Source organism: Alcanivorax sp. DG881 (assembly GCF_000155615.1).
GTDB lineage: Bacteria > Pseudomonadota > Gammaproteobacteria > Pseudomonadales > Alcanivoracaceae > Alcanivorax.
Genome location: NZ_DS989915.1, coordinates 2,374,039 through 2,430,959, shown reverse-complemented (window position 1 = coordinate 2,430,959; position 56,921 = coordinate 2,374,039). Strand labels below are relative to the sequence as shown.

Annotated in this window: 55 protein-coding genes (1 of these 55 running past the window's edge); 31 read left to right on the top strand and 24 right to left on the bottom strand. The window is 57.8% G+C overall.

From position 1 onward, the window contains the following. The 3 genes in view from ADG881_RS10995 to ADG881_RS10985 are tightly spaced (at most 52 nt apart) and all read right to left on the bottom strand, a layout consistent with a single transcriptional unit that may run on beyond the window. Positions 1-596 carry the 5' portion of an NAD(P)/FAD-dependent oxidoreductase gene (locus ADG881_RS10995; RefSeq protein WP_198005005.1) on the bottom strand. Its footprint begins 958 nt before the window's first position, so only the first 596 of its 1,554 coding nucleotides appear in the window; the start codon lies at positions 594-596; the stop codon falls past the left edge of the window. A gap of 52 nt (positions 597-648) precedes the next feature. Then, positions 649-1,299, bottom strand: a complete 651-nt coding sequence (locus ADG881_RS10990) for a chorismate pyruvate-lyase family protein (protein WP_007151601.1) — start codon at positions 1,297-1,299, stop codon at positions 649-651. Between the two features lie 36 nt (positions 1,300-1,335). Beyond that, positions 1,336-2,583: an FAD-dependent monooxygenase gene (locus ADG881_RS10985; RefSeq protein WP_007150976.1), complete on the bottom strand. Its 1,248-nt coding sequence runs from the start codon at positions 2,581-2,583 to the stop codon at positions 1,336-1,338. Positions 2,584-3,068: 485 nt separating this feature from the next. Here ADG881_RS10985 and ADG881_RS10980 point away from each other — a divergent pair, with 485 nt between their 5' ends. Next, positions 3,069-3,827: an SDR family oxidoreductase gene (locus ADG881_RS10980; protein ID WP_007151260.1), complete on the top strand. Its 759-nt coding sequence runs from the start codon at positions 3,069-3,071 to the stop codon at positions 3,825-3,827. Positions 3,828-4,139: 312 nt separating this feature from the next. Here ADG881_RS10980 and ADG881_RS10975 read toward each other — a convergent pair whose 3' ends face one another. The 3 genes from ADG881_RS10975 to gshB all read right to left on the bottom strand — a co-directional run bounded on the left by ADG881_RS10975 (position 4,140) and on the right by gshB (position 7,155). Continuing rightward, positions 4,140-4,721: a TetR/AcrR family transcriptional regulator gene (locus ADG881_RS10975; RefSeq protein WP_007149228.1), complete on the bottom strand. Its 582-nt coding sequence runs from the start codon at positions 4,719-4,721 to the stop codon at positions 4,140-4,142. A gap of 484 nt (positions 4,722-5,205) precedes the next feature. Then, positions 5,206-6,084 carry an energy transducer TonB gene (locus ADG881_RS10970; protein WP_007149240.1) on the bottom strand — a complete coding sequence of 293 codons (879 nt, stop codon included), beginning with the start codon at positions 6,082-6,084 and terminating at the stop codon, positions 5,206-5,208. A 117-nt stretch (positions 6,085-6,201) separates the two neighbouring features. Then, a complete protein-coding gene (gene gshB / locus ADG881_RS10965; RefSeq protein ID WP_007148391.1) occupies positions 6,202-7,155 on the bottom strand; it encodes a glutathione synthase in 954 nt (317 codons plus the stop codon). Positions 7,156-7,474: 319 nt separating this feature from the next. On the opposite strand from gshB, the gene pilG reads away from it, so the two are divergent. The 17 genes from pilG (at position 7,475) to ADG881_RS17580 (ending at position 29,875) form a co-directional block, all read left to right on the top strand. Further along, positions 7,475-7,858 (top strand): twitching motility response regulator PilG, encoded by a 384-nt coding sequence (pilG, locus tag ADG881_RS10960; RefSeq protein WP_007148837.1) that lies wholly within the window; start codon positions 7,475-7,477, stop codon positions 7,856-7,858. A 32-nt stretch (positions 7,859-7,890) separates the two neighbouring features. Next, the gene (pilH, locus tag ADG881_RS10955; RefSeq protein WP_007151610.1) at positions 7,891-8,259 is read left to right on the top strand and encodes a twitching motility response regulator PilH; all 369 of its coding nucleotides are present in this window, start codon (positions 7,891-7,893) and stop codon (positions 8,257-8,259) included. An 11-nt stretch (positions 8,260-8,270) separates the two neighbouring features. Then, positions 8,271-8,819, top strand: a complete 549-nt coding sequence (locus ADG881_RS10950) for a chemotaxis protein CheW (protein WP_007150053.1) — start codon at positions 8,271-8,273, stop codon at positions 8,817-8,819. A 58-nt stretch (positions 8,820-8,877) separates the two neighbouring features. After that, entirely contained in the window at positions 8,878-10,902 is a 2,025-nt protein-coding gene (locus ADG881_RS10945; RefSeq protein WP_007151052.1) for a methyl-accepting chemotaxis protein, read from the top strand. Between the two features lie 31 nt (positions 10,903-10,933). Then, entirely contained in the window at positions 10,934-11,812 is an 879-nt protein-coding gene (locus ADG881_RS10940) for a protein-glutamate O-methyltransferase CheR (protein ID WP_007151257.1), read from the top strand. A 178-nt stretch (positions 11,813-11,990) separates the two neighbouring features. Then, on the top strand, positions 11,991-19,220 hold the full coding sequence (locus ADG881_RS10935; protein WP_007150949.1) for an Hpt domain-containing protein: 7,230 nt from the start codon (positions 11,991-11,993) through the stop codon (positions 19,218-19,220). After that, positions 19,217-20,236, top strand: coding sequence for a chemotaxis protein CheB (locus ADG881_RS10930; RefSeq protein ID WP_007149138.1), 1,020 nt, complete (start codon positions 19,217-19,219; stop codon positions 20,234-20,236). Before ADG881_RS10935 ends, ADG881_RS10930 begins: the two co-directional genes overlap by 4 nt. A 103-nt stretch (positions 20,237-20,339) precedes the next feature. Next, on the top strand, positions 20,340-20,795 hold the full coding sequence (locus ADG881_RS10925) for a chemotaxis protein CheW (protein WP_007150659.1): 456 nt from the start codon (positions 20,340-20,342) through the stop codon (positions 20,793-20,795). Beyond that, positions 20,792-21,799 carry an MBL fold metallo-hydrolase gene (locus ADG881_RS10920; protein WP_007151462.1) on the top strand — a complete coding sequence of 336 codons (1,008 nt, stop codon included), beginning with the start codon at positions 20,792-20,794 and terminating at the stop codon, positions 21,797-21,799. The genes ADG881_RS10925 and ADG881_RS10920 overlap by 4 nt, the downstream gene beginning before the upstream one ends. Continuing rightward, positions 21,792-22,784: a lysophospholipid acyltransferase family protein gene (locus ADG881_RS10915; protein WP_039926632.1), complete on the top strand. Its 993-nt coding sequence runs from the start codon at positions 21,792-21,794 to the stop codon at positions 22,782-22,784. Before ADG881_RS10920 ends, ADG881_RS10915 begins: the two co-directional genes overlap by 8 nt. Before the next feature lie 180 nt (positions 22,785-22,964). After that, the gene (locus ADG881_RS10910; protein WP_007151067.1) at positions 22,965-24,485 is read left to right on the top strand and encodes a BCCT family transporter; all 1,521 of its coding nucleotides are present in this window, start codon (positions 22,965-22,967) and stop codon (positions 24,483-24,485) included. Positions 24,486-24,572: 87 nt separating this feature from the next. Then, a complete protein-coding gene (locus ADG881_RS10905) occupies positions 24,573-25,061 on the top strand; it encodes a peptidylprolyl isomerase (protein ID WP_039926631.1) in 489 nt (162 codons plus the stop codon). Between the two features lie 296 nt (positions 25,062-25,357). Next, entirely contained in the window at positions 25,358-25,831 is a 474-nt protein-coding gene (locus ADG881_RS10900; protein WP_007148704.1) for an NfeD family protein, read from the top strand. 58 nt (positions 25,832-25,889) lie between these two features. Next, the gene (locus tag ADG881_RS10895) at positions 25,890-26,849 is read left to right on the top strand and encodes an SPFH domain-containing protein (RefSeq protein WP_007148844.1); all 960 of its coding nucleotides are present in this window, start codon (positions 25,890-25,892) and stop codon (positions 26,847-26,849) included. Positions 26,850-27,063: 214 nt separating this feature from the next. Then, entirely contained in the window at positions 27,064-28,590 is a 1,527-nt protein-coding gene (locus tag ADG881_RS10890; RefSeq protein ID WP_007148809.1) for a DUF1254 domain-containing protein, read from the top strand. A 205-nt stretch (positions 28,591-28,795) separates the two neighbouring features. Continuing rightward, on the top strand, positions 28,796-29,338 hold the full coding sequence (gene gloA, locus ADG881_RS10885) for a lactoylglutathione lyase (RefSeq protein WP_007149371.1): 543 nt from the start codon (positions 28,796-28,798) through the stop codon (positions 29,336-29,338). A gap of 114 nt (positions 29,339-29,452) precedes the next feature. Continuing rightward, positions 29,453-29,875 carry a helix-turn-helix domain-containing protein gene (locus tag ADG881_RS17580; protein WP_007149435.1) on the top strand — a complete coding sequence of 141 codons (423 nt, stop codon included), beginning with the start codon at positions 29,453-29,455 and terminating at the stop codon, positions 29,873-29,875. A 51-nt stretch (positions 29,876-29,926) separates the two neighbouring features. On the opposite strand, the gene ADG881_RS10875 is transcribed toward ADG881_RS17580, so the two are convergent. The 5 genes from ADG881_RS10875 to ADG881_RS10855 all read right to left on the bottom strand — a co-directional run bounded on the left by ADG881_RS10875 (position 29,927) and on the right by ADG881_RS10855 (position 33,272). Next, positions 29,927-30,517 (bottom strand): DJ-1/PfpI family protein, encoded by a 591-nt coding sequence (locus tag ADG881_RS10875; RefSeq protein WP_007150903.1) that lies wholly within the window; start codon positions 30,515-30,517, stop codon positions 29,927-29,929. Positions 30,518-30,532: 15 nt separating this feature from the next. Further along, positions 30,533-30,868 carry a TfoX/Sxy family protein gene (locus ADG881_RS10870; RefSeq protein WP_007150428.1) on the bottom strand — a complete coding sequence of 112 codons (336 nt, stop codon included), beginning with the start codon at positions 30,866-30,868 and terminating at the stop codon, positions 30,533-30,535. Between the two features lie 22 nt (positions 30,869-30,890). Further along, positions 30,891-31,742 carry a DMT family transporter gene (locus ADG881_RS10865; RefSeq protein WP_050760148.1) on the bottom strand — a complete coding sequence of 284 codons (852 nt, stop codon included), beginning with the start codon at positions 31,740-31,742 and terminating at the stop codon, positions 30,891-30,893. A 154-nt stretch (positions 31,743-31,896) separates the two neighbouring features. Continuing rightward, positions 31,897-32,553, bottom strand: coding sequence for a cold shock and DUF1294 domain-containing protein (locus ADG881_RS10860; RefSeq protein ID WP_050760147.1), 657 nt, complete (start codon positions 32,551-32,553; stop codon positions 31,897-31,899). Then, the gene (locus tag ADG881_RS10855) at positions 32,553-33,272 is read right to left on the bottom strand and encodes a 16S rRNA (uracil(1498)-N(3))-methyltransferase (protein WP_007151212.1); all 720 of its coding nucleotides are present in this window, start codon (positions 33,270-33,272) and stop codon (positions 32,553-32,555) included. The genes ADG881_RS10860 and ADG881_RS10855 overlap by 1 nt, the downstream gene beginning before the upstream one ends. Before the next feature lie 105 nt (positions 33,273-33,377). Here ADG881_RS10855 and ADG881_RS10850 point away from each other — a divergent pair, with 105 nt between their 5' ends. Next, a complete protein-coding gene (locus ADG881_RS10850) occupies positions 33,378-34,364 on the top strand; it encodes a YheT family hydrolase (protein WP_007149855.1) in 987 nt (328 codons plus the stop codon). A 207-nt stretch (positions 34,365-34,571) separates the two neighbouring features. Here ADG881_RS10850 and ADG881_RS10845 read toward each other — a convergent pair whose 3' ends face one another. From ADG881_RS10845 to ADG881_RS10820, 5 genes are all read right to left on the bottom strand, one after another. Continuing rightward, positions 34,572-35,060 carry an SMI1/KNR4 family protein gene (locus ADG881_RS10845; protein ID WP_083787478.1) on the bottom strand — a complete coding sequence of 163 codons (489 nt, stop codon included), beginning with the start codon at positions 35,058-35,060 and terminating at the stop codon, positions 34,572-34,574. An 87-nt stretch (positions 35,061-35,147) separates the two neighbouring features. After that, positions 35,148-35,741, bottom strand: a complete 594-nt coding sequence (locus ADG881_RS10840) for a hypothetical protein (protein WP_039926627.1) — start codon at positions 35,739-35,741, stop codon at positions 35,148-35,150. A gap of 533 nt (positions 35,742-36,274) precedes the next feature. Then, on the bottom strand, positions 36,275-36,805 hold the full coding sequence (locus ADG881_RS10835; RefSeq protein WP_039926626.1) for a hypothetical protein: 531 nt from the start codon (positions 36,803-36,805) through the stop codon (positions 36,275-36,277). A gap of 90 nt (positions 36,806-36,895) precedes the next feature. Next, positions 36,896-37,093: a hypothetical protein gene (locus ADG881_RS10830; RefSeq protein WP_039926625.1), complete on the bottom strand. Its 198-nt coding sequence runs from the start codon at positions 37,091-37,093 to the stop codon at positions 36,896-36,898. A gap of 747 nt (positions 37,094-37,840) precedes the next feature. Continuing rightward, positions 37,841-38,542 carry a TetR/AcrR family transcriptional regulator gene (locus ADG881_RS10820; RefSeq protein WP_007148601.1) on the bottom strand — a complete coding sequence of 234 codons (702 nt, stop codon included), beginning with the start codon at positions 38,540-38,542 and terminating at the stop codon, positions 37,841-37,843. Between the two features lie 128 nt (positions 38,543-38,670). On the opposite strand from ADG881_RS10820, the gene ADG881_RS10815 reads away from it, so the two are divergent. The 4 genes from ADG881_RS10815 (at position 38,671) to ADG881_RS10800 (ending at position 43,471) form a co-directional block, all read left to right on the top strand. Then, positions 38,671-40,113 (top strand): coniferyl aldehyde dehydrogenase, encoded by a 1,443-nt coding sequence (locus tag ADG881_RS10815; RefSeq protein ID WP_007148412.1) that lies wholly within the window; start codon positions 38,671-38,673, stop codon positions 40,111-40,113. A 125-nt stretch (positions 40,114-40,238) separates the two neighbouring features. Then, positions 40,239-40,772: a twin-arginine translocation signal domain-containing protein gene (locus tag ADG881_RS10810; RefSeq protein ID WP_007149357.1), complete on the top strand. Its 534-nt coding sequence runs from the start codon at positions 40,239-40,241 to the stop codon at positions 40,770-40,772. Between the two features lie 76 nt (positions 40,773-40,848). Beyond that, positions 40,849-42,459, top strand: coding sequence for a GMC family oxidoreductase (locus ADG881_RS10805; RefSeq protein ID WP_007151553.1), 1,611 nt, complete (start codon positions 40,849-40,851; stop codon positions 42,457-42,459). A gap of 148 nt (positions 42,460-42,607) precedes the next feature. After that, a complete protein-coding gene (locus ADG881_RS10800) occupies positions 42,608-43,471 on the top strand; it encodes a PA4780 family RIO1-like protein kinase (protein ID WP_007148564.1) in 864 nt (287 codons plus the stop codon). A 56-nt stretch (positions 43,472-43,527) separates the two neighbouring features. Here the strand turns inward: ADG881_RS10800 and ADG881_RS10795 are convergent, their stop codons facing one another. The 3 genes from ADG881_RS10795 to ADG881_RS10785 form a co-directional block, all read right to left on the bottom strand. Further along, positions 43,528-43,905, bottom strand: a complete 378-nt coding sequence (locus ADG881_RS10795; protein ID WP_039926621.1) for a hypothetical protein — start codon at positions 43,903-43,905, stop codon at positions 43,528-43,530. Between the two features lie 134 nt (positions 43,906-44,039). Then, positions 44,040-44,627: a DUF4334 domain-containing protein gene (locus ADG881_RS10790; RefSeq protein ID WP_156790392.1), complete on the bottom strand. Its 588-nt coding sequence runs from the start codon at positions 44,625-44,627 to the stop codon at positions 44,040-44,042. 169 nt (positions 44,628-44,796) lie between these two features. Beyond that, positions 44,797-45,180 (bottom strand): MerR family transcriptional regulator, encoded by a 384-nt coding sequence (locus tag ADG881_RS10785; protein ID WP_007148495.1) that lies wholly within the window; start codon positions 45,178-45,180, stop codon positions 44,797-44,799. A 103-nt stretch (positions 45,181-45,283) separates the two neighbouring features. On the opposite strand from ADG881_RS10785, the gene ADG881_RS10780 reads away from it, so the two are divergent. Then, positions 45,284-46,342, top strand: a complete 1,059-nt coding sequence (locus tag ADG881_RS10780; RefSeq protein ID WP_007149338.1) for an SDR family oxidoreductase — start codon at positions 45,284-45,286, stop codon at positions 46,340-46,342. A gap of 97 nt (positions 46,343-46,439) precedes the next feature. Here the strand turns inward: ADG881_RS10780 and ADG881_RS10775 are convergent, their stop codons facing one another. From ADG881_RS10775 to ADG881_RS10760, 4 genes are read right to left on the bottom strand one after another with little or no spacing between them, the layout of a single operon-like run. Beyond that, on the bottom strand, positions 46,440-46,799 hold the full coding sequence (locus ADG881_RS10775) for a hypothetical protein (RefSeq protein WP_039926619.1): 360 nt from the start codon (positions 46,797-46,799) through the stop codon (positions 46,440-46,442). Between the two features lie 55 nt (positions 46,800-46,854). After that, positions 46,855-47,259 (bottom strand): roadblock/LC7 domain-containing protein, encoded by a 405-nt coding sequence (locus ADG881_RS10770; RefSeq protein WP_007150555.1) that lies wholly within the window; start codon positions 47,257-47,259, stop codon positions 46,855-46,857. Next, positions 47,256-47,807, bottom strand: a complete 552-nt coding sequence (locus ADG881_RS10765; protein ID WP_007151251.1) for an ATP/GTP-binding protein — start codon at positions 47,805-47,807, stop codon at positions 47,256-47,258. The genes ADG881_RS10770 and ADG881_RS10765 overlap by 4 nt, the downstream gene beginning before the upstream one ends. 2 nt (positions 47,808-47,809) lie before the next feature. Continuing rightward, the gene (locus ADG881_RS10760) at positions 47,810-48,781 is read right to left on the bottom strand and encodes a hypothetical protein (RefSeq protein WP_156790391.1); all 972 of its coding nucleotides are present in this window, start codon (positions 48,779-48,781) and stop codon (positions 47,810-47,812) included. Positions 48,782-49,239: 458 nt separating this feature from the next. Here ADG881_RS10760 and coaD point away from each other — a divergent pair, with 458 nt between their 5' ends. The 7 genes from coaD (at position 49,240) to ADG881_RS10725 (ending at position 54,854) form a co-directional block, all read left to right on the top strand. Next, entirely contained in the window at positions 49,240-49,731 is a 492-nt protein-coding gene (coaD, locus tag ADG881_RS10755; RefSeq protein WP_007150106.1) for a pantetheine-phosphate adenylyltransferase, read from the top strand. A gap of 207 nt (positions 49,732-49,938) precedes the next feature. Continuing rightward, positions 49,939-51,624, top strand: a complete 1,686-nt coding sequence (gene ggt / locus ADG881_RS10750) for a gamma-glutamyltransferase (RefSeq protein WP_007148360.1) — start codon at positions 49,939-49,941, stop codon at positions 51,622-51,624. A 41-nt stretch (positions 51,625-51,665) separates the two neighbouring features. Then, on the top strand, positions 51,666-52,079 hold the full coding sequence (locus ADG881_RS10745) for a PaaI family thioesterase (protein WP_007151213.1): 414 nt from the start codon (positions 51,666-51,668) through the stop codon (positions 52,077-52,079). 46 nt (positions 52,080-52,125) lie between these two features. Further along, on the top strand, positions 52,126-52,674 hold the full coding sequence (locus ADG881_RS10740) for a GNAT family N-acetyltransferase (protein ID WP_039926614.1): 549 nt from the start codon (positions 52,126-52,128) through the stop codon (positions 52,672-52,674). Then, the gene (locus ADG881_RS10735; protein WP_007148551.1) at positions 52,671-53,207 is read left to right on the top strand and encodes an AAA family ATPase; all 537 of its coding nucleotides are present in this window, start codon (positions 52,671-52,673) and stop codon (positions 53,205-53,207) included. The genes ADG881_RS10740 and ADG881_RS10735 overlap by 4 nt, the downstream gene beginning before the upstream one ends. 30 nt (positions 53,208-53,237) lie before the next feature. Beyond that, the gene (locus ADG881_RS10730; RefSeq protein WP_007149744.1) at positions 53,238-54,269 is read left to right on the top strand and encodes a nitronate monooxygenase family protein; all 1,032 of its coding nucleotides are present in this window, start codon (positions 53,238-53,240) and stop codon (positions 54,267-54,269) included. A gap of 165 nt (positions 54,270-54,434) precedes the next feature. After that, positions 54,435-54,854: an SRPBCC family protein gene (locus ADG881_RS10725; RefSeq protein WP_007151373.1), complete on the top strand. Its 420-nt coding sequence runs from the start codon at positions 54,435-54,437 to the stop codon at positions 54,852-54,854. A 98-nt stretch (positions 54,855-54,952) separates the two neighbouring features. Here ADG881_RS10725 and ADG881_RS10720 read toward each other — a convergent pair whose 3' ends face one another. Continuing rightward, the gene (locus tag ADG881_RS10720; RefSeq protein ID WP_007149161.1) at positions 54,953-56,716 is read right to left on the bottom strand and encodes a monovalent cation:proton antiporter-2 (CPA2) family protein; all 1,764 of its coding nucleotides are present in this window, start codon (positions 56,714-56,716) and stop codon (positions 54,953-54,955) included. Positions 56,717-56,921 lie beyond the last annotated feature (205 nt).

Below are 56,921 nucleotides of genomic sequence, written 5' to 3'. Positions count from 1 at the left end.
CTTATCCAGCACTGATCAGCAACCTGAGAAACCTCAAGAGCAATATCTGAAGCTGACTCCCCGCCCCCGACCACCAGGACCCTTTTCCCGGCATACTGACTTGCGTTTTTATATTTCTTTGAATGCGAATAATCGATATCAGTTAATTTTTCAGTCCAACCAGGATAACTTTCAGCGCTATTGTTTCCGGTAGCCAGAACAATCCTCCTGGCCAGAAACGCCTGGGAATTCGTTTCCAGAACCCATTCCCCCTCATCCTTGCGGCTTACCTTGGTCACTTTGGTGTCAAAGAGTATTTTTTGAGTTACATCAAATCGATCCGCATATCGTTTCCAGTAAGACACGGCCTCTTCTTTTGACCAGAAATGGTTTTCTTCTCCTGGCTTGTTAAGAAAATCAGAGAACATACTGAAAGTTGCCGAAGACGTTAATTCAAGATTGTCATACCCTTTTGCAAAGACCCCACCAATGCCACCGGACTGTTCCAGGCAGAGCACGTTGTCGAATCCGTTCTCCAACAACTCTTTCGTGGCAACGATGCCACCAGGGCCAGCACCAACAACAATACACTCATAGATATTGTCTGAAGATTCCATATTCATTCTTCCCATAATGAACACAAACCGCCTAGCCGGCAGCAGTCGATAACTAACTAACAAAAAGAGACGAAGAGAACTTCTCGGTTATGATCATTGATTTTTCACCGCAGGAATAAACACTATATGTTCGGGACAGCAATTCACTGTCGACTGGAACCGAAAGGTACCCAGATATCTCAACATTGGAATTTTCACTTTCTGCGGAAAAGTCTGTTTTATATGTTTCAAGCTTATGCTTTGACCAAAGCTTTCCAATTGGTGTTTTCGAATCAATTAATTCATTACGAAAACATTCAGGAAGCCTATCAATGAGTATTGTTGACTCAGCATATATATAGTTTTTATCTGTATGCTTCCCTTTAAGAATTATCTTTCTTATCAATACAGGGCCTTCATTCTGGTATACGCCGTGAGCATGTGATGCGGGAACCTCATCATGGTTATTGATAATCGCCTGATACAATTTCTCGATTACAATCGGCTCGCGAGAAAGATGTTCTAGAAGCTCAGTCACCGTGCCATCAGTCATCAACAGTATTTTCTGAAGGTGGCTTAATTTGTTTTTGTTAATGTTTTTATTGATCAACAGCTTATCAGGGTAATAGTCCGCATTAGCAGTTTCCTGGCCACCACACTCAAGACTTGAACGATAGTGGCTATAACCACTTCCTTCCTTACTTCCTTCCTTATCGGCATCCATTGTCCGCTCCTGACATCCCTTCTCTTTTCTTTATTTTTACTTGGCACCCATCAAGGTCGCTGCTTTTCTCTCGACCTTGTCCAGACTTTCACGATCAAACCCCGCGACTTTCTTGTAATCTTTAAGAATGAACTGCAGCTCCTCATGAGCGATGACATCATCAATGTGATCAAAACCAAGTGGAGCTCTTTGCTCAACAAGATCAATACATCGCTCGGGCCCTGCCCGTCGGTTTTTCATGACGATTTCAGATGTCGCTGGCCTTCTCTCTTGATCGTACCGATCAAGCGCCAAGCCGATACCGGGCTCACTCATGAGTGACTGCGACAACGATTCAGCATCCAGAATCGCTTGCGACGCACCATTGGAGCCAGAGGGGTACATTGGATGAGCGGCATCACCAAGCAAGGTGACGTTATTCAGATTCCAGGAAGGAAGGGGGTCACGATCTACCTGAGGGTATTTGTATATCACTTCGGCATTAGCGATCAGCTCAGATGCCATCAGAAAATCAAACTTTCGGAAATCTTCTGGTATCTCGCTATCTTCAGCCTGGTGTATCCAGTCCTGGCGCGGCATTTCCTGTGCTGAAGCGGTCTTGTATTTAGCAACCCAGTTCACCAGATAACGGCCATCCCCGCCCTTCTCGATGGGGTACATAACCATTCTGTGCTCGGATTTTCCGGCAATTATCATGGATTCGAAGATCGTGTTGGCCGGCATATAGGACACCGCCCGCCACATTGTAATCCCGTCCCATTTGGGATCACCTTCATTGGGATACATCTCTTTTCTTATTGCAGAATGAATCCCATCACAGCCAATCAGTAAATCAAATTCTTCCTGGCCATTCTCAAAGTAGGCCTGGGCAGGCGCCCCTGGGGTGGACGAAAACCCCGTACAACGGTGACCTGCCTTGATTCTATCTATACCTAATCGCTCGACTACGGCCGCGTGCAGTATCTGTATTAATTGTGATCTATGAATAGAGATCTGAGGCCAACGGTAGCCTGCGTTTATCCCTCTCTCATCTGAAAGGATCAACTGCCCCCATTGGGTGTAATAACTCAGGGTGCCCGTTTCCACGCTGGCCGCCACAAGCGGGGCCAGTAAACCAAGCCCGCTCATAACCTGCATGGCATGAGGAAGAATATTAATGCCTACACCGAGATCGCTTATCTCTTCTGCCGCTTCGTAGATCTGTATGTCTCTGTAGCCCTTATCTATCAGAGATAACGCCAGCGTCAGCCCTCCTACACCGGCCCCCACAATACCAATTCTCATTATCCTAGTTCCTTTAGGAGTCCAACCAAAAACAAACAAGAACGATCATTCCAGTATTGGGCAACAAACTACATAAGCAAAATTTCTTTTGCAACAGAGAATTTAAATATATGAGCACCCGTAGGTTTTCTTGCACCATCCCTGTGCTACCTGAAGTTTTGTGCCCTTTCCTGGGCACTCTATCTAGCCGGACAACCTTTCTTTCTCAACAAAAGGCACACTCGTACCAAAGAAAAATCTGAATAATATTCAGAATATAGGCACCGCCGAAAGCATTCTGAGTGCCAGCGCAACTATTACCTGAATGCCCACGATTTGCACCTTCTGTGATCATTAATGGGATCCTATTCGCACTTTCCCTGTATTTGTTTACACACTAAACAGGCCCTGTTTGACCTGCCAAATAACGTCATGATACTTTCAGGAACGATCATTCCTAAATAAAGGAAATGATCTGCATTAAATACACAAACCAAGGAAAAAGGATGAATGACCTGAAAGGAAAGAAGGCTGTCATTACGGGCGGCAACAGCGGCATTGGCTTTGCCACTGCCAAAAAGTTTTCTGAACTCGGCGCGCAAGTAATGATCACCGGCCGGTCAGCTGACAAGGTGTCTTCCGCTGCTGAGTCCCTCTCTGTTATCGGTGCTGTTGCTGACGTTCAGGACCTGTCCCAGATCGATAATCTGGTCGATCAAGTCAAGAGGGAGTTTGGCACGATCGACATTCTGTTTGTTAATGCCGGCATCTTCGCACCGGCACCAATAGGTCAGATTTCGGAAGAAATGTTTGACCAACAAATGGGGATTAACTTTAAAGGCGCCATCTTCACCATTGAGAAGCTCCTTCCCGTTCTCAATGAAGGGGCGTCAATCATTAATTTGTCATCGATCAATGCCTATACCGGGATGCCCATGACCGCTGTTTATGCTGCTTCAAAAGCAGCACTCAATGCTTACACTCGAACAGCAGCCACAGAGCTTGCACCCAGAAAAATCCGTGTCAATGCTGTCAATCCTGGTCCGACTGAAACCCCGATTTTCGGAAAGACAGGCATGTCACAGGAAGAGCTTGGCGGCTTTGCCCAGGCACTCCAGGCGAATATTCCCCTCAAGCGCTTTGCGCAGCCCGACGAGATAGCCAGCCTGGTTTCCTATCTGGCTTCTGACGACGCGGCCTTTGTCACCGGCGCTGAATTCAACATTGACGGCGGCGCCAATATCAATCCGATTCTTGCCGGCTAGCAGATTCGTCAGACTGTTAGCTCTCATTGAGAAAACGCTATGCATGACCACTCCCACATGCATAGCTCTTGCATTTACATTAAGGATCAAAAAGAACAGGGATGTGGCGTATTCTGGCGAGAGAGGAAAGAGCAAAACGGGGATCGGCGCTATTTAGACCGCATCATTGATGCAATGGCGCATGCGTCATGCAGAGCTTCTTTGAACAGACGGTTCTGGAAATTTCGTGCGGAAAACCCAACAAAATGGCTTCGCTTTCTTACTATCCCCACCGGGAGGCCAAGGCGAATTTGTCGACTCAGGCAACGGACATCAATCCAGCAAGCCAACAATTTGATCAATCTGGGCCATCAACTTTTTCGGGCTTTTCTCCAGCTTGGCAATCACATTGAGCCCTGAAAAAACGGTATATATCAAACCCGACAGTGTTTTTATGTCTTTATTCGGCGGTATTTCACCTGTCGCCTGACCTTTCTGCAGAAATTCGAAAAACACTTTCTCAAAAGACGCTCTATTTTTTGAAAGCGCCTTCAGCATTTCGTCATCCCCCGGTACAAGCTCTGTGGTTGAATTGACCACAAAACAGCCTTTCTTGTCTGCATCACTAATTGTGCAGTGGATAGATGACTCAAGCAGGTTTCTTATTCCTGACTTGACGCTTTTCTCATTACTCAACAGGGCCTTAACTCCCTCCCTGTTAGTGCGGCAGTAATTACTCAGAGCCTGGTCAAAAAGCCCCTGTTTGCTACCAAACGACTCATAAAGACTAGAGCGGCTCAGCCCGACGTTCTGAACAATATCTTGCATGCTGGTGGCGTGAAACCCCTGCTTCCAGAACAGGTTCATTGCACGCTCCAGAACATCGTCTTTATTGAAGCTCTTTTTTCTTGCCATAGGTATCGCTTAAAGCACGGTTAAGGTATCTATCTTGCCAAGGAAAGCCTGGATAATTCATCTTCCCACGCGCACGATGGCCAGCAAGGCTGCCAGGAGAGCATCACATTGCATATCTGACGCCTCTCCGCTGCATGTTAAAACATGCCCGTTGCACAGACCTTTAATACAGCATACCTGCTTCGCTCTCGGCAAACTGTATAACATCATCAACCATATAGTCTGCTTCTATCATTGGAAAAACGCCGGCAATCCCTCTGACTCGAAGCTGCCCACTGATGATTTATATTCGCCTTTGTGATGTTTCGTTCAGGGCAGCTGCCGAACACTTTCTTACCGCACTAACGCCATAATAACTGGCACGCCAACCCCCTCCGTCTTCAATCGTGAAGCAGGAAAATTGACGCCGCCAGCGCGATACTCATTGGTGGCACGCAGACCGGATGGAGAAGGGAAGGGCTTGGGCAGGCATGATGCCTGCACGCTACCGGGACGATACTTGCTTGTTCCTGTCGAACTTCCAGGTGCGGATAATTTCCAGCACGTCCATGTTCCGGCGCATTTCCGCTGTAAACGCATCGAACGGAGCCGCCAGACGCACACTCTGGATAGCGGCCTGATCAAGGAACTTATGGCCGGAAGACTTTAGCAGCCGCACTTCTTGCAGTGAGCCGTCTTTCTGGATCGCTACCATCAGGCGCACAGAACCATAGGTATTGCTGTTCAGGGCCCGGGCGGGGAAGTTGCGGGTACCCATGTCTTCCACCTTGCGGCGAAAGCCATCGATGTAGACCGCTTCGAAGTGCGCCTTGGCGGACACAGAGGTGAGGCGCCGTACCCGCGGGCGCTTGGCATAGGCTTGCTTTTGTTCGTCCAGACGCGCCTGCAGGCTGGCGATCTGCTGGCTCAGGTCCTGCAGGTTTTCCTGCTTGGCCACTTTCAGGGGTTTGGGTTCGGTCTTTTCTTTCTGGTCAGCGTTAACCTTGTGCTCACTGTCACGGGCGGTGGTGATTACCAGTTGCTGGCTGACCCGCTCCCGGCGCTCGCGGGTGGTTTTCTCCTTGAGCTGCACGTTTTCCAGTTTACTGTCGGCAAAATCTGCCTGTTCCGTGGTGGTGAGCTCCTGCTTGTCAGCCTGATCACCGGAGCCTTCCTGATTACTCTGGGCAATGAAGTCCGCTTCTTCCGGCTCGCTGTCGCTGCGATGCTGGGCCAGGGTGACTTCCAGGGTATGCGGGGCCGCACGCTGCAACTCCGGCGCAAAGCTCACCCCGAAAATCAGGATGCCATGGAACGCCACCGCCAGAAAAACGGTGAAGGTGAGACGGTCGGAGGCGGTAACAGATGCCGGATTTGATGCCATGTTATTGTTTTCGCTACTACTTTTAAGCGGCCTCAGTCAGCCATTGAATTCAGCCATGGCGGACAGCGCCCGCCACAACAGAAGGTCGGCCAGTGTGCCCCGCAGCGGCGGCCGGGTCTATGACGACGGCCGCAACTCCAGCAGGGTATCAAACAGCTGCCCGGCGATATTGATGTCAAAAATCGCATCCAGCTCGCGGATGCAGGTAGGGCTGGTCACGTTGATTTCGGTGAGATAATCGCCGATCACATCCAGCCCGACAAAATACAGCCCCTTGCGTTTCAGGGTCGGCCCCACCTGCTCGCAGATCCAGCGGTCCCGATCACTCAGCTCCCGGCCCTGGCCGGTACCACCCGCCGCCAGATTGCCGCGCAGCTCGCCCTCCTTGGGAATGCGCGCCAGCGCATAGGGCACCGGTTCACCGTTGATCATCAAAATGCGCTTGTCGCCTTCGGTGATCTCCGGCACAAAGCGCTGGGCCATGATCGGCGTCTTGCCGTGCTGGGTGAGCACCTCGATCACCACCGAGATGTTCGGGCTATCCTTGCGCACCCGGAAAATGTTGCTGCCGCCCATGCCGTCCAGCGGCTTCATCACGGTGTCACCAAACTCCTGTACAAAGTTGCGCAGCAGTGTGGACTGGCTGGATACCAGAGTCGGCGCGCAGCACTGCGGGAAGTCGGTGGCGAACAGCTTTTCATTGCTGTCGCGCACGCTGCCCGGGCGGTTCACCACCAGCACCCCTTCACGCTCCACTTTCTCGAGCAGATAGGTCGCGTAGATGTATTCCGCATTAAAGGGCGGGTCCTGGCGCATCAGGATAATGTCCAGATCGGCCAGGTCGTGATTCACGGCGTCGGCCAGACGGTACCAATCGTCGTTATTGTCGGTGACAGACAGTGCCCGGGTAGTGGCAAAGGTGCGACCATCGCGGACATAAAGGTCTCCGGGCTCCATGTAGAGCAGGGACCAGCCGCGCCGCTGCGCTTCCAGCAGCATGGCAAAGGTGCTGTCTTTCCAGGGTTTGATTTTGGCGATGGGGTCCATCACCACACCAACACGCAGGCTCATGAAGTCTCCGTTCTACAGGGCGCGGGCAGCCTGACGGCTGCGCGCGGGGATTGGTACGGGCATTGCGTATACCAACAATGACCGGGGCAATGTTAGCAGCGCACAGGCAGGTTCGCTATGCGCGGAGAAGCTTATTCAACGTCCCGTCTGAGGGACATTTTCTCAAGTTTCATAGGGTCTTATAGATTGATTGTAGAATCTGTGTTAAAAACTTCGCTTGGGCTGACACCGCCACAGGCCCCGCCCAGCGAATTACTAGAAAGGCCAAAAATTACAATAAGTTGCGGCCAATTACGGTTCACGGTTAAAGGCAGTTTCCATGACTGACAATTTCCAAGACCTCAAGGTGATGGTAATCGACGATTCCAAGACGATTCGTCGTACCGCCGAAACCTTGTTGAAGAAAGCGGGTTGTGAAGTAATCACGGCCACCGATGGCTTCGATGCCTTGGCCAAAATCGCCGACAGCAAGCCCAATATCATTTTCGTCGATATCATGATGCCGCGTCTCGATGGCTATCAGACCTGCGCGCTGATCAAGAATAACAGCGCTTTCAAGGCAACCCCGGTGATCATGCTGTCGTCCAAGGATGGCCTGTTTGACAAGGCCAAGGGGCGCATTGTCGGTTCCGATGAGTACCTGACCAAGCCGTTCTCCAAGGACGAGCTACTGGGTGCGATTCGTCAGCATATCAACGGTTAAGCGGCATCGCCGCTGAACCTGAAGAGGGTAAGATGGCACGTATTCTGATTGTGGATGACTCGCCCACCGAGACATACAAGTTGCGCGAGATTCTGGAAAAACATGGCCACGAGGTAATCGAGGCCGCCAATGGAGCCGATGGCGTTGCCACGGCCCGTTCCGAGCTTCCCGAGCTGGTTCTGATGGATGTGGTAATGCCTGGCCTGAATGGCTTCCAGGCCACCCGCCAGCTCACCAAAGGGGCGGACACCGCCCATATTCCGATCGTTATCGTTACCACCAAGGATCAGGAAACCGACCGCGTCTGGGGCAAACGCCAGGGCGCCCGGGATTACCTGACCAAGCCGGTGGACGAAGACGTGCTCCTGCAAACCGTCGACCGCATGCTGGCCGACGCCTGAAGGAGCCACCCATGAGCAGCAACGCCTCCGCCGCCTACATTAAACTCGCTGAATACAATCAGCGCTGCCGGGAGCAGGCCAAAGATCTGCCCATGCAGCAGGATGCGGTCAGCTACTGGAGTGGCGTGGGGTTTGTGCTCGACGGCAAGAAATACGTGGCACCGCTGGATGAGGTTTCCGAAATCCTCTCGGTGCCGGCTTACACCCGCATTCCCGGCGCACGCAGCTGGATGAAAGGGGTAGCCAACGTCCGGGGCCGCCTGATGACCGTCATGGATCTCAGCGGCTTTCTGGAAAAGAGTTCACCGGTTCAGGAAAAGCGCCGCCGGCTGCTGGTGCTGGACCAGGACGACCTCTACACCGGCATGGCCGTGGACGAGGTACTGGGGATGCAACATTTTCCCATTGATGAATTTGTGGAATCACTGCCGGTCAGCGACACCAGCGTCACGAACTTTGTGCGCGGAGCCTACCGACGGGAAGGGGAGTATTGGTCCGTGTTCAGCCTCACCCGGCTGGCAGAGGACCCGCGTTTTATGCAGGTAGCCCGTACCGGCTAACCGCATAGAACAACTCGGGGAATATAAGAAGAGTGAACGCCAGGCCAGGAGCCAGACTATGAAGTTCAATTCGGGAGCATTGTTCGAAAAACTGCGGGGGGGCTCAGGCGGCGGCACGCTGAATATTGCCCTTTATGTGGGCCTTGCCATTTTTATCGTACTGGCACTGGCCAACTTCCTGCTGTCCGCCACCACGGCAAACCGGGCGCAGGAAAACATTACCCGCGCCTCCGAAATGCGGGTAATTTCCCAGCAGATCGCCAAAAACGCCCTGGAAGCGGCCGCCGGTAACGCCGACGCCTTCGAACTGCTGGATAAATCCCAGAAAAGCTTCCAGTCCGCCTGGGACAACGTCAAGGACGAGCCGGTCAGCGACCCGCAAGCCATGGCGCGCCTGCAAACCCTGTGGGATGAAGTGAACGCCAACGCCGGCGTGATCCTGAAAGGGGAAGACACGGTACTGGATCTGCACGAAGTGGCAGACACTCTGGCCCAGACCATTCCTTCCCTGCAGGCTGAATACGAAGGCGTCGTGGAAATTCTGGTGGCCACCGATGCGGAACCGGAACAGATCGCCTTTGCGCAGCGCCAATCCTGGCTGGCTGAGCGCATCGTACGGTCCATCGCCAAGGTACTGGAAGGCGGCGACGGCGCGGTGATCGCGGCAGACTCCTTCGGCCGTGATGCCAGCCTGTTCGGTCGTGTCATGAACGGCATGATCGAAGGCGACGCCGCCATGGGTATTGACCAGGTGAATGACCCCGATGCCCTGGACTACCTGGCCGAAATTGCTGACCTGTTCGACGAATTCGTAAACCAGTCCGTGGATGAGATTCTGGAAACCGCCCCCGAGCTGTTCCAGGTACGTAACGCGGCCGACACCATCTTCCGTCGCTCCCAGGACCTGCTGCAGGAATCCACCAACCTGAACAACCAGTTCGAAGACAGCACCAGCGGGCTGTTCCCGTCGGTATGGCTGGGTGGCGTTTGCGCCGGTCTGGCCGTGTTGTTCTTCTTTATCATCATGGCCCAGCGGAACCGCCAGGCGGCGAAGCTGAAAGACGAACTGGAAAGTGAGAACCAGCGTAACCAGGCGGCGATTCTGCGTCTGCTTGATGAACTGGGCGACCTGGCTGACGGTGACCTGACGGTACAGGCAACGGTAACCGAGGACTTCACCGGTGCCATCGCTGACTCCATCAACTACTCCATTGACCAGCTGCGCAGCCTGGTACAGACGATCAACAACTCAGCGGTACAGGTGGCCTCGGCGGCCCAGGAGACCCAGTCCACGGCGATGCATCTGGCCGAAGCGTCCGAGCACCAGGCCCAGGAAATTGCCGGCGCCTCCGCCGCTGTAAACGAAATGGCGGTGTCCATTGACCAGGTATCCGCCAACGCCGCCGAATCGGCAGCGGTAGCGGAACGGGCGGTAGCCATCGCCAACAAGGGCGCCGAAGTGGTACAGGCCACCATCCACGGCATGGACACCATCCGCGAACAGATCCAGGAAACCTCCAAACGGATCAAGCGTCTGGGTGAATCCTCCCAGGAAATTGGTGACATCGTATCCCTGATTAACGACATCGCCGACCAGACCAACATCCTCGCATTGAACGCCGCCATTCAGGCGTCCATGGCCGGCGAAGCCGGCCGGGGCTTCGCGGTGGTTGCGGATGAGGTACAACGCCTCGCGGAACGTTCTGCTGCGGCAACCAAGCAGATTGAAACCCTGGTTAAAACGATTCAGACCGATACCAACGAAGCGGTTATCTCCATGGAAGCCACCACTGCCGAGGTAGTGAAAGGGGCACGCCTGGCACAGGATGCGGGTGTGGCACTGGAAGAAATCGAGAACGTATCCAAGACCCTGGCGGACCTGATCCAGAACATTTCCAACGCGGCACGCCAGCAGGCGGCCTCCGCGGGCCACATTTCCAACACCATGAACGTGATCCAGGAAATTACCTCGCAGACCTCTGCCGGTACCACCGCAACAGCACGGTCCATTGGTAACCTGGCCGAGATGGCCCAGGAAATGCGTAACTCCGTTGCCGGCTTCCGCCTGCCGGAGCACTCCTGATCCGGCCTGAGCCGGTCTCGGGAGACATGCCATGGGTGCTGCAGTGACAGATCGCTGGTCGATCAAAAGCACGCCCGCCATGGATGCGGAGCAGTTCCAGCTATGGCAGGCGCTGCTGGAAGACCGCACCGGCATGTCGCTGTCCAACGAGCGCAAGACCTTCCTCGAAACCAGCTTGAACATTCGCATGCGCGAGCTGGGCATCGAGGACTACGACACCTATTACGAACACCTGATGGTGGGTTCCACCCAGTCACGGGCCATGGAATGGTCCGTGCTGGTGGACCGTCTGACCGTCCAGGAAACCAGTTTCTTCCGGCATCCCGGTTCCTACGCGCTGGTGGAAGAATTTACTCAGCGCTTCATGGCCGAACAGCCGGCGAGCGCCAGCCTGGACGTGTGGAGCGTGGGGTGCTCCACCGGTGAGGAAGCCTATTCCCTCGCCATGATGATCAACGAGCAGTTTTCCGCCAGCGAGCAGAAACGGTTCTACGGCATCACCGCCACCGACATCAGCCTGCCCACCCTGGCCAAGGCCCGCAAAGGCGAATATGCCGCACGCCGGGTATTGCAGGTCGATCCGCTGTTGCGGGACAAGTATTTCGAGCCCACCGGAAACGGGCAAACCGTGACCATCACCGGGGCACTACGCGAACGCATCTGCTTCGCGCGGCTTAACGTGCTGGATCTCAGCACCGCACCAATGAACAACATGGATCTGATTTTTTGTCAGAACATGCTGATTTACTTCCGCCGCTGGCGGAAACGCCAGATCGTGAACCGGCTGGCGGAACGGCTCGCACCAGGAGGCATCCTGATACTCGGGCCCGGGGAAGTGACTGATTGGCAACATCCGGATCTGGAACGGATTCACTTTGCCGATACGCTGGCATTCCGGCGCTGTCGATAGAAACGCAGAAAGACATAACGCAACACGCGGCACGCAACATGCGGCACGCGAAAAAAGAAAAGGCTTGGGGTAGCACCCATCAGCAACCACCGGCTCGGGGCCTGCTGCATGTTACGTGTTGCGCATTATAAAAACCTGCCCACCAAAGAAGGCGGGTTTATGTATGACAGGAGACGTCATGAGTGACCGTCACGACTATCTGGCTCTGGACTGGGTTCGCGGGGAAATCCAGGAAACCCTGAACCAGGCGCAACAGGCACTGGAATCGTTCGTGGACAACCCGGACGACGCCACTCGCATGCGTTTCTGCCAGACCCACCTGCATCAGGTGTACGGCACCTTGCAGATGGTGGAGTTCTACGGTGCGGCACTGCTCGCCGAAGAAATGGAAAAACTGGCGCAGGCACTGCTCGACGGCAATGTAGGCAATGTGACTGACAGCCAGGAAACCCTGATGCGGGCGATCCTGCAGCTGCCGCCGTACCTGGACCGGGTCGCCAGCAACCGCCGTGATCTGCCGGTGGTGCTGCTGCCACTGCTCAATGACCTGCGCGCCGCCCGCGGCGAATCCCTGTTGTCGGAAACCTCCCTGTTCAAACCGGATCTCAGCGAAGCAACCGGCCAGGGCCAGATTCCCGACGACCTGCTCAACGATCCACGCTTTATCCTGCTGGCGAAAAAAATCCGCCAGATGTTCCAGATTGCCCTGCTTGGCGTACTGCGCAACGACAACATGGGCGAAAACCTGGGCTACATGGCCAAGGTCTTCACCAAACTGGAACAGGTCACCGGCGACGCACCACGTGCACCGCTGTGGTCGATCAGCAATGCGCTGGTGGAAGGCCTCTCAGAAGACGCCATTATTCTCGGCACCTCCGTCAAACTGATGCTTGGTCACGTGGACCGCAACCTGCGCGAGCTAGCGGTAGAAGGGGCTGCCAGCCTGAACCGGCCAGCCCCCACCGAACTGATCAAGAACCTGCTCTACTACGTGGCCAAGGCCGACGTGGACAGCCCGCGCATCCGCGATGTAAAAGCCCGTTTCCGGCTGGATGAAGCGCTGCCGTCCGATGATCTGGTCAATGAAGAACGCCAACGGATGACCGGCCCGGACGCCCAGGCCATGAACTCCGTGGTGCAGGCGCTTTCCGAAGAGCTCACCACAGTAAAAGACGCGCTGGAAAGCTTCGTGCACAGCGGCGACACCGATACCAGCAAGCTGCAGCCACTCACGCTCACCCTGAAGCAGGTGGCCGACACCGTGGCCGTACTCGGCCTGGGCCAGCCTCGCACGCTGGTGGAAGAGCAACTGCACGCCATGGAGGATATCGTCGCCGGCAAGGCGCCCGCCGAGCGCGAAAGCCTGATGGACATCGCCGGGGCCCTGCTCTACGTGGAAGCCACCCTGGCCGGCATCAGTGGCGACCGCCGCAGTGCCAGCTACAACGGCCAGGGCGACGACATGCCCAGCCATGTGGGTCAGGCCATGGACGCCGTGCTGCGCGAATGCCGGGCCGGGCTGGAAGAAGCCAAAGACGGCATCGTGGAATTCATTGCGTCACAGTGGAATACCGATCCGCTACAAGTGGTCCCCGAACGCCTGAACGCCGTGCGCGGTGGCCTGGACGTGATCCAGCTGGGCAAACCGGCCCTGATTTTGCGCCAATGTGTGCAGTTCATCGAAGAAAAGCTGCTGCAAGCGGACCAGCCCAAGCCGGACTGGCGCAGCATGGACACCCTCGCTGACGCCATCACCTCGGTGGAATACTACCTGGAGCGCCTCAGCGACGACCCGGCCACCACCGACGATATCCTGCAGCTGGCCCGCGCCAGTGTGGAAGCGCTCGGCTATCCGCTGGAAGAAGAGCAGGACTTTGCCGACAACGATATCGATGTAGAACGCATTGAGCTGGAACAAACGGGACTGGACAGCCCGGCAGAGAGCCACGACTCTGCCGACAGTGCCGTGGCGGAGCACGACGTGGATGCCTGGTCCGGGTTCTCTGCCAACGAGCAGCTCGACGACGAAACCGACACCACCGCGCAGGACCAGGACCCCACGCTGGAACTACAACCGCTGGAAAGCGACGACGAGGCCCCGGATTTCGACAGCAGCGACGATGACGAACTGCTCGATCCCACCCTGGAAATCACCGCCCCGGCAGAGCCCGAAACGCACGCACCGGAAGCATCAGACGCCGACACCCATAACCACGATGACGACGACCTGATCGATGACGAAATCATCGAGATCTTCCAGGAAGAAGTGGGCGAAGTACTGGACGCCCTGGATGAATATTTCCCGCGCTGGGCCGCCAACACCAGCGATGAAGAATCCCTGGTGGAATTCCGTCGCGCCTTCCACACCCTGAAAGGGTCCGGCCGCATGGTCGGTGCCAGCACCGTGGGGGAACTGGGCTGGTCCGTAGAAAACATGCTGAACCGGGTTATCGACCGCACCATTGTGCCCACTGCCGTGTTGATCGCCCTGGTCCAGGAAGTTCGCAATCGCGTACCCGCCCTGGTCAATGCCTTTACCCTGCGCCAACCGGACCCGTTTGACGTGCAGCCGCTGGCCGATGCCGCCGACACCCTGGCCGCCGGTGGCCAGATCGATCAGGTGCCCGTGATCGTTGCCGACGACAGCACCACCGACGCCATCGACGACACCGCCACAGACACTATCGCTGATGTCAGCCCGGACGCCCCGGACACCCTCGTCCTGGAAGCCGATGCGCACAGCGAGCCCGACAGCACCCTGGAACTCACCGAGCTGCCGTCCGCTGAAAACGCCGACGCCCCATCCAGCGAGCATACCCTGTCCGCCGAGGATCTGGCCGCCTTTGATGCCGCCGCCAGTGAAGATACCCTCACCCCCTGGGACACTGACGACAGCAGCGATGACATCCACGTGCTGCCGGTGGACAACGACCTTACCGAGATCGACGAAAGCCTCACTCTGGACCTGCCAGAGCAGGAACCGGACTACGACGCCCAGGCCCCCGCCCACAGCAGTGCTGCGGCTGCCGAGAGCCTGTCCGACATTCCGGACATGAGCGACGGCGCGCCCGGAGATGATGCGCCCGGGGATGGCAATAATAGCGACGAAGGCCCGGACACCGTCCTGCTGGAAATCTTTTCCAGCGAAGCCCGCCGCAACCTGGCATTGATCGCCCAATGGCTGGCCGGCAATGACACCGACCTGTCCGAGCACCCGGTGGATGACAGCGTGCATCGCGCCCTGCACACCCTCAAGGGCAGCGCGCGCATGGCAGAAATCGAAGCCGTGGCCGAAGTGGCCGAGCCAGCCGAAAAGCTGGCCCGGGACCTGATCAGCAGCAACCGCCGCGCCAACCAGCAACAGGTTGACCTGCTGGCCCAGAGCCACGATCTGATTCTCACCAGCCTGGATCAACTGGACCCGACCCCGCCGGCCCATCTGCCCGGCGCCGACGCCCTGATCCAGTCGCTGAATCAGCAACGCGATCAACTGCAGGGCTGCGACAGCCCCGGCCCGGATCCGCATATTCTGTCCGTGTTCCTGTCCGAAGGCATGGACCTGATCGTGGATGCTGAGCAGCTGCTCAGCCAGTGGGCACAGCACCCCGAGCACACCGATGAACTGGTGCGGCTGCGCGACGAACTGGAACTGCTGTCCAACAGCGCCACCACCGCCGGCCTCAACGAGATTCACGATCTGGCCGCGGCTCTGGCGGGCTGCTACAGCGCGGTGGAAGGCGGCCGCCTGGCCTACAGCGAGCGCTTGTTCGCCCTGGCGGGCGAAGGCCAGGACGCGCTGATGAACATGATGGACTGCCTGGCCGCCGGCCAGACCGTCCGCCCGGAGCTGGGACTGGTGGATGCCCTGCGCGAGCTGGCCGAAGGCGACGGACCCGATGGCGGCCCGGACGGCGGCCTGCCTGTCGATGACCATAACGACGACAGCAGCAACACCCTGCAAAACAACTCAGCCCCGGTTAGCGAGCTCTCCGCAGAGACCCCGGACAGCAGCCGCTACGAAGCGCACCTGGACCCGGAGCTGGTGGAACTGTTCCTGGAAGAAGCCGAGGAAATTCTCGAATCTGCCAGCCACATTCTCGACCAGTGGGAAGCCGGCGACAGCAGTAACGTGAGCAGCCTGCAGCGAGACCTGCACACGCTCAAGGGCGGAGCCCGCATGGCCGGTGTTGCCCCGGTCGGCGACCTGGCCCACGAACTGGAAAACCTGTACGAAGGCTACAACGCCGGCCAGCTGGAGTCTGATGCTGCCCTGTTCCAGCTGCTGCATCAGTGCCATGACAGCCTGGCGGTGATGATCGAAAACCTGCAGGCCAATATCGCCCCGGCGGATGCGCCGGCCCTGGTGGCGGCCATTCAGGCCTTCATCCGTGGCGAGGCCCCGGGGGCAGTTACCCCCTCGGCCCCGGACGACGACAGCACTTCACCGTTCTCGAATACCGGGGAGAGTGAATCTGCCGATAGCCCGGTGATGCCCGCCGCCAACGCTACTGACGCCCCCGCGCCCGTTGCGGTTGAGGACGCGCCCGAGCCCACCGAGGCGCCCCCTCAACCGGAGCGCGACCCGGAACTGGTAGAAATCTTCCTGGAAGAAGCGGACGAAATTCTCGAATCCGCCGGCAATAGCCTGGAACTGTGGATCAGCCAGCAAGACAACCTGATTGAGCTGCAATCCCTGCAACGGGATCTGCACACCCTCAAGGGTGGCGCACGCATGGCGGAAGTGCCGGAGCTGGGCGACCTGGGCCACGAGCTGGAAACCCTTTATGAGGGCCTGGCGCAAAGTCAGCTGGCCATCGAACCCACCTTGTTTGACCTGCTCCACCGCTGCCACGACCAGCTGGCGGAAATGGTGGAAGCCCTGAAAGCCAACCGGCCGTTGCCCAGTGGCGAGGTGCTGATCTCCGCCATCCATGGCTACGCAGCCGACCCGGCGGGCTTTACCCTGCCCACCATGGCGGCCAGCCCGGCGGCACAACCGGCCAGCCCGCCGCCAGCAACAGCAGCCAGCGAGGCACCCGCGCCGGCCAACACCGCCGCCGATGACGCCTGGCAGGCAGACAGCGACCCGGAAATCCTGGAAATTTTCCTGGAAGAATCCGAAGAGCTGTCGGACATCATCGATGCCTGCCTGACCTCCTGGAAAGATCACCCGGAAAGCGCCGACTTTATCGACGATCTGAAACGGGCGCTGCACACCCTGAAAGGGGGCGCACGACTGGCCGGCCTCAAACAGCTGGGCGACATCAGCCACGATTTCGAAACCTATTTGCTGGAACTGGAAAGCCGTCGCCAGACGCCCGCCCAGAGCGACTTCCAGCCCATGCTGGATTGGCACGACCAGATCAATCGGGGCATGGAGTCCGTCGCGGCGGCCGCACAAACCAACGCACCGGTCGCCGAGACCCCAGATGCCGCGGCACCGGCCAACACCTTGCCGGCAGCCACCGACAAACAGCCCGCGCCACAGCAACCGCAGAAAGACGACCGGCGCCAGCGCCAGAATCAGGCGCAACCGCAGGAAATGGTACGGGTTGGCGCAGATGTGCTGGAGGCCCTGGTCAACCTGGCGGGGGAGACCTCCATCAACCGTGGCCGGGTCGAGCAGGGCATCACCGAGTTCGCCTTCAACGTGGAAGAAATGGGCAACACGGTACAGCGCCTTTACGAACAGCTACGCCGGCTGGATTCGGAAACCGAAGCGCAGATCATGTCCAACTACCAGAAGGGCGTGGATCTCGGCGAATACGACGAGGACTTCGATCCGCTGGAAATGGACCAGTACTCCGAGCTGCACCAGATCACCAAGCAGCTGTCCGAGTCCGCCTCTGACTTGCTGGATTTGAAGAACACCCTGCTGGACCGCAACAAGGACACCGAAACCCTGCTGCTGCAGCAGGCACGGATCAACACCGAGCTGCAGGAAAAACTGATGCGCACCCGCATGGTGCCCTTCAGCCGCCTGGTGCCGCGTCTGCGCCGTATCGTCCGGCAGATCTCCGGCGAAGTGGACAAGCGCGTGGACTTCGATGTACTCAACCCGGAAGGCGAACTGGACCGTTCCCTGATGGAACGTGTGGTCGCCCCGCTGGAACATATGCTGCGTAATGCCGTGGACCACGGTATCGAAACCAGCGAAGGCCGCCAGTCTGCCGGCAAGGACGGCACCGGCCGCATCAACCTGGAGCTGGGTCGTGAAGGGGGCGAGGTGGTAATCACCCTGTCCGACGACGGCAAGGGCATCGATACCGATGCGGTGCGCCAAAAAGCCATCGAGCGAGGCCTGATCGCCGCCGACGCGCAACTTTCCGAGCAGGAAATTCAGCAGTTCATCTTCCACGCCGGCTTCTCCACCGCCGCCGCCGTGACCCAGATTTCCGGGCGCGGCGTGGGCATGGACGTGGTCGCCAGTGAAATCAAGCAGATGGGCGGCTCGGTCACCATCGACTCCCGTAAAGGGCAGGGCACCCGCTTTATCATCCGCCTGCCATTTACCCTGGCCATGAACCGCGCCCTGATGGTGAAAGCGGCGGAAGACTCCTACGCGATTCCGTTGAACCAGATCGAAGGTATCGTGCGGATCAGCCCGTTCGAACTGCAGCACTATTTCGAAGAAGAGAACCCGGTTTACACCTATGTGGGCCAGGATTACGAACTGCAGTACCTGGGCCACTTTGTCCACGGCAACCGGGTCCCGCACCTGGAGAACCAGACCACCCCCATGCCGGTACTGCTGATTCGCAGCACCGAGCACACCGTCGCCATCGTCGTGGACGACCTGGTGGGTTCCCGGGAAGTGGTGGTGAAAGCGGTGGGCCCGCAGCTCGCCACCGTGGCTGGCATCAGCGGCGCCACCATCCTCGGGGATGGCTCGGTGGTGATCATTCTGGATATCCATTCCCTGATCCGTGCCGCTCACGTGCAGACCACCGCCCTGGCAGCCGGCGAGACCGTACCGACACTGCCCCAGGAACCGGAAGAAGAGCTCCAGCCGCAGCGTGACACGCCGTTGGTCATGGTCACCGATGACTCGGTTACCGTGCGCAAGGTCACCACCCGCCTGCTGGAGCGTAATGGCTACGAAGTGGTCACCGCCAAAGATGGCATCGACGCCATCGCCAAGCTGGAAGATATTCGCCCGGATGTGATGCTGCTGGATATCGAAATGCCCCGCATGGACGGTTTTGAAGTGGCCACCCACGTACGCCATGACAGTCGCCTGCAGGATGTGCCGATCATCATGATCACCTCCCGAACCGGTGAGAAACACCGCGAGCGGGCCTTCGATATTGGCGTGAACTGTTACATGGGCAAACCGTTCCAGGAGAACGAATTGCTGTCCACCATTCGCGAACTGCTGGGCGAACTGCAGGAAACGGATAACGGATGACCGCGCCCGGCCGCGTCGGCGTGATTGCCGACAGCACATTGCAGGGGCACCTGCTGTCCAGTGCGGTGAAGGGCCAGGGCTATCAGGTACTGGTCAGCACCGAACCGGAAGCCCTGGAGGACCGCTGGCTGGCCGCAGACGCGCTGGACCTGTGGGTGGTGGATCTGTCCAGCGAAGATCGCTGGCAGCACTTCCTCGACGACCTGCTGGAGCGCGCCGAGGTACCGATTCTGTTTTGTGACGGCCAGGCCCCGGCGCGCACCGATGTGCGCTACCCCAAATGGGAGCGGCGCCTGGTCACCAAGCTGGTGAGTTTTATCGGTAAGCCGGCGGCGGAAGAGCGGCTGGACGTGATCCCCGCACCACCACCCCGGATCCGCATTCCCCAGCCACGGGAGTTCCAGGCCATCCGCCCCGGCGATCGCCCCCGCCAGGTGTGGGTACTGGGCGCCAGCCTGGGCGGGCCGGCCGCGGTAAAACTGTTTCTCGACTGCCTGCCCGCCAATTTACCCGTGGCGTTTGTGCTGGCCCAGCACATTGACGGCAGTTTCCTGGATACCCTGTGCGGGGTGCTGGGCCGGGATAACCCGATCCAGTGCAAAATCGGTGTCGATGGTGAAGCCTTGCGACACGGCGAACTGGCCATTGTGCCGGTAGAGTACGCCGTGCGCTTCCGCCATGACGGCCGCATCCAGTCCACTGGCGAGACCTGGGAAGGCCCCTATGCCCCCTCCATCGACCAGGTTATCCAGCATGTGGGGGACGGCTTTGGCAACGCCTGCGGCGCCATTCTGTTCTCGGGCATGGGCAACGACGGCGCCATCGCCGCGCCGCGCCTTGCAGCCACTGGTTGCCCGGTGTGGGCGCAAAGCGCAGACACCTGCGCGGTCAGCAGCCAGCCGGATTCCGTGCGCGAGACCGGCTGCGTCAGCTTCAGCGGTTCCCCCGAACAGCTTGCACTGCAGCTGGTGGAACGGGTAAGAAGGGAGCTGACGCAGGCGCCGCTGCCGCAATAACAGCACCCTTAACCACAGAACGGTAGCACCAACAGTACAACACGCGCTTGGCCACCAGCCGGCCCGCGACGACATACGCGATGACAAGAAAAGGAACAGCACTATGGCGCAGTTGCCCTCCGATATTTCCAGCCTGCTGATCCCCATGCAGGGACGCCCCTGGATGGTGCCCAATATTGTGGTGGCCGAGGTGATTCCGTTGCGCCAGCCGGATCGCCCGGGCCATGGTCCGGAATGGCTGCTAGGCTGGCTGAGCTGGCGTGACCAGCAGATCCCGCTGCTGTCATTCGAAAAACTCAACGAATCCGGCCAGGTCACCATCGGCCAGGATGCCCGGATTGCCGTGCTCAACACGGTAGCCAGCAAGGCGCCTTTTTATGCAGTAATCGTGCAGGGGATTCCCCGCCTGATGAAAGTGGCCAAGGACGACCCGGTGGAAGAGCCGGTGGACACCGGCCCGGCGGAGGCCATGTATATTCAGGTCGGTGGCGACCTGGCGGTAATCCCGGATCTGGATGCCATTGAAGGTGCTGTGGCGGGACTACAGAAACCGGCATGATCGACCGTGAGCGACTGGCGGCGCTGGCCGCCGAAGAACCCGCCAGCCAGCGCCGCAAGCACGCTTTCCGTAACCGGTATGCCACTGCGCACCACGGACTCGGCTCCTTCCTGCGCTGGCAGTGGCAATCGCGCGGACGTTTTCCCGACCATCAGTCCTTTCCGCTACACACCCCGGACCCGGAACAGCTGGCCCAGCCAGGCAATCACCCGCAGATTACCTGGATTGGCCATGCCACCTACCTGTTCCAGCACCGTGGCTGGAACCTGCTCACTGATCCGGTGTTTTCCGACCGTTGCTCCCCGTTCACCTTCGCCGGCCCGAAACGGGCGGTGCCACCAGCACTGACCATCGAGCAACTGCCCGACATCAATGCGGTGCTGATATCCCATAACCACTACGACCACCTGGACAAGGCCTCGGTAAAGCAATTACAGGCCCGCTTCGGGCGCGACATTCTCTGGTTTGTGCCCCAGGGTATCGCCGCCTGGCTGCGCAAACTGGGTGTAGAGCGGATCATCGAGCTGGGCTGGTGGCAGAGCGACTACCACGGCCAGGTGGAGGCTTTCTGTTTGCCCGCCCAACATTTCAGCGGGCGCGGCGCCAACGATCACAACCAGACCCTGTGGTGCAGCTGGCGCCTGAACTTTCCGGACTTCAGCCTCTATTTTGCCGGTGATACCGGGTATGCACCGCTGTTTAACGAAATTGGACAAGTATTCGGGCCGGTAGATCTGGCATTATTGCCCATTGGGGCCTACGAGCCGCGCTGGTTCATGTCACCGGTGCACATCAACCCGGCAGAAGCGGTTAAAATCCATCAGGATATTCAGGCGCGCCAGTCCCTGGCCATGCACTGGGGCACCTTCGTGCTCACTGACGAACCCATGGATGCGCCGCCCAAAGCGCTGGCTCGGGCCCTGACAGAACAACACATTGAACACGCACATTTTCGGGTTCCGCAGCATGGCGAAACCCTGACCATTGAACTGACACATGAATAAACAATACCCCGGCCGCCGTCTCTGGATGGTGGTTCGCCTTCTTGCCTGGCTTCCCTTGCCACTGGTCACCGGATTCGGTGCCGCCGTTGCTACCCTGGTGACCCTGGTACCGCTGCGCTATGCCAGCGCCTACCGGGTGGTGCTGATCAACCTGCTGGCCACGCACCCGCACATGACCTATGCCCAAGCCAAAAAAATCGGCCGCCAGAGCTTGCGCGAACTGGGCCGCACGCTCACCGAATTCAGCCACGTCTGGCACCGGCCCGTGGAGGAAACCCTGTCACGGGTCACCCATATCCATGGCGAGCAGGCCTTTCTCGATGCCTGCGCCAGCGAACGGCCGGTATTGATGCTGTCACTGCACCAGGGCAGCTGGGAAATCAGCAACCTGTATGTGGGCGACAAAGGCAGCCGGGACAAGACCCTGATCATGTACCAGCCTCACCCGGCCACGCTGATGGATGCCATGGTCAAGGCGGCCCGCGAACGCACCGGATCCGTGCTTATCCCCACCAACAGCCAGGGCGTCAAACAGGCGCTGGCGGCCATGAAAGCCGGTGGCACTCTGGGTATTCTCTCCGACCATAATCCAGGCAACCGCAGTAATCCCTCTGTGCCTTTCTTTGGCTATGACGTGCCCACCCCGGCGCTGATCGACAAACTGGTCCAGCGTTACCGCCCCCATGTGTTTATCGTTTCCTGCATTCGCGGCGAAGGCGGAGTGAAAGATATCCACCTGCACTTCGAAGAGGCCCCGGCCATCGAGCAGGCCAACGACACCGCCGAAATCCTCACCGCCATGAACAGCGGCCTGCAACGCTGCATTGACCGCAACCTGAGCCAGTACCAGTGGACCTACAAGCGCTTCAAATGGAGCCCCCGCGGCCGCCGTAACTGGTACCGGCAGTCCAACCGCCTGCTGAGTGAGATTCGCACGGGTACAGATCGCAAAGCGCTGGGCCTGCATCCCGACGCGAAGCCGTGAACCCCGCTGCCGGCCAGCGCTCGGGTGGTGTAGAATAACGCCATTGTTTCATGCGTTTACGCAACGCGCTCATTCATCTGTGACCCAAGGTCCTGGCCGCAGTTACCGGGTTTTCCGTTCTGGTCTCCTTGTTCGCCGCAGCATCGCCTGCGCCCCGGTCGCGTCTCACAGGAGACCGCAATGTCTTTCTTGTCTCGTACCTTTCAGGCCGTGGATGTGCCGGTCTTTATTCTCAGCGGCGGCCTGATCCTGCTGTTTGTGGGCCTGTCCCTCTGGGATATTGAGCAAACCGCCGCCTGGGTACAAACCAGCTTTGCCTGGTCCACCAAGTTGTTTGGTGCCTATTGGCAGCTGCTTATGCTGGCCACCTTTTTCGTCTCCCTGTACTTGGCCATCAGCCGCACCGGTAACGTTCGCCTGGGAGGGATGGACAAACCGGAGCTGTCCACCTTCAAGTGGGTGTCGATCATTATGTGTACCCTGCTCGCCGGTGGTGGCGTGTTCTGGGCGGCAGCGGAGCCCATTGCCCATTTCATCTCGGCGCCGCCGTTGTTTGGGGAAGGCAACACGCCCATGGAGCAGGGCACCAATGCGCTGGCGCAAAGCTTCATGCACTGGGGCTTTCTGGCCTGGGCCATTCTCGGTTGCCTGACCAGTGTCACCCTGATGGTACTGCACTATGAAAAGGGCTTGCCGCTAAAGCCCCGGACCCTGCTGTATCCGGTATTCGGTGACCGCATTATCCACGGCGCCGGCGGGGCAATTGTCGATGCCTGCTGTGTACTGGCGGTCGTCGCTGGCACGGTGGGGCCCATCGGCTTTCTTGGCCTGCAAGTCAGCTTCGGGCTCAATGATCTATTCGGTATCGCCGACACCTTCCGCACCCAGCTAGCGGTCATCCTCGGGTTGGTTTGTATCTATACCATCAGCGCCATTACCGGCGTAAACCGGGGCATCCAGATACTCAGCCGCTTCAATGTATTGCTCGCCATTGCGCTAATGGCCTTTATCCTGATCGCCGGCCCGACGGCGTTCATTATCGACGGTTTCGTGCAGGGCCTTGGCACCTACCTGGGTGAGTTTTTCCCCATGGCCACCTTCCGTGGTGACCCTGGCTGGCTGGACTGGTGGACGGTGTTCTTCTGGGGCTGGTTTATCGGCTATGGCCCCTTGATGGCACTGTTTGTGGCACGCATTTCCCGCGGTCGCACCCTGCGACAGCTGGTCGGCGTCGTAGCCCTGGTGGCCCCTCTCGTCACCTGCTTCTGGTTCACTATTGTCGGCGGCACCGGCATCTCCCTGGAAATTGCCCAGCCCGGTATTATTTCCCAACCATTCGAAGGCTTTAATCTGCCCGCCGCCTTGCTGGCCACTACCCAGGCCCTGCCCTGGGGCACCTTGTTGTCCGGCCTGTTTCTGGTGCTGACCACCATCTTCGTGGCTACCACCGGCGACTCCATGACCTATAGCGTGTCCGTGGTGATGACCGGCACAGAAGAGCCCCCCTCCGCCATACGGGTATTCTGGGGCATCATGATGGGCGCCAGCGCCGCCATTTTGATCAGCATCGGTGATGGCGGCATTGACGCCTTGCAGAAGTTCATTGTGGTCACTGCGGTGCCGGTTTCACTGGTTCTGTTGCCCAGCCTGTGGACCGGCCCGGCACTGGCCGGCGAACTGTTGCGCAAGCAACAAGCCTAATTGCCTGCGGCTCAGGGCGGCGGCACAATGCTGCCACCCCGGGCTCGCATCCGGCTCCCCCTATTTTCAGCCCCTGGAGTGGCGCGCATGACTATCGAAAACGGCAAGGTGGTCACCTTGCAATACAGCCTGTTCAACGCCGATGACGGCAGTGAAATTGAAAGCTCCCGGGAAACCGGCGAGCCCATGGCCTACCTGCACGGCTACAACAACATCATCAAGGGGCTGGAAGCGGCTCTGGAAGGCAAGAACACCGGTGACGAAGTGGATGTCACCATCAGCCCGGAAGACGCCTACGGCGAATACAACAACGAGCTGTTCCAGCGTATTTCCCGCAAATACCTGAAACACGCAGGCAAACTGGAGCCCGGCAAAGTGGTCACCGTTTCCACCGATGAAGGCCCGCGCATGCTCACCGTGTTGAAAGTTGGCCTGAAAGCCGTAGACGTGGACGCCAACCATCCACTCGCCGGCAAGTCCCTGCGCTTCGTGGTGGAAATCACCGATATCCGTGATGCCACCGACGACGAAAAAGCCCACAAGCATGCCCACGGGGTTGGCGGGCATCAGCACTAACCAGTTGAAAGGTGAAAGTTGAAAAGCGCGGGCAGGTTCTGGGGACACCCGGCAGACATCTTCGCCGCGCCGCAAAGTAGAACGAGGCCCAAGACATTAGGTGTTGAATAGCGCACGGGGTTGAGCCGCGGCGACAACTTTCAACGGTTGCTGAATGGCCCTCTCGCGCTTTGTAACTTTCAACTTTGAACTTTCAACTCGTCTCTCTCATTTTCAGCCATTTCCTACCGACGAACCTGTCACCAACGTGCTATCTTAGTCCATCAAAATAATGCACACGCTACAGGGGCACAGGAATGGATCTGCCGGAGTACAGTTACTGGATTATCGCCGGGCTCGCCTTTGTGATTGCCGAATTTGCCGTGTCCGGGCTGGTGGTGATCTTCTTCGGGATCGCCGCTTTGCTGGTAGGCAGCCTCAAGTTTCTCGGGCTGCTGGATGACACGACCTGGGAGCTCACCATTTTTGCCGCCACCAGCCTGTTATTGCTGGTGTTTGTCCGCCGCGTGCTCAACGACAAGCTGATGGGCAATGAGCGACCCCGTGGTGAAGGTGAGGCAGACAGTGCCGGCCTGGTCGGTGGCCGCGCCACCGTGGCTGAAGCCTTCGCCAAAGGTACCGGCACCGTCAACTATCGCGGTGCTCGCTGGCAGGCACAATGCGCCCAGCCCCTACAGCCCGGCGACATGGTGCGCATCACCCACCACGACGGCCTCTGGCTCACCGTAGAGCCCTGGATGCCAGGACCGCAGACGCCACCGGCTGAATGACCCCTATCGCCAACCCGTTTTCATCTCAACTCGCTAGCAATAACAAGGAACCCTATCCATGGCAGGTTTAATTATTTCCGCTCTCATCGCCCTCGGCGTTGTCATTCTGCTCTTCATGGTGATTCGCATCGTGCCGCAGCGGCAGGTGTATGTGGTGGAACGGCTGGGCAAGTACCAGACATCCCTGGAGGCGGGCCTTCACTTTCTGATGCCCTTTATCGACCGGGTTGCCTACAAGCATTCCCAGAAGGAAATCGTCCGTGACGTGCCACGCCAGAGCTGTATCACCAAGGACAACATCGAAGTCTCCATCGACGGCGTCATGTACCTGCAGGTAATTGATCCCAAGTCCGCCAGTTACGGTGTGGATGACTATGTCATGGCTGCCCAGCAACTGGCCCAGACCACCCTGCGTTCCGTGATCGGTAAAATCGATCTGGACAAGACTTTCGAGGAACGCGGCGAAATCAATATGGAAGTGGTCAAGGCAGTGGATGAAGCAGCCCAGCCCTGGGGCGTGAAAGTCCTGCGTTACGAAGTGGCCGACATCAACCTGCCCGTATCCATCAAGGATGCCATGGAGAAACAGGTCCGCGCCGAGCGGGAACGTCGCGCGGTGGTTGCTGAATCCGAAGGTGAGCGCCAGGCCGCCATTAACCGTTCTGAGGGTGACCGCCAGGCGGCGATCAACCGCTCCGAAGGTGAAAAGCAGGAGATGATCAACATCTCTGAAGGTGAAAAAATGAAGCAGATCAACGAAGCGGAAGGGCGCGCCCAGCAAATCGAGCTGATCGCCACCGCCACCGGTGAAGGTCTGCGCCAGGTTGCTGCGGCCGTGAAAGAAGACGGCGGCCAGGAAGCGGTCAGCCTGCGCATCGCAGAGCAATACGTTACCGCTTTCGAGAAAGTGGCCAAGGAATCCACCACCATGCTGCTGCCCCAGGGCCTCAGCGATATTGGTGGCACCGTCGCCAGCCTGCAAAAAGTCCTCAAGACCGTGGAAAAAACCCCGGCTTGATTCCCGACCCTGCGAGCGATCGTCATGCGATCGCTCGCAGGATTATTCCCTTCTTCGCACTCTTCTTCCCCTGCTAGCGCCCCGCAAACCTCGCCCTGTTCCCCCTTCCTTGGTTAACCCGTATAAATAGAAAAGCCTGTTATCTGGCCCATGGTAATTAACCGGCCTCTGCTATAGATTTCATAAGGACAGGAATTCTGACACGGAGAGTATTATGAAACCCGGACTCCTAGCCGCTGGTCTGCTTGGGGCTGTTGCCCTTGTCGGCTGCAACAACGACAGCTCTGAAGAATCCGCACCGACCAACACAGCGCCTCCCGAAAACACCCCCGCAGCAGCCACCACAGCTCCTGACAGTGAAACCCTTTCTCGCTCATTTGAAGACCTGAACCAGCCCGAAGAAGGGGCATCCATGTCAGAGTCTTACGCCAGGGTGGTTGCCGCTCAGGCCTATGTCTGGGCCTGGCCCATGGTCAACCAGGCGAATCGGCGCGCGGGCATTACCCAGGCACCCAAACCCGGGTTACTCAACGGCATCGTACCGGTGGCCCCGCAGGGGCACATTGCCATGCTCAGTGACTACATCGATCCGGCAGAAACCTTTGTCACCTGCCCCAATCAGGATGTGGTTTATGGCCTGGGTTTCTTCTCACTGAACGAGCAACCCGTTGTCATCCAGGTGCCGGATTTTGGCGACCGTTTCTGGGTCTACGCAATTTATGACCAGCGCACCGATCAGGTAGGCGAGCTTGGCACACCCTACGGCACCAAACCCGGCTTTTACCTGTTGGTAGGCCCGGACTGGGAAGGAGAGGTTCCCGAAGGGATCAATGATGTGATCCATTCCTCGACGGAGCTGGCCAACATGATTCCCCGGGCGTTCATGGATTCCACAGAAGAAGACAAGAAAGCCATTCAACCGGTGATTCGCCAAATCAATGCCTACCCGCTGTCAGAGTTCGATGGGGAAATGAAAACCGTAGACTGGTCGCAACTTCCCTCTTTCCCGGCCCCCCAAAGCGATGGAGAGACCAAGTGGGTGGTGCCGGAAAAATTCTTCGAGCAATTGCCCGCCGTACTGGATCAGGTGCCACCCTTGCCAGGCGAGGAAGCCATTTACGCCAATGTTCGTGCACTGCTTGCCGCCGCCGAGCGCGATCCTGACATCAAACAAGCCATTCTCGACGTTGCCATCGAAACGGAAAAGACGGTGATTGCCGACTTTTTCAAATGGGAAAACAACGGCAAGCCTGCCGGCAATGGCTGGAACCGTTCCGTCAACAATGCAGAGTGGGGCGTGGATTACACCATGCGCACCGGCACCGCCCGCTCCAACATGTTTGATAACCGCCCCAACGAAACCCAATATTTCTATACAGACAACGACGGCAATGACCAACAGCTAACCGGGGATAATCTCTACAGCATTACTTTTGCCAAGGGAGAAACCCCGCCGGTGAAGGGCTTCTGGTCGCTGACGCTGTACAACGATAAACATTTGTTCTATCCCAATGATCTTCAGCGTTACTCTCTGGGCACCAAGAACAAGGACCTGAAGCGTAACGATGACGGCTCCCTTACCTTGTACGCCGGGCACAACAAGCCATCAGAGGACAAGCTAAGTAACTGGCTGCCAGCACCGAAAGGCACCTTCTCTCTCTACATTCGAGCCTATTGGGGCAAACAAGCCATTCTCGATGGCACCTGGAAACCTCCGGTCATCAAGAAGGTCAGCCCGTAAGCTATCCGAAAGGGGCGCACTCAGCGCCCCTTTTTTCAGGTCCATCACCAAACGTCGTGCGGGACACATTCTTGCAGCACACCTTGCACCTACCCCATGCTTTCAAACTATTGCGGTCGCACTTTCACTCCCTACCGGGTTGCATTCCCTCCCCGCCGTCCCGATAGTCTGTAGCACCCTATGCACTGACTGATCTGGAGCCCCCATGTCCCGTCATTTTGAAAAAGCGGAAGGCCTGTTCGAACACCCGGATGAGGTCACCCATGAGTACCTGTTCAACCAGACCATGTTGCGGATCAAGGATCCAAAACCAAGCCTGGACTTCTACACCCGGGTGCTGGGCATGCGACTGGTGCGCAAGCTGGATTTCCCCGAGATGAAATTCAGCCTCTATTTCCTCGGTTATCTGAGCGAAGAGGAAGCCGGTGACGTACCTGGCAACGACGCCAAACGACTGACCTTTACCTTCGGCCGCGAGGCCATGCTGGAGCTGACCCACAATTGGGGTACCGAAGATGAGCCGGAGTTTTCCTACCACGATGGCAATGCCGAACCCCAGGGCTTTGGCCATATCGGCATTACCGTTCCCGACGTTTACGCAGCGGCGGAGCGCTTCGAAAAACTCGGCGTGAGCTTTATTAAACGTCCTGATGACGGAAAAATGAAAGGCCTTGCCTTTATCAAGGACCCGGACGGTTACTGGATTGAAATCCTGCAAGCCAACATGATGGAGAAGCAGCAATCCTGATTGTTTTTTATTTCACTTTTTTGACAGCAAAAATTCCTTTTTGCATTCCCTCCTGACTCTCCCTTATGGTTTGAGTTTGGCATAACGCCGAACTCACCATACGGGGATGACTTGATGACCACCTTGCTTACCGCGGCACAGAAGAAAGCCTGTCAATCTCACGAACACAGCCCTGCACCCAACGGCCCGCGCGCCAAAGCGCTGCTGGCTCTCAACAACGGGGCAACACAGCAGCAAGCCGCCGCCGATTCCGGCCTCAGCATTGGCCAGGTGCGTTACTGCCTGCGCCGCTTCCGGCTGGTAGGCCTGGATGTTTTTACAAAACTGAAACCGACAAAAGACAGCGCAACCAACACCCAAAAAACCAAAGAAAAAAAGCCCAAGAAAAAATCCGACAAAAAAGAAAAATCAGACAAGGGAAGCAAGAATACCGAAAAGAAAAAGAACAAAAAAACTGAAAAGAAAGGAAAGAAAAAAGACAGTAAGAAAGGCAAAAATTCCAAATCGAAAAAAGACAAAAAAAAGAAGAAAAAGTAATCCGGAATTACTTTTTCTTGCAAGAAACCCTGCTTATTTCGCGCCAGTGAGTCAGAAACCAGAGGGCGACACCTGCCAGGCATAATCCATCTGCCGAGCGGTGCGCACGGCCAGTTCGCGGCTGTGCAACCGTTCCACCAGATGCAGGCTCATATCAATACCCGCTGAAATACCGGCAGAGGTTAGCCGATTGCCATCCTCAACCCAGCGGACCCCACTCTGAACGTCCAGCCCCGGAAAACACGCGCGCAGCTCAGTAATGTCTTCCCAGTGGGTTGTCACTTTTTCATCGGTCAGCAGCCCGGCTTTGGCCAGCAGAAACGCGCCCGTACAGACCGACGTTACCCAGCGGACCTGTTCCCCGGCCCGGCGAATAGCGGCAAGCAGGGCAGCACTGCTCATGGCTTCGGTATGCACCCCACCGCTGACCAGCAGCACATCCAGAGGCGGGTGGTTCGCCAGGGTGAAGTGACTTTGCACAGGAAAACCACCCCGAGCCATTACCGTCGTTTTTTCGCTGATTAACGAGACGCGCCAGGGCGGGGCGTCACACAGCCGGGCCGCGGTGGCAAACACCTCATAGGGGCCAGCAAAGTCCAGCACCTCGGCCTCATCAAAGATTACAATTCCGATTTGCAGCATGACCGCTCCTGTCCATTATTTAGCGGGAAGAAGACGCACGAATTCAAAGCACGCGGAAAGCCAGCGTTGCAGCACCTCATCGTCCGACAGCACCGCATCATCCACCATGATCATGCCCTTCATGGGCCGACCGGTGAAATCCATTTCGCTGGCCCCCGGCTCCAGCAACAAAGCGTCATAAGCCTGCGGCCCAACCCGGGCCAACAACCGCTCGCCAAGAATACCGCAACACATGTTGCCCGCGAGCATGAAGCACAAGCCGCCGAACATGCGTTTTTCATCTGGCAGCGTGCCGGCCACCTGCAGCCATTGTTCCCGTACGCGCTGGGCCAGCTCACCATCGAATGCCATCAATCCCTCTCGACCATGCCGCTCAGCGGGACGCGCCGCGCCGAATCACTAACGCAATGCCGCCCAGAATCGCCGCCGATGCCAGCAGCAAACGCAGGGTGAAGGCCTCGTCCAGCCATACCACCCCGGCCAGGGCCGCCAGCACCGGCACACTCAGCTGCACCGTGGCCGCCGTGGAGCTGGCCAGCCCCCGCAACGCCAGGTACCAGATGGCATAACCGGCTCCCGACGCCAGGGCACCGGACAATACCGCATACACCAGCCCGGCCCCCTGGGGCCATTGTGCCGGCCAGGCAAATAGCGCCAGTGGCAGTAGCCAGATCAACGCCCGCAAGAAATTGCCGGCGGTTACCGCCGTCGCATCGGCCGCGCCCTTGCCGCGCAAGGAGTACACCCCCCAGGCGGCGCCCGCCACCAGCATCAAGGCGGCGGCGGCCAGCGGCGGTGCCGTGGCGCCGGGCAACATCAGCGCGACCAGACCCGCCAACGCCAGCATCAGCCCCAACCACTGCAGCGGCGCCAATCGCTCACCACGATACAAACCGATACCGATCATAGTGGCCTGCACTGCGCCAAACAGCAGCAAGGCGCCAGTGCCCGTGGCAAGCTCAACGTAGGCCAGCGAGAACCCGGCAGCGTAGACAAACAACGCCAACGCCGACCCCTGATTACCCTGCGTAGCCATGGCTTTCACACTGCGATCCCGCAGCAACAGGATCAACCCCAGTGCCACTGCGCCGGACACCAGCCGCACCGCCGTAAAGCTGGCGGCATCTATCGCACCTTCGCGCAGGGCGAGACGGCACAGCACCGAATTGGCCGCAAAGGCCACCATGGCTAATGCTGTTAACCACAGGCTACGAGTCACAGTCATTAACATTCCACAGAGAACGTATTAAGGGTGAAGACCAGCGGGGCAACAATCGGACTGGCTAACAGCATTGGCGCTCTTCCTGCTACGTCTGCTGCACTAACAATAGACAAAAACAAGTCTGCCACTGCACTTATACCGATGGCCATAAACGGCATCAACGAAGAGGGATAAATGGCTGCATAAGAATCCGCCACTGCATGGCTTCAATATCCAGCCAATCACGAAACGGAGCGGCTTGCTCCCCCACCAAGAAAAACAATACCGCTGCGGCATTGCAAATAGCTGTGGCCCAAAATATGCCCGTGAACGGCTGTTTTCGCGTCTTGTGGCGAAACAATGGTCGGGCGATCAACGCCCCCGGCCAACCTCCCGTCAGCGCCAGTAGATGAAGGGTGTCCTCCCGCGTCCGCGGTTTCGATTTTACTGCTGCCCGTTTATCCCAGCCATAGAACAACAGCGTGATAATACTGAGCGCTACCAATGCCGCTACCAAAAAAGGCGAAAACACATAATCCCGACTCAACCATAGAACCCCGCCCAAGAACACAGCCGCCGCAACCATTGCAACCAACACCCCTACCGGGATTCTGTCTTGGCATTGCCGAGGACCAAGCACTTCTTCAGCTCGTAGCCCCTTATTTCTGTCTCTCCTAGCGCGGTATCGGACCTTGTCCCCTATTGAGGGCCTGGCTCGCCTAGCTACAAAAGCACTGATATGAACAAATACCCTGTCACCACCATCACAAGGGACAATAAAGCCATAACCCTTGGCATCATCCCACTGAATCAGTTTTCCTTGCTGCAATGTCATTATCCCCACCACGCCCACAGCGCTGCCAATAGCGCCACCGGGGCGGTTTCCGCCCGCAGCACCCGGTTGCCCAGGGCGAAAGGGGTAAACCCGGCATCCGCTGCGCGCTGCAACTCGTCATCGGAAAACCCGCCTTCCGGCCCCGTCAGCAATGCCAGTGCGGGTTGCGTCTGCAAGGCAGCCGGAGAGAAGGGCTTTTCACCCGGGTGGGCAATCAACTTCAGGGCGGGAAGGTCCGACGCCAGCCAGTCACGCAGACTCAACACGCCACGCACGGCAGGCACCCGGTTCATCCCGCACTGCTCGCACGCACTGATCGCCACCTGCTGCCAATGGGCCAGCTTCTTGTCCTGGCGCTCACCCTTGAGGCGCACTTCGCAGCGTTCGGTGTCGAGAATCACCAACTCCCCGGCACCCAGCTCGGTGGCTTTCTGGATCGCATAATCCATGCGCTCGCCCTTGATCATCGGCAACGCCACCGTCACCGCCAGCGGGGCAGTGCGGTCTTCATCAGTAAACGCCTGCGGTTCGATGGTGACGGCTTTCTTGCTGATGGCAGCGATACTCGCCAACCATTCACCGCCACGACCGTTGAACACCACCAACTCATCGCCCACCGCCATGCGCAACACCTTGCCAATGTGGTGACTGGCGCTGGCCCCCAGCTCTACGGCTTGCCCGGAGAGGAAATCCTGATCATCAAAAAAACGGCGCGGCATGGAATCTCCGTCATGAATAGCTGCCAGCGAGAAAAACAAAAGGCTACCATACGTGCGCCACGCGTCAGGCGTGATTTTTCCTTCCCGCTGGATGAGACCCTGCCTATGGGCGAGATCGTACGGTCAGCATTTCGACCGCCACTATGGTTACGCAACCCGCACCTGCAGACCCTGTGGGGGCCCATGGGCCGCAGCCTGCCCGAAGTGACACGGCGCAGCGAGCGGCTGAACCTGAAAGACGGTGACTATTTACTGCTGGACTGGGCCGGGCCGGAAAGTCGACCGGGGCAGCTCACCGTGCTGTTACTGCATGGGCTGTCCGGCTGCAGCGACTCCCATTACATGCGCGGCATGCAGAAGGTGCTGGCCGAGGCGGGCATTCGTTCCGTGGCCATCAACAGCCGGGGCGCCAAGAAACCCAACGACACCGCCCTGTGCTACCACGCCGGGGAAGTGGACGATGTGGATGCGGTCATCAAGCATGTGTTCCATGAGAACCCCACCGGGCATCGCATTGCCATTGGCGTTTCACTCGGCGGCAGCCGCCTGCTGAACTGGTTGGCCCACCGGGACAATGGCGACCTGAGTGCCGTGGCCACAGTCTGCTCCCCCTTGCGGCTGGACATCTGCGCCAACCGGCTGGATCAGGGCCTGTCGAAACTGTACCGCCAGCACCTGCTGAAAGCCTTGCTGGGCAATTTTGCCGTTCAGAAAGCCCATCTGGACGAGGTGAATCCCCCGGAAGCCAAGCGCCTGCATCGCCTGAACATGAGCGGCATCCGCTCGTTCTGGCGTTACGACGACCAGATCATCGCGCCGCTATACGGTTTCCGTAGCGCCTACCACTATTACGCACAATGCTCCGCCGGCCCCAAGCTGCTGCAGATTCGCACCCCGACCTTGATGCTGCAGAACCGCGACGACCCCTTCATGACACCGCAAACCCTGCCGCACCAGGAAGAACTGGGGCCTGCCGTAACGCTGGAAGTGAGTGATTACGGCGGGCATGTAGGGTTTGTAGGGGATAAAAGCCAACGTTACTGGCTGGAGCAACGCCTGCTGGCGTTTGTGCAGGGGTTTGGGTTTCGCTGACAGGGATGGTTCTCGGCAGAGAGGGGGACGCAAGGCCAATAACAACATGGGGTCATGCCAGGATGCCATGGAGGTCAGTGAAATGTGAGGTCTGACCCCGTGCCCTTCTGTGCCCTTCTGCGTGCCCTTAGGGCAACTCTGGTTAAGAGAAGGTGTCCACTAAAGCGGGGGAACTACAACGTCCGCCTTGCGTGACTTGTTAATCTCTTAGTCGTAGGCAAAACCAAGACGCGGAAATCCATCTTCAACCCAGTACGGGCCGTCACCTCTATGATCTAAAAGGTGCTCAATCATTTCCCGGAAACTAAGTGCTACGATTTCCGCATCCTCCGTTGCATGTAGTTGCCAAAAGCTATCGTAGCATCGCCCCAGTCTATCTGGATTCAAATCTATCGAAATATATTGTTCTGGCCCGCTGTTAGCGGCAACATACCAATCATATGACCTATCATTTTCCGGTAAATCCCAGTCGTACCCCTCTGGAAAAATAATCTCGTTGGAGGGAACGAAATTCTGGGGCTCAGGTATCTCGTACGGTGAAAGGGAGTTTTGCAATAGGACCGCTCCCCCGGCCAATGAATAAAAAGACTGGACATCTAACGGAAGCGACAAATGATCCGGTATTTTGGGAATGCCTTTGGGCGGAAAAACCCTGCAATCAGGAGTGTTTTGAATTCTTTTTATGAGATCCCTCACGGGTTTCCTCTTTGAGATTAACGCCTGGCGCAGCAGGCAAATTGGAGCGACGGAGGAGCGGAAATTTGGTCTGACTGCCGCCACTTGTTATGCGCTTTGGTAAAATTTGGCTGCACGTTCTTCACGTTTAGCTCTTCTCTCATCTATCTCTTTCTTATTTTTTTCAAGAAAATCAATTGGATTCCAGTACTTGAATTCATTTTTTGGCATGCCATACCTTTCCCGTATCTTCTTTGATAACTCATAAGCTTGGAGGCCAAGATTTGAATATTGGAAATGCCTCTCCTCGAAGCCTTCTTCGTAATCGGGCGGGGATGCAACATGTTCACAAACACTGCCAATCATTCCATTGGCCTCTTCGATTCCTAAAGGGAAGTTAAGAATTTCATACATAAGATCAAAAGGAAGGGATTGCCAGTCAACATCAAGCGAATCGAAGTTTAATACTGGAGTAGTTGAGTTTACACGTAGACATCCTTGCTCATCTCTTCCGTACATTTCGCCATCGTCACTTACGACTGAAACGCAGCCTTCAACAAAACGATCAAGCATTGTAGTTACCCTGATTGCTAAAAATTGGGCTTTCTTCTTCTTGGTTCTATAATCGTTCCAGAATTCTCTGGCCACTGTAAGAATTGCACCTAGGATTACGCCTGAGACACCGATCAATAGTTTTTCCATGCTTGTTCCTTAGAGCGGATCTGTCTTATTTTCTCGCATAACGCCATGCTCAGCCGCCGCGTCAGCGGTCGGACTGGAGCTTCTTGTTAGGTTGCGGCACAATAACCTCAACCAGCCTCACTTCTTCAGGCGCTCTCCATGCGTAAAGGAACAAAGCAATCAAGGCAACCCCTCCAACAATGACAAGTACCAATGGATGGTTAGCACCGAGATATATAGCTAAAAACTGCAAGCCAAATGCTACCAAGCAATATCTTATCAGTGTAGGAGCCGCACCCTTCCAACCCTTTTCTTTGATAAAATTCTCAGGCCTTTTTAGATAAACGCCACAATGAGGACATATAAAAGACAGCTTCTTTTCCCTCCAATCCTCGCATCCCGCATTACGGGGAGAGAAAAGCTCACCACAATTTTGGCACTTGTATCTCATCACAACCTAACGCCCGGCTCACCGGGTAAATTTTTGATGGCGGCTTTTGTGCGGCTTTATGCACAAAAGATGACAGCGGAAATTTATCCGGTGCAGCCGCTTGTTACGTTGCACTGGCACGGGCCTGATGATTGAAAAATAACACCAAGTTTCGTGCCGTTGTCACCTTGCCGTAGTAAGGGTTACTTTCGTAGCCATCAAAACTTCGGCTAGTTCGTTGCGCAATTTCCTCAACTAAATCCAGATCGAGATCATCTTGATCAAGCATCAATGTGTCGAATAGCCCATCTGAAGCCGTTATAGGTACACGTTGCTTAGTTGGAAGTGCGGCTTGAAGCTGCTCATAGACTGCTCGGATAATCCAAGTATCTACGACCTTTGGATCAAATTCCTTGGCAAATTCACAGATAGATAAACCACTACGCTCTTTGCACAAATCTTGGAAATGTCTCTCTACTTTAGGCTGATCTATTGCACTCCAAGCTATTACTAAAATGGCTATTCCTGCAGCCACTAGCAGGTACCAAGGCTGATAAATAACGACTGCCAGCGCTATGACGAAAAAAGCAACTAGCGCAGGCTTGCTTGCCCTTCTAGGCTCGTACTTGGGCATGAACCGTGATGCTTGCTTCATACTTCACCTTGCAACGTAACGCCCCTGTGCAGCGGCGAGCGTAGCGAGTCCGGCGCCGAAAGGCGCGAACTGCCACGAATTGTTAGGCTATTAGTTGAGCAGCCACACGCCAACTCCAATCCCTATAGCTGCCAAAATGAGCTTTGAAACAGTTGCAGCTGCAAGATTTGGCTCCACTCCAGCCGCGAAGGCCTTTTGGTAATACCATTCGTTGTTCGCATGAATAAATAAAATCATACCGATTGAATGTATGGCCAAAAGAAAAAATGCACCGCTAATCCAGTTCATCTCCCACCCCCTTTTCCGAGATTGAAACCCCAATGCCTATTATTATATTTCCAATTACATAGACTATGGGCCCGCCAACACAAGCGTATAGCAAGTACGCGATACCTTCTAAAACTTCGAACCGCCCAAAAGAGTTAAGACTTTCCCTAGCTGCATACCCAAGAATAATCAGGATCGCCAGCCTAGAAAAATAGCCTATTAACGATATTAGAGCGCCTATTTTGTGCATTTCAGAAGCCTAACAGCATATTCAATTGCAGATGCGATATATCACTTTGCAATTTATCCCCGTTCCCATTCTTCGCCGAATCTACTCAAAAAACCAAGCCGACCAGTGCTTTATCCGCAAGCCAGGAATCATTATCACCTGGATTTTCTTGCACTTGCGTGTTGAACAGGAATTTTAGTCCCGACTTTTCTTGCACTGCCAAATTTAAAAAATCACTTTAGCTCAACCACTTACAAATTTATGTAAGCCATATCCTACATATTCAACTTGCGCGCTGGTGAAAAACGGCGGGATGGCGAGCAAAACAAACATGGGGAGGGAACATCCGCAAACTGACAACCAGACATTCAGCGATCATCAACGCCCGCGCTTGAAAGGGATTGGTGGGATGGGTTCTTAGCAGGGATAAGCCTGGCGCCTTCACCACAGAGCACACTGAGAAATGAGGGTTTCCCTCAGTGTTCTCTGTGCCCTCAGTGGTAAACCGTTTTTATAGCGGCAGCGGGATGAAAGGGCAGCTATTCGCTGCCGGTTCTGTCCAGCCTGGGCATATGGCCCAGCAACAATTCGCTGGTGTTGTCCGCCGCCCGGTAGCGCGCCTTCATTTCCGCCAGATGCTCCCGGGCCTCCCCTTTCAGGAAGGGCTCCTCCAGGCAGATGATCTGATAGACGCCATGGCGCATCAGGCGCTCATCCAGGCCTTCATCTGCCGCCGCGTCCGGGCGCAGGCCATGTATCAGGGCCGCCCACGAAGACATCAGTACCCAGGTATTGACCATCAAGCCCTGTAGCTGCTCATCGTCCAGCGCCAGAATCCCGCTGCTGCGCAACTCCTCGTAAATCACCGTCCCGCGCACCAGCACCGTTTCCACAAACTGCTGATAACGGGCCGCCAGTGCCGGGTCCGCGTGCAGAAAGTGAGACAGATCCCGGTGGAAAAACCGGTACTGCCACATGGACGCCAGCAACCCCTCGAAATAATGCACCTTCACTTGCCAGCTTAACGGCCCCTGTGGCGCTTCCAGCAGAGCCAGCAGCTGGAGCTGATAGCGGTCGAACAGAGCCGCCACAATCGTGCCCTTGTTGCGGAAGTGGTAGTACAGGTTGCCCGGGCTGATTCCCAAGGCATCCGCAATGTGATTGGTCGTCACGTTGCGTTCCCCCTGGCGGTTGAACAGGGAGAGGCTGGTTTCCAGAATGCGATCTTTGGTGCTGGTCATAAGGGGCCAAATGTGGTCTTTTCGATACACGATGTTGACTCTTAGAGTAATTACTCTAAAAATCAGACTCAAGGTGAATTTTTAATCATTCCATCATACATAACGATTGAACTCGGGAGGCGAGGACCATGGTCGCCGAAGTAAAAGAACTGCAAGGCAACACCACCGCAATTGAGCGCATGCACCGCATCTTTGATGCCCAAAAGGCCGCATTTCGCCAACACCCTTATCCCAGTGCCGAGCAACGCATCGCGCTGATGAACCCTATCAAGCCGATGCTGCTGGATAACATCGACGCCTGGGTCGAAGCGGTCAGCAACGATTTTTCCAACCGCGCAGCAGACGAAACCAAGCTGGCAGAAATTATGCTCAGCGTGGAAGCGCTGAAGTACAACAGCAAGAAGCTGCGCAAGTGGATGAAGCCGGAAAAACGCAGTGTCAGCGCCCTGAGCTGGCCCGGCAAAACCTGGGTGGAATACCAGCCGCTGGGCGTGGTGGGCATTATCGTGCCGTGGAATTACCCCATCCAGCTGGCCATCGTGCCCGTGCTCACCGCGCTGGCCGCCGGCAACCGGGTCATGGTCAAAATGAGCGAAGCCACCCCGCGCACCGGCGCCTTGCTGGAAAAGCTGGTCAGCGCCGCTTTCCCGGAAGAGCAACTCGCCGTGGTCAATGGGGAAGTGGACGTGGCCCAGGCCTTCTCCGAACTGCCCTTTGACCATCTGCTGTTCACCGGCTCAACCGCCGTGGGCAAACACATCATGCGCGCTGCGGCCAACAACCTGACTCCGGTCACTCTGGAGCTGGGCGGCAAGAGCCCCTGCATCATCGGCCAGGACTTCCCCATGAAGGACGTGGCCGAACGGATTGCCTTCGGCAAGTGCATGAACTCCGGCCAGACCTGTGTAGCCCCTGACTACATCCTGTGCCCGGAAAATCGCGTGCAGGAATTCGTGGACGCCTGGACCGCCCAGGTGAAGCAGTCTTACCCCACCATGGTCAATAACCCCGATTACACGGCCATCGTTAACGAGCGTCAGCTCAAACGACTGCAAGGCTACGTCACCGAAGCCCGTGAGAAGGGCGCCGAGGTGATTGAGATCAACCCGGCCAATGAAGACTTCAGCGGCAGCCAGAAACTGCCCCATACCATGGTGCTCAACGCCACCGACGATATGCAGATCAGCCACGACGAGATCTTCGGCCCGCTGATGATCGTGGTGCCTTACAAGACCCTGGACGACGCCATCGATTACGTGAACGAGCGCCCCCGTCCGCTGGCCCTGTACTACTTCGACTGGAACCAGGCCAACGGCGACAAGGTGCTCAAAAGCACTCACTCCGGTGGTGTCTGCCTGAACGACACCATCTCCCACGTGGGCGTGGATGACATTCCGTTCGGCGGTATCGGCCCGTCCGGCATGGGCGCCTACCACGGCCCGGAAGGTTTCAAGACCTTCTCCAAGGCCAAAGGGATCTACAAAAAGGGCAAGTTCAACGCCACCAAGTTTATCCTGCCGCCTTACGGCCGGGGCATGCACAAGTTCATCGATAAATACATGCTGAAATAAAAACGCCGGCAGGTCCTGACCTGCCTTTGCAGTAGCGTCGCTGGCAGCGCCATATCCCAGCGCATGCAATCGCTCCGCCAGCGACGTTCCTGCAGATAACGACTAACGAATAAGAAGAGTGCGCTATGGATCAGGGAATCAATCGCCGCGGCTTTCTCAAGCTGAGCGCCGCCGGCAGTGCAGTACTGGCCACCGGTTCCGGGTTGGCCCTGCTCACCGGTTGCTCCAGCAATGACGGCCCGGCAACCGGCTATAAACACTTCCGACAGCAAGACGTGGACCTGCTGACCCCGCTGGTGGGCGCCGTGCTCGGCTCTGCCCTCAGCGATGCGGGCGCCACTGCCGAAGACGGCATGAAAGCCTTCGACGACCTGCTCGACGGCGGCATGCCCGGCACTCGGGGTGCGCTGTTTCAGGTACTGGATCTGATGCAACTGGGCGCCGCCCGCTGGTATATCACCGGCAGCTGGGCCAGCTTTGCCGACCAGAGCGACGACGAGCTCCAGCAAACCCTGGCGAACTGGTCTGCCAGCGAACGGAGCCTGTCCCGCATGGCCTTCAAGGGCCTGACCCAGCCGATCTATATGGCCTGGTATGTCAAACCCACCGGCGCCCGTACCACCGGCTATCCCGGCCCACCCCGGAAAATCGTTGCCTGACACGCGCCGCTTTCGGCCCGCACCACTTTTGGCCGTTATCGCGTGTTACTGCTAGCCAAAGAAAAAGGATAACGCCATGCAGGACCTGACTACTCTCACCATCAATGTGAAAGATCCGTGGAAAGACCCGGCCAACGGCTGGGACGTGCTCGACGGTCGCACCATCACCGACAACCGCACCCTGGAAGCCGATGTGATCATCGTTGGCACCGGCGCTGGCGGCGGCGTCAGTGCGGAAATCCTCAGCCAGCGTGGCCTCAAGGTCATTCTGGTCGAAGCCGGCAAACTGAAAAGCTCCGACGATTTCAAACTGGATGAAGGCGCCGCCTATCGCGACCTGTACCAGGAAGGCGCCCTGCGTGCGACCAAAGACGCCGGCATGACCGTGCTGCAAGGTCGCACCGTGGGCGGCACCACCGTGATCAACTGGACCAGCTGTTTCCGCACCCCCCACGAAACCCTGCAATACTGGCACGACGAATTCGGCGTACAGGGCCTCAGCCGGGCGCAAATGGACCCGTGGTTCCAGCAGATGGAAACCCGACTCAAGGTAGAAAAGTGGGCCATCCCCCCCAACGCCAACAACGACGTGATGAAGCGTGGCTGCGACAGCAAGGGCTGGCACTCCGCATTGATCCCCCGCAACGTGAGCGGCTGCTGGAACATCGGTTATTGCGGCATGGGCTGCCCCACCAACGCCAAACAATCCATGCTGGTCACCACCATTCCCGGCGCACTGGATCATGGCTCCACGCTGATTCACAGCGCCCAGGCCGACACCCTGATCATCGACGGTGACACCGTCACCGGCGTACGGGTGCGCCCCCTGAACGACGACAAAGTCCCCACCGGCGCCACCGTCACCCTCAAGGCAAAAACCGTGATCGCGGCCGGCGGCGGTATCCAGAGCCCCGCACTGCTGATGCGCTCCGATGCCCCGGACCCCAATGGCCTGGTCGGCAAACGCACCTTCCTGCATCCCACCAGTTTTGCGTTCGGCATCTACGACAAGGAAATCGCCCCGTACTATGGCGCGCCGCAATCGGTGTATTCCGACGAATTCAACTTCAAGCACGGCGTCAACGGGCCGGCAGGTTACAAGATGGAAATGATGCCCATGCACCCCGGCCTGTCCGGTGCGCTGATGGGCGGGTTTGGCAAACGGGCCCGCGATGAAATCGAACGTCTGCCCAACCTGGCCGCGTCCATCGCCATGATCCGCGACGGCTTCCACGACGATAACCAGGGCGGCACCGTGGAATTGCGCGATAACGGCGAACCACTGCTGGATTACCCGGTTAACGAGTACCTGCTGGATGGCACCAAACGGGCCCACCTGACCATGCTGGAAATGCAGTTTGCTGCCGGCGCCAAAGAGGTTCGCCCCAGCCACGCTGATGCCGGGTACTACAAAAGCTGGAAGGCGGCCCGCGAAGGTGTTGCACAACTGGACTATGCCCCGGTCATCACCGGCCTGGGCAGCGCCCACGTCATGGGCGGCCTGACCATGGGAGCCGATGAGAGCCGCTGTACCGTCAACAGCGACGGTAGCTACAAACACCTGAACGGCCTCTACGTCATCGACGGCTCGGTGTTCCCCACCAGCATCGGGGCCAACCCGCAGTTGTCCATATACGGTCTCAGTGCACGCAATGCCTCGGCTCTGGCCGACAAGCTGAAAGCCTGAGCGCCCCCTGTCACCCTGCTGCGCCACCCTCGCGCAGCAGGGCTTTTCATCATCCCCCTTACCGCCACACCCGACTTTCTCTGCCCATCCTCGCCGAAAACCGCAGGAAGCAGGCGAAGCCGTGCGCCAAATAAGGTATAAGTGCGGCATGAAAACCCCGCAACGTTTACAGCCCCTGGTCGATGACGGTCTCGTCGATGAGGTCATCAGCCGTCTGATGAGTGGCAAGGAAGCCGATATTTTCGTGGTCCGCTGTGGCCAGGAGATCCGCTGCGCGAAAGTCTACAAGGAAGCCGCCAAGCGCAACTTCAAGAAAGCCGCCCAGTATCGGGAAGGGCGCAAGGTGCGTAACAGCCGCCGCAGCCGGGCCATGGAAAAGGGCTCCAAATTTGGCCGCGAACAGCAGGAGCAAATCTGGCAGAGCGCGGAAGTGGATGCCCTGCGCCTGCTTGCCAGCGCCGGGGTGCGCGTGCCCAAGCCCTACGACATGCTCGAAGGCGTGCTGTTGATGGAACTGGTCACCGACGACGAAGGCGATGTGGCTCCCCGGCTAAGCGAGGTGGTGATGTCCGCCGAGCAAGCCGAGGAAGACCATGCCCTGATGATGCAGTACGTAGTGCGCATGCTCTGCGCCGGCGTGGTTCACGGTGATCTGTCGGAATTCAATGTGCTGGTGGACGACTACGGCCCGGTCATCATCGACCTCCCCCAGGCCGTGGATGCCGCCGCCAACAACAACGCTGAAGCCATGCTCTACCGGGATGTGGACAACATGACCCGCTATTACGGCCAATACGCACCGTCACTGCGCGGCAGCCGCTACGGCCAGGAAATCTGGGCCCTGTATGAAAGCGGGGAGCTGACACCGGACAGCGAACTGACCGGCCAGGTGGACGACGACGAGCACATTGCCGATGTGGATGATGTGCTGGCAGAGATCAAGGCCGCCTTCGAAGAAGAGCAGGAACGGCGCGAACGCCTTAGCGGCGACGCAGAGGACAATGGTTACTGAACGGCCCTGAACACACCGGGCTGGCGCTAACGCTCAGCCGCCGTGAGCCCTGGCAATCAACACTGGACTGGAATGTATTGCATCACTGCCGGCACCCTGTCGGAACAGCCACGCACACATTCCATCGTCACCACGCGGGTTTTCTTTTCCGGCTCGCCCACCTGCTGATACAGCGAACCACTCAGGCCATTGCCGGGCGACCCGGAGCACACCAGCATCATGGTATCGCCCTTCATGAAGACACAAGGCTCATCCGTGAACCGGTGTATCGAGTCGAAGCCGCTATCCGCCGCTTGAGGCAACCGGACAACACCGATGCTTTCCATACCAAGACGAAACGTCTGACCGTCGTCACTCTGGCCTTCAAGACGCCCCACCGACTCTGCAGACACCAGCGGCGATATCAGCAATAACACAATCACCCACGTTCGCATGACAACCTCCTTGTCATTGAAGCGAACCTTCACTAAAGCAAATGTGTGCGCATTTTGAAATAGCTGCTGCAAGGCGGAGCCCGGAAGCGCGATTCCGTGAGCGGATCATTCAAAGAACATTCCGACTGCAGAGCTCAGTTTCCGTCGCGACGCAGCACAAAGAAAAACGGCTGCTTCATGCCTTTCAAGTCCATGATGCCGAGCACGGTGTTGTCATCCACCTTGCGGAACACATCGTTGATCGGCAGGTTGTCGTACATCATGGTCGCCGTGGCCACCCCCCGGTAGGTGGTGGTGCGCAGTCGCGCGGCGGACTTGCGCCCGGATAGCAACGGCAAGATCCACTGGAACACCTTGCCCACAAACGCCGAATTCAGGAACGGCATCTGATCCAGCAACCCCAGCCCGGGCATGGTCAGTAACGGCTTCACCGAGGTGAGCTTGCCGGAGACCTTGCGGAACACCAGCGGGTGCACATGCTCTTCGCTCTCGAAACGCTTGCCGTGCCAATGGCAACGCTCCAGCACCCCATCCAGCGGGTGGCCGGTTTCAAACCCTTCGCCTTTCCAGGCACCGATCATGAAATCCGGGGCCACCGGTTCCAGCGCATCAAAAATGGCCAGTGCCTCACCACCGGTCGCTTGCCCCTGTGCCTTTGCCGCAGTGAAAGACAGGCCCGGTACAGCCTGAACAGAAGGGTTGGCTTGCGTTGCTCGATTCATGGGCATTCCTCACAGGTGATGAATAGATGGGGGAATCACGCTAATGGCCGCGCCGTCCCTGCACCAGTAAAAAACCGCACTTGTCCGACCAGGGCGCTAACCAAAACCACCAGAATTGACGAGAAGTATCGATCTCCCCACAAGCAGTAAACTTTCTGGTGCAATACATTTACCCTGCGCAGGCCTGGCTCCGCCGCTGGGCCTCGGCACTGGCAAGCAAGCGTTTCTGCTCCGCACCCAACATCCGGCTAACCGCCTTCAGTTCCGTGATCTTGCGATCCACCGCGGCTTTCTTCTCGGCCATCAACGCCGCGCCCTGATCACAATTGATACTGTCATTGCGCAGGGCGTCCAGCACCTCGCGGATCTCCTTGAGCGAAAAACCAAGTGCCTTCAGCTGGCGCACCATGCCTACCCGCTGCACCGCTTTGTCCGAATAATCCCGGTAGTTATTACCCCGCCTGCCGACCTCCAGCAGCAACCCCTCTTTCTCGTAATACCGCAAGGTATGCCGGCTCACACCGGTCCGCTGTTCCAGTTCTGCAATGCGCATAGGAGGCTCACTTATTCCCTGTTGACCTTAGAGCATACTCTACACCTTAGCGTAGTGGTGAGCTTGCTCCGCACCTCCGTGAAAACAGGAAAAGGACATCACCATGATCTTCTTTATCACCGGGGCCACCGGTTTTATCGGTCGCCACGTCTGCGCCAGCCTGACCCGCCAGAACCATACCGTCGTCGCCATGCTGCGACGCCCAGAAGCCCAGCTGGATACCCTGCGCCAACAGGTAGACGCCCTTGGCGGGCAAGGCCACTTGCTCCAGCCGGTCAGCGGCGACCTGGATCAGCCTAATCTGGGCTTGACCGCCCCCCTTACCGAACTCGACGCCGTCATTCATCTCGGCGCCCGTTTCGCCTGGCGGCTGGACACCAGGACCGCCCGCCACACCAATGTAGCGGGCAGCCTGGCCGTGGCAGAACTGGCCCGTCAACACCAATGCCGCCTGGTATTTATCAGTGGTTTCATGCTGGAAAACCAGGCGCACCTGAATCGGATTGGTATTGATACCGCCGCGCCATCAGGCACCGACTGGCCAAAGGTCTACCGACGGGCCGGCGGTTATGAAGCCAGCAAACTGGAAGCCGCCTTTCGGGCCCGGGCTTTTGCCAAACAGCACGCGCTCGATTTTGTGGAAGTCCAGCCCGCTACGGTGGCCGGAAACAGCCAGACCGGCGAGCTGGATAACAGCCAGCCGCTATACAGCCTGCTCGACAACCTCGCTCGCGGTCGCCTGGCACTGGTGCCCGGCACGCCGGCACACTGGTTGCCTCTGGTGGCCGTGGACCACCTCGCAGACATCATCCGCCTGGCCGCCACAGCGGAGGCCGTGCCGGAAAAACTGCTGGCCCTGGATGGGCAGACACCGAATCTTCAACCGATGCTCGCGCAAGCGGCCGCTCACATGAACAAACATGCCCCGCGGCGCTATATCCCCATTCCCGTTCTGACTGCGCTGCTACGCCTGCCCGGCCTTGCAGCATTGATGAATACCTACCCGGAAGCGCTCCACTTTATTCAACCTACACGCTTTGATACCGCCATTACGGACGCTTTTCTCCAACATCATCACGCCACCGCCCCAAACATCAAGGAGGTGATAGAAAGGAGCACCCGGCGATACCATCAGCAGCAAGCCAACACTGAGGCACAATAAATTCCCAAGAAGGAATAAGGAAAAACGGAAAGGGAAAAGAAAAAGAGGAATAAGAAAAAACCCCGCCAACCAAAAGGCATGGCGGGGTGAAAGCAGATTACAACGCCAGCGTGGATTCCACTTCCTGACAGTTACGGCGGGCCAGGGCCAAATTCGATTTGCTTTTGTCCAGCACCAGATAGATAAACAGCCCTTCTTTCGAAGCTACCGGACGAATAATGTGATACTGGGTTCCGAGGGTAATCAGGATGTCTTCAATCTTGTCATTCAGACCCAGGGACTTCATGGTTTTCAACTTGGCGCGGACCACTTCCGTGTTGCCCGCCGCTGCCAACTCCAGGTCCAGACCGGTACCGGCCTGACCCAGCACCATGCCACTGTTGGCATCAACAATGGCGGTACACATGGCACCGTCAGACTGCAGCAATACGTCCATACTTTCTTTGACACTCGCCATGGTAAATCTCCTTCAACACTTATGTTATTTCGATATTTTCATCGGATTATAAAATTTACTTTTTTAGTTTTTCCTCAAGAGCGGCACAACAGTTCTTGGCCCCCCAGAGAAGCTGCCCCAACAAAGAGGCATCGTTCGCCACCACTGCAAGAGCCAGTGGTGGCTTTAGATTCGGAACCTTCATGACCGCAACCACACCTTCGTCCGATTCAACAATCAATCTGCTGCATTCGGAGATGCCCGCCTCCTTGGCGATGGCGGAACTTATCGCCGCCAACGAACTCCCCATGGCTGCAAGCCGGCTTGCGCTGTCCTTGTTCACCTGTAACGAGGCCACTTCAAACCCGTCGGCACTCAGCAATACTGCCGAGGTAACGCCTTTGGTATTTTCCTGAAAATTTTCCAGTTCTTTCTGGGCAACCGCTGTTTCGGTTTTTCCCAGCGGAGAGGCGACTTTCATGCTTGCATCATTCCCATTTCGTTAACTTCAATCTGGCAGAGCAACGCCTCGACCAGTAACAAAACATCGTCTTTTTCCCTGACATCCACCGAAAAAATGGGCGGTGAAATATGACGTTCCAGCAAGGTATCGGTGATCCGTTCGATAATTTCAAAATCCTCGCTGGCCAGCCGGCCTACGCCGATTACCATTGGCATGGCACCCTGCTCCCAGAATGCATCGACGAACACTGACAGGTGGCTATCCAGATCCGGATGCTCGCCATTCAACAGCACGATCACACCAGCAGCATTATTGGCAAGGATCGGCCACATAAACCGGAACCGTTCCTGCCCCGGCGTGCCATAAAGGCGCACACCACCCCCGCCAGGAATATCGATGAAGCCATAGTCCAGCGCTGCCGTGGTCATTTCCTTGTCGCACTGATCAATATCGGTATTCACCACATCCGTGGACACACATTCCTGGTCACTTAACGCAGTAATTGCCGTGGTTTTCCCTGCCCCCATGGGGCCGGTAAAAAGAATTTTGAATTCGTCATTTGTCATTGCTAAGCACTCAACCCCAATCGACTGCGCAAGCCTTTGATCAAACCACCAAAGCGTCCTTTTCCTTCCTCGGCAGCGGCCTCCGGCAACGGTACCTGGACGGCTTCCTCGAACACCATCAGGTCACTCATTTCACATGCATTGATGAACCGGTCCAGCTCTTCCTCACTGCAGTGTGAAACTTGCTGAAGTTGCTGACGGGTCAGGGGGCGCTTGGTCATCAAGGCACACAGAGACAAATGCGTGCGGCTCTTTTCCAGGGTGCCAAAACTGGGCCAGCGTTTAAGATGAAACGCCCCTTCAGGATTCATCCACGGCGCCAGATGCGTTGCGCCGTAACGTGACACCATCCAGCACAATGAAAACAGCGGGCAAGCCACCATCTCTTCCGGTACCGCCTCTGTGGTAGGCGTCAGGGGGCCTAACTCTACGGAGCCTGCAGCCAACTGGCGGAACAGCGCCTTGCTTGCATAGAAACGCTGGGACGCCGGCTTGAAATACAGCACGCCATGGGACGACGACGACACCAGCAGCCCCGCCGGGTCAGGCACGTTTCCGTTAACTGCCTCATGCAGGGATAACCAGAAAGGGGAGACATTATTGGATACAGCGGCAGAGGGCGCAGCTACCTGGGCAGAGGAATGGGACGGTGACGCCCCCCCGGACGACAAGGTGTCCGCAACTTCGTCGAGCACGGATAACAACTGCATGACCCGGAAAGGGTGCTGCAGAATAAACGGCGACGCCGGTTTTTGCTGATTACCGTGGTATACGACAATGCGCGGCTTGTCGCTGCGCTCCCAGCGTTGCGTTTCATCTGTTTGATCGCAGGAAATCATCAGCACATCTGCGCTGTCGGGATCACTGTGGCTCCAATCTACTTCAGACCGGCCATCCATGATCTTCAACATGGACAAGCAGGCGCTTGCCGTGTCATCCCCCAATCCTACAAAGCCCAGCCGTTGCTTTCTCATCGTTTCCACAATCCATGAAATCGGCATCTATCCCTGAACATCCCAGACAAGAAGACCTTCCCTGGGACCGGCGGCTTCCGGTGCTACACCCGGTTAATACTTTATGTGACTTGAGTCCCAAATTAGTCCTGAGGCTTTTCAACCGGCAAACGGATGACGACAAGCGGGCGATTAAAGAGGATGAAAATATAAAATTAATTGCTGATCTCTGATTTCCACGAAAATCAAGCACCAAACCTTGCGCATTTTCCCTCACTTTATGTAAGCAAATGCTTACATTTGGATCCCCCATTTCATCAATCCTGCCCCCATTAGCGGGCTCCAACGTCTTTCTAACCGGTTTCAAACCCAGGTCCGCCATACCTGCAACTCTGCCAACGCATCGGGTATGCTTGCGGCACAGTGGGTATCCGGGGTGCTCCCGGATACGGTTTCTACCGCGACAGAGCGAGCCAAGCATGACCAACCGCGTAATTTATCCCGGCACCTTCGACCCGATTACCAACGGCCACCTGGACCTGGTGGAACGGGCCGCCAAAATGTTTGATGAGGTCGTGGTAGGCATCGCCGCCAGCGAGAAGAAGGGCCCCCTGTTTACGCTGGAAGAGCGCGTGGATCTAACCCGGCGCGTGCTATCGCACCTGCCGAATGTGAAGGTCACCGGCTTTTCCAAGCTGCTGGCCCATTTTTGCCGGGAGGAGGGCGGCAACATCCTGTTGCGGGGCCTGCGCGCGGTCAGTGACTTTGAGTACGAATTTCAGCTGGCCAACATGAACCGCCAGCTGGCGCCAGAGCTGGAGACGGTATTCCTGACCCCCGCGGAACACCTGTCCTTTATTTCCAGCTCCCTGATCCGCGAAATCGCGCTGCTGGACGGGGATGTGAATAACTTTGTGCCACCCCTGGTCGCCGAAGCCCTGGAAGAGAAACGCAAGGCGCGGCAGAAATAAGAGTTCAAAGTTGAAAGTTAAAAAGCGCGCGCCAGGTGATTGGGTTCTGAACGGCTATACCCGCGCCATTACCAGTGTACGCGGGCACGACCAGGCAGAAATCGAGCCCTGTCCGCGTTTCAACTTTAAACTTTTAACTTTCAACTCAACCATAACAACAAAGCCGGACACCGCTCCACACCCACCGGTTCTCAAGGAGGACACCCGATGCGCACCCTGATCCCGTTACTGCTGCTGATCACCGTTACCGCCCAGGCGGCCGGGCCGGGCAAGAACGCGGTGGCCAGCGCCCACCCTCTGGCTACAGAAGCCGGGCTCAACATTCTCGAGCAGGGCGGTAATGCCTTCGATGCGGCCGTGGCCGTGGCGGCTGCCCTGGCGGTGGTCGAACCCTATTCTGCCGGTATGGGCGGGGGCGGCTTCTGGCTGCTGCACCGGGAACAGGACGGTTTGCAGACCTTTGTAGACGCCCGTGAAACCGCCCCCGGCGCCGCTACGGCCACCATGTATCAGGACAAGGATGGCAAGGTAATGCGCGACTGGGCGGTGAACGGCCCCAGCGCCGCCGGTATTCCCGGCCAGGCTGCCGCCTTCGCCCACCTTGCGGACAACTACGGCAAATTACCCCTCACTGCCACCCTGGCCCCGGCCATTGCACTGGCCGAGAAAGGCTTCCGCGTAGAAGAGCATTACCGCAAGCTGGCCGGTTACCGCGAAGACGTGCTCAACCGTTTCCCGGAAGCCGCCGCCATTTTCCTGCACAACGGCAAGGTGCCCCCCAACAACCACCTGATCCAGCAACCGGATCTGGCCCGGGTACTCACCGCCATCGCTGAACAGGGCAACGCAGGGTTCTATCAGGGCGAAGTGGCCAAACAGCTGGTAGACGGCGTGCAGCAGGCCGGCGGCATCTGGACCCTGGACGATCTGGCTGACTACACCGTGGTGGAACGCACACCCACCGTCAGCCCGTTCCGCGAGGGGCGGGTCATCTCCGCACCGCCGCCGTCCTCCGGCGGCATCGTCATGGGCGAAGCACTGAACATCCTCAGCCAGTTCAACGCCGGTGACACCGGCGACATGACCCCGCACCTGGCCATCGAAGCCATGCGCCGCGCCTACCAGGACCGGGCACGGTATCTGGGCGACCCGGACTTTGTGGATATGCCTGTGGATAAGCTGTTGAGTAACGACTACGCCAAACAGCGCGCCAGCAGCATCACCCTGGACAAGGCCACCCCCAGCAGCAGCCTGGGCGAGCCCATCGGCGTGGAGGAAGGCTTTCACACCACCCATTTCTCGGTACTGGATAAAGACGGCAACCGAGTCGCCGCCACCCTGAGTATTAACCTGCCGTTCGGTAGCGGCTTTGTGGCCCCCGGCACCGGAGTGCTGCTCAACAACGAAATGGACGACTTCTCCGCCAAACCCGGCAGCCCCAACGCCTACGGCCTGGTCGGCAGCCAGGCCAACGCCATTGCCCCCGGCAAGCGCCCGCTTTCTTCCATGACCCCCACCTTCGTGGAGTTCGACGACCGGGTCGCCATTCTCGGCACCCCCGGCGGCAGCCGCATCATCTCCATGGTGATGCTGGGTGTCATTGAAGCCGCCAACGATAAACCCATCGAAGACTGGGTCAGTCGCGTGCGATTCCACCATCAGTTTCTGCCTGACGAAGTCCAGGCAGAGCCGGAATTCGTCGGCAGCCAGGCCGCCAAGGAATTGATGCTGATGGGCCACAAGGTGGTTTCCACCGGCCGCAACTACGGCAACATGCAGGCCATCCTGTGGCGCAAGGGCAGTGGCAAGAACAGCGGCGAAGTCACCGCCGCCAGCGACCCCCGTGGTATTGGCAGTGCCGAAGTGCGCTCACCCCAGCCGCACGCCGAGTGACCACCGGCTTTCATACGCCTGATTAAAACCGGAGCCCTGTCATGAGTGAGCTTTTCCAGTTCGGCAAACAGGTTCTTGCCAGCCAGCCATTCAGCGCGCTGCTGGGCACCGAACTCGAGGCCTTTGAACCCGGCAAGGCCGTGCTGACACTGGCTGTGCGCGATGAACTGAAGCAACAACACGGGTTTGTCCACGGCGGTGTTGTCAGCTATCTCGCCGACAATGCGCTCACCTATGCTGGCGGCTCCGTACTGGGGGACTCGGTGACCTCCGAATACAAGATCAACTATCTGCGCCCGGCGCTGGGGGAACGGCTAACGGCCCGTGCCACAGTGCTTTCCAGTGGCCAAAAACAGGCTGTCTGCCAGTGTGAAGTGATCGCCCTGAATAACGGCGAAGAACGGCTCGTCGCTGTTGCCCAGGGCACCATCAGCAAGGTGGAAGGCAAACGTTAACTCACCCCCGGCACGGCAAAACGCCTGCCATCGGACGGATAGCCGCGTGCAACCCGACGTCACACTACAACCACTCAATCAAGGCCTTGCGCCCGCGTTGTTTGCACTCACTGATTGCAATCGCCGCTTCCTGCGCGAGTGGCTACCCTGGCTGGATCAGGTACGCACCGTCGATGACACCCGGCACTTTATTGAAAGCGCAGAAAGAATGGCCGCATCCAATAGCGCCCCCACTTTTGCCATTATTCATGCAGGGGACTTATGTGGCGTTACCGGGTTCCACAGCATAAACAAGCCGCACGGCACCGGATCCATCGGTTACTGGCTCGGGCAGGACCACACCGGCCAAGGCATTGCGACAACCGCCGTCCGACAACTCATTACTATCGGGTTCACGGAATGTGACCTTAACCGGATCGAGATTCGCTGTGCCGTCAACAACCGACAAAGCCGGGCTCTGCCGGAACGATTGGGCTTTATCCATGAAGGCACGCTCAGGCAATCGGAAAGGCTTTATGGCCGATTCCTGGACCAGGCGCTCTACTCACTGCTCGCATCTGACAGCCATGCAAGCACCTCAGGTTCCGGCAAATGACAACAGCCATCGTGCTGACCGGCGGACCCGGCGCCGGCAAGACAGCGGTTATCGAGCATATTGCCCACCTTGGTTTTCACTGTTGCGAAGAAGTCGGCCGTCAAGTGATTCAATCCCAGGTTGAGCAGGGCGGAAAGGCCGTTCCCTGGCAAGACAAAACCGCTTTTCGTGACCGGATGCTGTCAGCCGAGCAGGCCAACCATGCCCGCGTTGCGGACCATAAGGGGGCGGTCTTTTTTGATCGGGGCCTGGTCGATATCTATGGCTACTCGCGCCTTGAAGGTCTGGCGGTCCCCTCCTCTCTGGTTAAAGCCTGCGAAGCGCAGCGATACCATGACCCCGTCTTCCTCTTCCCTCCCTGGGAGGCTATCTTTACCAACGACAAGGAACGCAAACAATCGTTTGCTGAAGCCGTTGCCACCTTCGAGATCATGCAAACGGCCTATCGGCATTTTGGCTATACGCTAGTGGAGGTGCCCCAAGCCCCGGTCCACATCCGGGCCGAATTCATCCTGGATCGTGTGATTCGCTGACCCTCTTTCCAGCCTGACGAGGAACCGCCTATGCGACCGCTGTTCAACACTGCCCTGCCACTGATCCAGGCACCCATGGCCGGGGTGCAGGACTGGCGTCTGGCAGCTGCGGTCTGTGCGGCGGGAGGTTTGGGCTCTGTGCCGGCCGGCATGCTCGATGCCGCCGGCCTGGAGCAGCAACTGGCGCAACTGAGTGCCGCCACCAACAGCCCCTGGAACGTGAATTTTTTCTGCCACGATTCCCCGGCGCCCAACCCGGAAGGCGAACAACGCTGGGTAGAAACCCTCCACCCTTACTATGACGAGTTCGGCGCCGATCCATCAGCGATTCCCGAAGGCCCATCACGCAAGCCGTTTGATGCCGATTGCGCGGCAGTGCTGGCACAATTCCAGCCTGCGGTGGTGAGTTTTCATTACGGCTTGCCGGAGGCCAGCCTGCTGGATCGGGTAAAAGCCACCGGGGCTACGGTTCTGTCCAGCGCCACCACGGTTGAAGAGGCACTCTGGCTCCAGGCACAAGGCGCCGATGCGGTGATTGCCCAAGGACTGGAAGCGGGTGGGCACCGGGGCCATTTTCTCAGCGATGATCTGAGTCGCCAGCAGGGCACCTTTAGTCTGTTGCCGCAGGTCGCCGATGCCGTCTCCATTCCGGTGATCGCCGCCGGCGGCATTGCCAGCCCGGCCGGCGTGCGGGCCGCCATGGCGTTAGGCGCAACCGCAGTGCAAGTGGGCACGGCCTACTTGTTGTGTCCGGAAGCCACCACCAAACCCGTGCATCGAGAATGGCTGAACAGCGACCGGGCCCGACACACCGCATTAACCACGGTTTTTTCCGGGCGTCCCGCCCGGGGCATGGTCAATCGGCTGATGCACGAGCTGGGCTGCTTCCCGGACACCGCACCGGCATTCCCGCTGGCGGGCAACGCTATCGGGCCACTGCGTGCCGCCGCAGAAGCCCAGGGCAGCGGGGACTGTTCGCCATTGTGGGCCGGGCAGAACGCCAGCGACTGCCGCGAGGACAGCGCAGCAATGATCACCGCCTGGTTGGCTGAAGGGTTCTGATAGCACACTCTGTGGGGGGAGCGTAGTCGCCACTGGCAGCGCTATGGCCCAAATTAACCTTGCGGGTGGACAGCCAACAGGCAGAATCGACACCCTGTTTACTACCGCCTTAGGTAGTATGAAACGTTTCCGGCGGCCTGCCGGGCAGAAGTGGGAGCAACCGCCATGCAACGCATCGACATTTCCAAGACTTTCCCGTTCTCCGTGGACAAGCTGTTCGACTTTCTCAGTGTGCACGAAAACCTGGAGCTGATTTTTGCCCCGGCCAAGATCAAGCGCATCAAGGACGGACAGGACAGCCCCAACGGTGTGGGCTCTACCCGGAAAATGCAGATTCTGGTGGCGCCACCGTTCGAAGAAACCGTCACCAAGGTGGTTCCCAACGAGCGCATTGAATACACCATCACCAAGGGCAGCCCGCTGAAGCACCATAAAGGCATCATGCGCTTTTCCGAAGCGGCCAATGGCGGCAGCCAGCTGGACTACACCATCGAATTTGAAGGCAAGCTGCCCCTGATCGGCCCGATCATCAAAGCCGGCCTGGGCCAGGCCATCAGCCGTGGGCTGAACAAGCTGAAGCTGTAATCGTCTCGTGTAGGTCAGATTAGCCTGAAAGGCGCAATCCGACCTGCACTGGCCGGGGCATCTCCGGCGCCCCGGAAACGCGGCTTATCGCAGCACCACTATGACTTTCCCTCCGACAGCAACGACTGCAGCTCCGCCCGGCCTTTGGCATTGGTTTCCACCAGCATGTCCACATCGGCACGATGCTCAATCTGTTCCAGCAACAGGCGCTCATCCAGATCCCGGAAGCTGCGTACCAGATCAATGGCGGTGGATTCGGGAACGCCCAACTGCATCAGCGTCAGGCGGGCACTGAGCAGGGCTGATTCAAAGCTTTCCCGAATCACTTGATCCACGCCCAGGGCATGTAGCTTGTAAGCGTGATAGCGGTCGCGGGCGCGAGCCACGATGGTCACGTTGGGAAAGTGGTGGCGTACCAGTTCTGCGGCTTTCAGGGAGGCGTCCACATCATCCACCGCCAGCACCAGCACCTTGGCATGCTCCAGGCCCGCGTTGTGCAATAGATCGAGCCGGGTTACATCGCCGAAGTACACTTCGTTGCCGTAGCGCCGCAGCATATCAATTTCGTCCGGGTCGGAATCCAGTGCGGTGAAAGGAATTTGGCGGCCTACCAGAATCCGAGCGGTGATCTGCCCGAAGCGGCCAAGCCCGGCAATCACCACCTGGGGATGGTGCGCAGGCATGCTTTCTTCTTCCAGGTCCTTGCGTGGCCCCTTGCTACTCGCCTTGGGCCACAACATCGCCATCAGCTTCAGCAATAACGGCGTACACGCCATGGACAATGCCACCACCAGATTGAGCTGCCCGGCGATGGCCGGGTCGAGCAGGTTCAATGTTTGCGCCTGGGTCAGCAGCACAAAGGCGAATTCGCCCCCCTGGCTGAGCAAAATGCCGAACATGAAGGTACTGCGCCACTCGCCACCGCGCAGGCGGCTGATCACTATCAGCACCAGCGCCTTCAGGCCCAACAGCATCACCAGGAAGAGGGCGATGTTACCCGGGTGGTCCAGCAGCAAACGCAGGTCCATGGTCATGCCGATCGCCAGGAAAAACAGCCCCAGCAGCAGGCCCTTGAAGGGCTGAATGTCGGTTTCCAATTGCTCCCGATAGGGCGAGTTGGCCAGCAACACACCCGCAACAAACGCACCCAGGCCCATGGACAGGCCCAGGTGCTCCATCAGCGCCGCAGAGCCCAGCACCAGCATCAGTGCACTGGCGGTCATCAACTCCCGGTTACGCAGCTTGGCCAGCCAGCCCAGCCAGGGGTTCAGCGCATACTTGCCCGCCAACACCATGGCCACCAGCGCCGCCAGGCCCGCCAGCAATTGCGGGCTGTCCTCCCCCGCCTGGGCGCCAGCGAGCACCGGCAACAGCAGCAGGATGGGAATCACCGCCAGATCCTGAAACAGCAAAATGGAAAACGCGGAGCGGCCCTGCGGGGTGCCCAGCTGGTTGTTCTCTACCAGCATCTGCACCACAAAAGCCGTGGACGACAGCGCCAGCGTCGCGCCGATGGCCAGGCTCTGGTTGGTGCTGAAACCCACCAGCCAAAACCCGCCTGCCAGCAACAACGCGCTGAAGACCATCTGGCTGGCACCCAGCCCCACCAGTCGACGACGCTGCGCCCACAACTGCTGGGGGGCCAGTTCCAGGCCCACCAAAAACAGCATCAGCACCACACCCAGCTCGGCAAAGTGCAGCACATCGTTACCGCCGCTGACCAGGCCAAACCCCAGCGGTCCTACTGCGATACCAGCCGCCAGGTAGCCCAGGATGCTGCCCAGTCCCAACCGCTGAAACAACGGCAACAGCACCAGTGTCGCCCCCAGCAACACCAGCGCCTGCGAGAAAAATCCGTCCACTCCGATCTCCTTTTTTGTCTTGGCTCATGCTAGCGGATTTGCCTGGCTCGCGTTGTTAGGGCCTGTTAACACTACCGAGATAACGCCTGCTGGATGCATTTTTTCGTCCAGTGGTGTCAGCCGGTGTGCCGTGTAGTCATTCTACATAAACAGCGGATGGCGCTGCTGGGCGGAAAAAGGGACCAGCCCTTCGGGTTGAGCCCCA

What these genes read in the sequence shown, in the direction of transcription:
- ADG881_RS10905 (WP_039926631.1), top strand. Translation starts at nt 24,573, where the DNA reads ATGACTATCGAAAACGGCAAGGTGGTCACCTTGCAATACAGCCTGTTC.
- ADG881_RS10920 (WP_007151462.1), top strand. Translation starts at nt 20,792, where the DNA reads ATGATCGACCGTGAGCGACTGGCGGCGCTGGCCGCCGAAGAACCCGCC.
- ADG881_RS10860 (WP_050760147.1), bottom strand. Translation starts at nt 32,553, where the DNA reads ATGACATTGCAGCAAGGAAAACTGATTCAGTGGGATGATGCCAAGGGT.
- ADG881_RS10820 (WP_007148601.1), bottom strand. Translation starts at nt 38,542, where the DNA reads ATGACCAGCACCAAAGATCGCATTCTGGAAACCAGCCTCTCCCTGTTC.
- ADG881_RS10770 (WP_007150555.1), bottom strand. Translation starts at nt 47,259, where the DNA reads ATGAAAGTCGCCTCTCCGCTGGGAAAAACCGAAACAGCGGTTGCCCAG.
- ADG881_RS10775 (WP_039926619.1), bottom strand. Translation starts at nt 46,799, where the DNA reads ATGGCGAGTGTCAAAGAAAGTATGGACGTATTGCTGCAGTCTGACGGT.
- ADG881_RS10940 (WP_007151257.1), top strand. Translation starts at nt 10,934, where the DNA reads ATGGGTGCTGCAGTGACAGATCGCTGGTCGATCAAAAGCACGCCCGCC.
- ADG881_RS10790 (WP_156790392.1), bottom strand. Translation starts at nt 44,627, where the DNA reads ATGAATCGAGCAACGCAAGCCAACCCTTCTGTTCAGGCTGTACCGGGC.
- ADG881_RS10900 (WP_007148704.1), top strand. Translation starts at nt 25,358, where the DNA reads ATGGATCTGCCGGAGTACAGTTACTGGATTATCGCCGGGCTCGCCTTT.
- ADG881_RS10815 (WP_007148412.1), top strand. Translation starts at nt 38,671, where the DNA reads ATGGTCGCCGAAGTAAAAGAACTGCAAGGCAACACCACCGCAATTGAG.
- gloA (WP_007149371.1), top strand. Translation starts at nt 28,796, where the DNA reads ATGTCCCGTCATTTTGAAAAAGCGGAAGGCCTGTTCGAACACCCGGAT.
- ADG881_RS10870 (WP_007150428.1), bottom strand. Translation starts at nt 30,868, where the DNA reads ATGGCATTCGATGGTGAGCTGGCCCAGCGCGTACGGGAACAATGGCTG.
- ADG881_RS10810 (WP_007149357.1), top strand. Translation starts at nt 40,239, where the DNA reads ATGGATCAGGGAATCAATCGCCGCGGCTTTCTCAAGCTGAGCGCCGCC.
- ADG881_RS17580 (WP_007149435.1), top strand. Translation starts at nt 29,453, where the DNA reads ATGACCACCTTGCTTACCGCGGCACAGAAGAAAGCCTGTCAATCTCAC.
- ADG881_RS10975 (WP_007149228.1), bottom strand. Translation starts at nt 4,721, where the DNA reads ATGGCAAGAAAAAAGAGCTTCAATAAAGACGATGTTCTGGAGCGTGCA.
- ADG881_RS10830 (WP_039926625.1), bottom strand. Translation starts at nt 37,093, where the DNA reads ATGAACTGGATTAGCGGTGCATTTTTTCTTTTGGCCATACATTCAATC.
- ADG881_RS10970 (WP_007149240.1), bottom strand. Translation starts at nt 6,084, where the DNA reads ATGGCATCAAATCCGGCATCTGTTACCGCCTCCGACCGTCTCACCTTC.
- ADG881_RS10915 (WP_039926632.1), top strand. Translation starts at nt 21,792, where the DNA reads ATGAATAAACAATACCCCGGCCGCCGTCTCTGGATGGTGGTTCGCCTT.
- ADG881_RS10760 (WP_156790391.1), bottom strand. Translation starts at nt 48,781, where the DNA reads ATGAGAAAGCAACGGCTGGGCTTTGTAGGATTGGGGGATGACACGGCA.
- ggt (WP_007148360.1), top strand. Translation starts at nt 49,939, where the DNA reads ATGCGCACCCTGATCCCGTTACTGCTGCTGATCACCGTTACCGCCCAG.
- ADG881_RS10980 (WP_007151260.1), top strand. Translation starts at nt 3,069, where the DNA reads ATGAATGACCTGAAAGGAAAGAAGGCTGTCATTACGGGCGGCAACAGC.
- ADG881_RS10840 (WP_039926627.1), bottom strand. Translation starts at nt 35,741, where the DNA reads ATGGAAAAACTATTGATCGGTGTCTCAGGCGTAATCCTAGGTGCAATT.
- ADG881_RS10990 (WP_007151601.1), bottom strand. Translation starts at nt 1,299, where the DNA reads ATGGATGCCGATAAGGAAGGAAGTAAGGAAGGAAGTGGTTATAGCCAC.
- pilH (WP_007151610.1), top strand. Translation starts at nt 7,891, where the DNA reads ATGGCACGTATTCTGATTGTGGATGACTCGCCCACCGAGACATACAAG.
- ADG881_RS10795 (WP_039926621.1), bottom strand. Translation starts at nt 43,905, where the DNA reads ATGCGAACGTGGGTGATTGTGTTATTGCTGATATCGCCGCTGGTGTCT.
- ADG881_RS10950 (WP_007150053.1), top strand. Translation starts at nt 8,271, where the DNA reads ATGAGCAGCAACGCCTCCGCCGCCTACATTAAACTCGCTGAATACAAT.
- ADG881_RS10765 (WP_007151251.1), bottom strand. Translation starts at nt 47,807, where the DNA reads ATGACAAATGACGAATTCAAAATTCTTTTTACCGGCCCCATGGGGGCA.
- ADG881_RS10785 (WP_007148495.1), bottom strand. Translation starts at nt 45,180, where the DNA reads ATGCGCATTGCAGAACTGGAACAGCGGACCGGTGTGAGCCGGCATACC.
- ADG881_RS10935 (WP_007150949.1), top strand. Translation starts at nt 11,991, where the DNA reads ATGAGTGACCGTCACGACTATCTGGCTCTGGACTGGGTTCGCGGGGAA.
- ADG881_RS10805 (WP_007151553.1), top strand. Translation starts at nt 40,849, where the DNA reads ATGCAGGACCTGACTACTCTCACCATCAATGTGAAAGATCCGTGGAAA.
- gshB (WP_007148391.1), bottom strand. Translation starts at nt 7,155, where the DNA reads ATGAGCCTGCGTGTTGGTGTGGTGATGGACCCCATCGCCAAAATCAAA.
- ADG881_RS10895 (WP_007148844.1), top strand. Translation starts at nt 25,890, where the DNA reads ATGGCAGGTTTAATTATTTCCGCTCTCATCGCCCTCGGCGTTGTCATT.
- ADG881_RS10910 (WP_007151067.1), top strand. Translation starts at nt 22,965, where the DNA reads ATGTCTTTCTTGTCTCGTACCTTTCAGGCCGTGGATGTGCCGGTCTTT.
- ADG881_RS10865 (WP_050760148.1), bottom strand. Translation starts at nt 31,742, where the DNA reads ATGACTGTGACTCGTAGCCTGTGGTTAACAGCATTAGCCATGGTGGCC.
- ADG881_RS10800 (WP_007148564.1), top strand. Translation starts at nt 42,608, where the DNA reads ATGAAAACCCCGCAACGTTTACAGCCCCTGGTCGATGACGGTCTCGTC.
- ADG881_RS10835 (WP_039926626.1), bottom strand. Translation starts at nt 36,805, where the DNA reads ATGAAGCAAGCATCACGGTTCATGCCCAAGTACGAGCCTAGAAGGGCA.
- coaD (WP_007150106.1), top strand. Translation starts at nt 49,240, where the DNA reads ATGACCAACCGCGTAATTTATCCCGGCACCTTCGACCCGATTACCAAC.
- ADG881_RS10850 (WP_007149855.1), top strand. Translation starts at nt 33,378, where the DNA reads ATGGGCGAGATCGTACGGTCAGCATTTCGACCGCCACTATGGTTACGC.
- ADG881_RS10930 (WP_007149138.1), top strand. Translation starts at nt 19,217, where the DNA reads ATGACCGCGCCCGGCCGCGTCGGCGTGATTGCCGACAGCACATTGCAG.
- ADG881_RS10985 (WP_007150976.1), bottom strand. Translation starts at nt 2,583, where the DNA reads ATGAGAATTGGTATTGTGGGGGCCGGTGTAGGAGGGCTGACGCTGGCG.
- ADG881_RS10925 (WP_007150659.1), top strand. Translation starts at nt 20,340, where the DNA reads ATGGCGCAGTTGCCCTCCGATATTTCCAGCCTGCTGATCCCCATGCAG.
- ADG881_RS10875 (WP_007150903.1), bottom strand. Translation starts at nt 30,517, where the DNA reads ATGCTGCAAATCGGAATTGTAATCTTTGATGAGGCCGAGGTGCTGGAC.
- ADG881_RS10730 (WP_007149744.1), top strand. Translation starts at nt 53,238, where the DNA reads ATGCGACCGCTGTTCAACACTGCCCTGCCACTGATCCAGGCACCCATG.
- ADG881_RS10890 (WP_007148809.1), top strand. Translation starts at nt 27,064, where the DNA reads ATGAAACCCGGACTCCTAGCCGCTGGTCTGCTTGGGGCTGTTGCCCTT.
- ADG881_RS10855 (WP_007151212.1), bottom strand. Translation starts at nt 33,272, where the DNA reads ATGCCGCGCCGTTTTTTTGATGATCAGGATTTCCTCTCCGGGCAAGCC.
- pilG (WP_007148837.1), top strand. Translation starts at nt 7,475, where the DNA reads ATGACTGACAATTTCCAAGACCTCAAGGTGATGGTAATCGACGATTCC.
- ADG881_RS10735 (WP_007148551.1), top strand. Translation starts at nt 52,671, where the DNA reads ATGACAACAGCCATCGTGCTGACCGGCGGACCCGGCGCCGGCAAGACA.
- ADG881_RS10725 (WP_007151373.1), top strand. Translation starts at nt 54,435, where the DNA reads ATGCAACGCATCGACATTTCCAAGACTTTCCCGTTCTCCGTGGACAAG.
- ADG881_RS10780 (WP_007149338.1), top strand. Translation starts at nt 45,284, where the DNA reads ATGATCTTCTTTATCACCGGGGCCACCGGTTTTATCGGTCGCCACGTC.
- ADG881_RS10745 (WP_007151213.1), top strand. Translation starts at nt 51,666, where the DNA reads ATGAGTGAGCTTTTCCAGTTCGGCAAACAGGTTCTTGCCAGCCAGCCA.
- ADG881_RS10945 (WP_007151052.1), top strand. Translation starts at nt 8,878, where the DNA reads ATGAAGTTCAATTCGGGAGCATTGTTCGAAAAACTGCGGGGGGGCTCA.